Source organism: Nitrosococcus wardiae, from assembly GCF_004421105.1.
GTDB classification, from domain to species: Bacteria; Pseudomonadota; Gammaproteobacteria; order Nitrosococcales; family Nitrosococcaceae; genus Nitrosococcus; species Nitrosococcus wardiae.
This window is the reverse complement of sequence record NZ_CP038033.1, coordinates 1,543,975-1,601,645: the sequence shown is the minus strand read 5'-3', so window position 1 is coordinate 1,601,645 and position 57,671 is coordinate 1,543,975. Positions and strand designations below refer to the sequence as shown.

Annotated in this window: 52 protein-coding genes and 10 pseudogenes (2 of these 62 only partly in view); 21 read left to right on the top strand and 41 right to left on the bottom strand. The window is 44.4% G+C overall.

Annotation, left to right across the window (positions count from 1 at the left end):
- The 4 genes and pseudogenes from E3U44_RS07855 to E3U44_RS07840 all read left to right on the top strand — a co-directional run.
- Positions 1 to 113, top strand: the final stretch of a protein-coding gene (locus tag E3U44_RS07855; RefSeq protein WP_134357630.1) for a fibronectin type III domain-containing protein. It extends 1,048 nt beyond the left edge of the window; the window shows 113 of its 1,161 coding nt (coding positions 1,049–1,161); its start codon lies beyond the left edge, outside the window; the stop codon is at positions 111 to 113.
- Positions 114 to 996: 883 nt separating this feature from the next.
- Complete coding sequence (locus tag E3U44_RS07850) at positions 997 to 2,187, top strand: fibronectin type III domain-containing protein (RefSeq protein WP_134357629.1); 1,191 nt, start codon at positions 997 to 999, stop codon at positions 2,185 to 2,187.
- 97 nt (positions 2,188 to 2,284) lie between these two features.
- Entirely contained in the window at positions 2,285 to 3,139 is an 855-nt protein-coding gene (locus E3U44_RS07845; RefSeq protein ID WP_134357628.1) for a polysaccharide lyase family 20 protein, read from the top strand.
- Positions 3,140 to 3,377: 238 nt separating this feature from the next.
- Positions 3,378 to 4,257 (top strand): annotated as a pseudogene (locus tag E3U44_RS07840) (IS1595 family transposase); the annotation flags it as partial.
- Positions 4,258 to 4,649: 392 nt separating this feature from the next.
- On the opposite strand, the gene E3U44_RS07830 reads toward E3U44_RS07840, so the two are convergent.
- Positions 4,650 to 6,170: a VanZ family protein gene (locus E3U44_RS07830; RefSeq protein WP_134357627.1), complete on the bottom strand. Its 1,521-nt coding sequence runs from the start codon at positions 6,168 to 6,170 to the stop codon at positions 4,650 to 4,652.
- 123 nt (positions 6,171 to 6,293) lie between these two features.
- On the opposite strand from E3U44_RS07830, the gene E3U44_RS20610 reads away from it, so the two are divergent.
- The 6 genes from E3U44_RS20610 (at position 6,294) to E3U44_RS07805 (ending at position 10,655) form a co-directional block, all read left to right on the top strand.
- On the top strand, positions 6,294 to 6,524 hold the full coding sequence (locus tag E3U44_RS20610; protein WP_276321969.1) for a recombinase family protein: 231 nt from the start codon (positions 6,294 to 6,296) through the stop codon (positions 6,522 to 6,524).
- Positions 6,502 to 6,726 (top strand): recombinase family protein, encoded by a 225-nt coding sequence (locus E3U44_RS20605; protein ID WP_276321968.1) that lies wholly within the window; start codon positions 6,502 to 6,504, stop codon positions 6,724 to 6,726. Before E3U44_RS20610 ends, E3U44_RS20605 begins: the two co-directional genes overlap by 23 nt.
- A gap of 68 nt (positions 6,727 to 6,794) precedes the next feature.
- Positions 6,795 to 7,823, top strand: coding sequence for an IS21 family transposase (gene istA / locus E3U44_RS07820; protein WP_134357626.1), 1,029 nt, complete (start codon positions 6,795 to 6,797; stop codon positions 7,821 to 7,823).
- Positions 7,820 to 8,602, top strand: a complete 783-nt coding sequence (gene istB, locus E3U44_RS07815; RefSeq protein ID WP_134357625.1) for an IS21-like element helper ATPase IstB — start codon at positions 7,820 to 7,822, stop codon at positions 8,600 to 8,602. Before istA ends, istB begins: the two co-directional genes overlap by 4 nt.
- Positions 8,603 to 8,821: 219 nt before the next feature.
- Entirely contained in the window at positions 8,822 to 9,046 is a 225-nt protein-coding gene (locus tag E3U44_RS07810) for a transposase (RefSeq protein WP_134357624.1), read from the top strand.
- A gap of 124 nt (positions 9,047 to 9,170) precedes the next feature.
- A complete protein-coding gene (locus tag E3U44_RS07805) occupies positions 9,171 to 10,655 on the top strand; it encodes a DUF4185 domain-containing protein (protein WP_166805037.1) in 1,485 nt (494 codons plus the stop codon).
- Positions 10,656 to 10,809: 154 nt separating this feature from the next.
- Here E3U44_RS07805 and E3U44_RS07800 read toward each other — a convergent pair whose 3' ends face one another.
- The 3 genes and pseudogenes from E3U44_RS07800 to E3U44_RS20600 all read right to left on the bottom strand — a co-directional run.
- The gene (locus E3U44_RS07800) at positions 10,810 to 11,700 is read right to left on the bottom strand and encodes a sulfotransferase family protein (protein WP_134357622.1); all 891 of its coding nucleotides are present in this window, start codon (positions 11,698 to 11,700) and stop codon (positions 10,810 to 10,812) included.
- Entirely contained in the window at positions 11,700 to 11,939 is a 240-nt protein-coding gene (locus tag E3U44_RS07795; protein ID WP_134357621.1) for a hypothetical protein, read from the bottom strand. The genes E3U44_RS07800 and E3U44_RS07795 overlap by 1 nt, the downstream gene beginning before the upstream one ends.
- 462 nt (positions 11,940 to 12,401) lie before the next feature.
- Positions 12,402 to 12,718: pseudogene (locus tag E3U44_RS20600) on the bottom strand (IS1634 family transposase); the annotation flags it as partial.
- Positions 12,719 to 13,032: 314 nt separating this feature from the next.
- On the opposite strand from E3U44_RS20600, the gene E3U44_RS07790 reads away from it, so the two are divergent.
- Both E3U44_RS07790 and E3U44_RS07785 read left to right on the top strand, forming a co-directional pair.
- Positions 13,033 to 13,281, top strand: a complete 249-nt coding sequence (locus E3U44_RS07790) for a hypothetical protein (RefSeq protein ID WP_134357620.1) — start codon at positions 13,033 to 13,035, stop codon at positions 13,279 to 13,281.
- Entirely contained in the window at positions 13,278 to 13,514 is a 237-nt protein-coding gene (locus E3U44_RS07785) for a hypothetical protein (protein ID WP_134357619.1), read from the top strand. The genes E3U44_RS07790 and E3U44_RS07785 overlap by 4 nt, the downstream gene beginning before the upstream one ends.
- A 173-nt stretch (positions 13,515 to 13,687) precedes the next feature.
- Here E3U44_RS07785 and E3U44_RS07780 read toward each other — a convergent pair whose 3' ends face one another.
- On the bottom strand, positions 13,688 to 14,608 hold the full coding sequence (locus E3U44_RS07780) for an FkbM family methyltransferase (RefSeq protein WP_134357618.1): 921 nt from the start codon (positions 14,606 to 14,608) through the stop codon (positions 13,688 to 13,690).
- 177 nt (positions 14,609 to 14,785) lie between these two features.
- On the opposite strand from E3U44_RS07780, the pseudogene E3U44_RS07775 reads away from it, so the two are divergent.
- Positions 14,786 to 15,592 (top strand): annotated as a pseudogene (locus E3U44_RS07775) (IS1595 family transposase); the annotation flags it as partial.
- A gap of 111 nt (positions 15,593 to 15,703) precedes the next feature.
- A pseudogene (locus E3U44_RS07770) lies at positions 15,704 to 15,883 on the top strand (IS3 family transposase); the annotation flags it as partial.
- Positions 15,884 to 16,448: 565 nt separating this feature from the next.
- Here the strand turns inward: E3U44_RS07770 and E3U44_RS07760 are convergent.
- Positions 16,449 to 17,285, bottom strand: a complete 837-nt coding sequence (locus E3U44_RS07760) for a polysaccharide lyase family 20 protein (protein WP_134357615.1) — start codon at positions 17,283 to 17,285, stop codon at positions 16,449 to 16,451.
- Between the two features lie 586 nt (positions 17,286 to 17,871).
- Between E3U44_RS07760 and E3U44_RS07755 the strand changes: the two are divergent.
- Positions 17,872 to 18,213, top strand: a pseudogene (locus E3U44_RS07755) (DUF4372 domain-containing protein); the annotation flags it as partial.
- Positions 18,206 to 18,884, top strand: a pseudogene (locus tag E3U44_RS07750) (IS1 family transposase). The pseudogenes E3U44_RS07755 and E3U44_RS07750, both read left to right, overlap by 8 nt.
- Positions 18,885 to 18,955: 71 nt before the next feature.
- Here the strand turns inward: E3U44_RS07750 and E3U44_RS07745 are convergent.
- From E3U44_RS07745 to E3U44_RS07690, 12 genes are all read right to left on the bottom strand, one after another.
- A complete protein-coding gene (locus tag E3U44_RS07745; protein ID WP_134357614.1) occupies positions 18,956 to 20,107 on the bottom strand; it encodes a CapA family protein in 1,152 nt (383 codons plus the stop codon).
- A 464-nt stretch (positions 20,108 to 20,571) separates the two neighbouring features.
- A complete protein-coding gene (locus tag E3U44_RS07740) occupies positions 20,572 to 21,519 on the bottom strand; it encodes an ATP-grasp fold amidoligase family protein (protein WP_134357613.1) in 948 nt (315 codons plus the stop codon).
- Positions 21,520 to 21,781: 262 nt separating this feature from the next.
- Positions 21,782 to 22,531 (bottom strand): sulfotransferase, encoded by a 750-nt coding sequence (locus tag E3U44_RS07735; protein ID WP_134357612.1) that lies wholly within the window; start codon positions 22,529 to 22,531, stop codon positions 21,782 to 21,784.
- On the bottom strand, positions 22,532 to 22,711 hold the full coding sequence (locus E3U44_RS07730) for a sulfotransferase (protein WP_134357611.1): 180 nt from the start codon (positions 22,709 to 22,711) through the stop codon (positions 22,532 to 22,534).
- A gap of 108 nt (positions 22,712 to 22,819) precedes the next feature.
- On the bottom strand, positions 22,820 to 23,809 hold the full coding sequence (locus E3U44_RS07725; RefSeq protein ID WP_166805035.1) for a lysylphosphatidylglycerol synthase transmembrane domain-containing protein: 990 nt from the start codon (positions 23,807 to 23,809) through the stop codon (positions 22,820 to 22,822).
- A 266-nt stretch (positions 23,810 to 24,075) separates the two neighbouring features.
- A complete protein-coding gene (asnB, locus tag E3U44_RS07720; protein ID WP_134357609.1) occupies positions 24,076 to 26,034 on the bottom strand; it encodes an asparagine synthase (glutamine-hydrolyzing) in 1,959 nt (652 codons plus the stop codon).
- A gap of 39 nt (positions 26,035 to 26,073) precedes the next feature.
- Positions 26,074 to 26,817 (bottom strand): DapH/DapD/GlmU-related protein, encoded by a 744-nt coding sequence (locus tag E3U44_RS07715; RefSeq protein ID WP_240761773.1) that lies wholly within the window; start codon positions 26,815 to 26,817, stop codon positions 26,074 to 26,076.
- 26 nt (positions 26,818 to 26,843) lie between these two features.
- Positions 26,844 to 27,401, bottom strand: coding sequence for a metal-dependent hydrolase (locus tag E3U44_RS07710; RefSeq protein WP_166805034.1), 558 nt, complete (start codon positions 27,399 to 27,401; stop codon positions 26,844 to 26,846).
- Positions 27,379 to 28,560 (bottom strand): glycosyltransferase family 4 protein, encoded by a 1,182-nt coding sequence (locus E3U44_RS07705; RefSeq protein ID WP_134357607.1) that lies wholly within the window; start codon positions 28,558 to 28,560, stop codon positions 27,379 to 27,381. Before E3U44_RS07705 ends, E3U44_RS07710 begins: the two co-directional genes overlap by 23 nt.
- A 48-nt stretch (positions 28,561 to 28,608) precedes the next feature.
- Positions 28,609 to 29,598 (bottom strand): NAD-dependent epimerase/dehydratase family protein, encoded by a 990-nt coding sequence (locus E3U44_RS07700; protein ID WP_134357606.1) that lies wholly within the window; start codon positions 29,596 to 29,598, stop codon positions 28,609 to 28,611.
- 47 nt (positions 29,599 to 29,645) lie between these two features.
- Positions 29,646 to 31,364: a glycerol-3-phosphate dehydrogenase/oxidase gene (locus tag E3U44_RS07695; RefSeq protein WP_134357605.1), complete on the bottom strand. Its 1,719-nt coding sequence runs from the start codon at positions 31,362 to 31,364 to the stop codon at positions 29,646 to 29,648.
- A gap of 72 nt (positions 31,365 to 31,436) precedes the next feature.
- On the bottom strand, positions 31,437 to 32,327 hold the full coding sequence (locus E3U44_RS07690) for a class I SAM-dependent methyltransferase (RefSeq protein ID WP_134357604.1): 891 nt from the start codon (positions 32,325 to 32,327) through the stop codon (positions 31,437 to 31,439).
- A 196-nt stretch (positions 32,328 to 32,523) separates the two neighbouring features.
- Between E3U44_RS07690 and E3U44_RS19580 the strand changes: the two are divergent.
- Positions 32,524 to 33,531 (top strand): annotated as a pseudogene (locus E3U44_RS19580) (ISL3 family transposase); the annotation flags it as partial.
- Positions 33,470 to 33,655: a transposase gene (locus E3U44_RS20595; RefSeq protein ID WP_134357602.1), complete on the top strand. Its 186-nt coding sequence runs from the start codon at positions 33,470 to 33,472 to the stop codon at positions 33,653 to 33,655. The pseudogene E3U44_RS19580 and the gene E3U44_RS20595, both read left to right, overlap by 62 nt.
- An 852-nt stretch (positions 33,656 to 34,507) precedes the next feature.
- On the opposite strand, the gene E3U44_RS19270 is transcribed toward E3U44_RS20595, so the two are convergent.
- Positions 34,508 to 34,765: a hypothetical protein gene (locus tag E3U44_RS19270; protein ID WP_166805032.1), complete on the bottom strand. Its 258-nt coding sequence runs from the start codon at positions 34,763 to 34,765 to the stop codon at positions 34,508 to 34,510.
- A 31-nt stretch (positions 34,766 to 34,796) separates the two neighbouring features.
- On the opposite strand from E3U44_RS19270, the pseudogene E3U44_RS07670 reads away from it, so the two are divergent.
- Positions 34,797 to 35,948, top strand: a pseudogene (locus tag E3U44_RS07670) (IS4 family transposase).
- Positions 35,949 to 36,174: 226 nt separating this feature from the next.
- Here the strand turns inward: E3U44_RS07670 and E3U44_RS07665 are convergent.
- Both E3U44_RS07665 and E3U44_RS07660 read right to left on the bottom strand, forming a co-directional pair.
- Positions 36,175 to 37,056 (bottom strand): glycosyltransferase family 2 protein, encoded by an 882-nt coding sequence (locus E3U44_RS07665; protein ID WP_134357601.1) that lies wholly within the window; start codon positions 37,054 to 37,056, stop codon positions 36,175 to 36,177.
- A gap of 207 nt (positions 37,057 to 37,263) precedes the next feature.
- On the bottom strand, positions 37,264 to 38,163 hold the full coding sequence (locus E3U44_RS07660; protein ID WP_134357600.1) for a glycosyltransferase family 2 protein: 900 nt from the start codon (positions 38,161 to 38,163) through the stop codon (positions 37,264 to 37,266).
- Between the two features lie 54 nt (positions 38,164 to 38,217).
- On the opposite strand from E3U44_RS07660, the pseudogene E3U44_RS20590 reads away from it, so the two are divergent.
- Positions 38,218 to 38,869, top strand: a pseudogene (locus E3U44_RS20590) (IS1 family transposase); the annotation flags it as partial.
- A gap of 113 nt (positions 38,870 to 38,982) precedes the next feature.
- On the opposite strand, the gene E3U44_RS19905 reads toward E3U44_RS20590, so the two are convergent.
- The 6 genes and pseudogenes from E3U44_RS19905 to E3U44_RS07630 all read right to left on the bottom strand — a co-directional run bounded on the left by E3U44_RS19905 (position 38,983) and on the right by E3U44_RS07630 (position 42,158).
- The gene (locus tag E3U44_RS19905) at positions 38,983 to 39,321 is read right to left on the bottom strand and encodes a hypothetical protein (protein ID WP_134357598.1); all 339 of its coding nucleotides are present in this window, start codon (positions 39,319 to 39,321) and stop codon (positions 38,983 to 38,985) included.
- Between the two features lie 42 nt (positions 39,322 to 39,363).
- Positions 39,364 to 39,498, bottom strand: a complete 135-nt coding sequence (locus E3U44_RS20320; protein ID WP_276321967.1) for a hypothetical protein — start codon at positions 39,496 to 39,498, stop codon at positions 39,364 to 39,366.
- Between the two features lie 227 nt (positions 39,499 to 39,725).
- Positions 39,726 to 40,034, bottom strand: a complete 309-nt coding sequence (tnpA, locus tag E3U44_RS07640) for an IS200/IS605 family transposase (protein ID WP_134357597.1) — start codon at positions 40,032 to 40,034, stop codon at positions 39,726 to 39,728.
- A gap of 136 nt (positions 40,035 to 40,170) precedes the next feature.
- A pseudogene (locus tag E3U44_RS19260) lies at positions 40,171 to 40,335 on the bottom strand (transposase); the annotation flags it as partial.
- A 142-nt stretch (positions 40,336 to 40,477) separates the two neighbouring features.
- Positions 40,478 to 41,257 carry a WecB/TagA/CpsF family glycosyltransferase gene (locus E3U44_RS07635; RefSeq protein WP_134357596.1) on the bottom strand — a complete coding sequence of 260 codons (780 nt, stop codon included), beginning with the start codon at positions 41,255 to 41,257 and terminating at the stop codon, positions 40,478 to 40,480.
- 1 nt (position 41,258) lies between these two features.
- Positions 41,259 to 42,158 (bottom strand): glycosyltransferase family 2 protein, encoded by a 900-nt coding sequence (locus E3U44_RS07630; protein WP_134357595.1) that lies wholly within the window; start codon positions 42,156 to 42,158, stop codon positions 41,259 to 41,261.
- A 694-nt stretch (positions 42,159 to 42,852) separates the two neighbouring features.
- On the opposite strand from E3U44_RS07630, the gene E3U44_RS07625 reads away from it, so the two are divergent.
- Positions 42,853 to 43,203 (top strand): hypothetical protein, encoded by a 351-nt coding sequence (locus tag E3U44_RS07625; RefSeq protein WP_134357594.1) that lies wholly within the window; start codon positions 42,853 to 42,855, stop codon positions 43,201 to 43,203.
- A 173-nt stretch (positions 43,204 to 43,376) separates the two neighbouring features.
- On the opposite strand, the gene E3U44_RS20585 is transcribed toward E3U44_RS07625, so the two are convergent.
- The 14 genes from E3U44_RS20585 to E3U44_RS07555 form a co-directional block, all read right to left on the bottom strand.
- Positions 43,377 to 43,583 (bottom strand): transposase, encoded by a 207-nt coding sequence (locus E3U44_RS20585; RefSeq protein ID WP_420812615.1) that lies wholly within the window; start codon positions 43,581 to 43,583, stop codon positions 43,377 to 43,379.
- A gap of 217 nt (positions 43,584 to 43,800) precedes the next feature.
- Positions 43,801 to 44,574, bottom strand: coding sequence for an FkbM family methyltransferase (locus tag E3U44_RS07615; RefSeq protein ID WP_134357593.1), 774 nt, complete (start codon positions 44,572 to 44,574; stop codon positions 43,801 to 43,803).
- A gap of 196 nt (positions 44,575 to 44,770) precedes the next feature.
- On the bottom strand, positions 44,771 to 46,018 hold the full coding sequence (locus E3U44_RS07610) for a hypothetical protein (protein WP_134357592.1): 1,248 nt from the start codon (positions 46,016 to 46,018) through the stop codon (positions 44,771 to 44,773).
- Between the two features lie 122 nt (positions 46,019 to 46,140).
- Positions 46,141 to 47,148, bottom strand: coding sequence for a glycosyltransferase family 4 protein (locus E3U44_RS07605; protein ID WP_134357591.1), 1,008 nt, complete (start codon positions 47,146 to 47,148; stop codon positions 46,141 to 46,143).
- Between the two features lie 36 nt (positions 47,149 to 47,184).
- Complete coding sequence (locus tag E3U44_RS07600; protein ID WP_134357590.1) at positions 47,185 to 48,096, bottom strand: sulfotransferase family protein; 912 nt, start codon at positions 48,094 to 48,096, stop codon at positions 47,185 to 47,187.
- Positions 48,097 to 48,149: 53 nt separating this feature from the next.
- A complete protein-coding gene (locus E3U44_RS07595) occupies positions 48,150 to 49,733 on the bottom strand; it encodes a flippase (RefSeq protein WP_134357589.1) in 1,584 nt (527 codons plus the stop codon).
- A 12-nt stretch (positions 49,734 to 49,745) separates the two neighbouring features.
- Positions 49,746 to 50,630 (bottom strand): sulfotransferase family protein, encoded by an 885-nt coding sequence (locus tag E3U44_RS07590; RefSeq protein WP_134357588.1) that lies wholly within the window; start codon positions 50,628 to 50,630, stop codon positions 49,746 to 49,748.
- Positions 50,631 to 50,842: 212 nt separating this feature from the next.
- Positions 50,843 to 51,781 (bottom strand): glycosyltransferase, encoded by a 939-nt coding sequence (locus tag E3U44_RS07585; RefSeq protein WP_166805029.1) that lies wholly within the window; start codon positions 51,779 to 51,781, stop codon positions 50,843 to 50,845.
- Complete coding sequence (locus E3U44_RS07580; RefSeq protein WP_134357586.1) at positions 51,781 to 52,740, bottom strand: glycosyltransferase family 2 protein; 960 nt, start codon at positions 52,738 to 52,740, stop codon at positions 51,781 to 51,783. The genes E3U44_RS07585 and E3U44_RS07580 overlap by 1 nt, the downstream gene beginning before the upstream one ends.
- Before the next feature lie 98 nt (positions 52,741 to 52,838).
- Complete coding sequence (locus E3U44_RS07575; protein ID WP_134357585.1) at positions 52,839 to 54,272, bottom strand: glycosyltransferase family 39 protein; 1,434 nt, start codon at positions 54,270 to 54,272, stop codon at positions 52,839 to 52,841.
- A gap of 91 nt (positions 54,273 to 54,363) precedes the next feature.
- Positions 54,364 to 55,581, bottom strand: a complete 1,218-nt coding sequence (locus E3U44_RS07570) for a glycosyltransferase family 4 protein (protein WP_134357584.1) — start codon at positions 55,579 to 55,581, stop codon at positions 54,364 to 54,366.
- Positions 55,553 to 56,656 (bottom strand): nucleotidyltransferase domain-containing protein, encoded by a 1,104-nt coding sequence (locus E3U44_RS07565; protein ID WP_276321966.1) that lies wholly within the window; start codon positions 56,654 to 56,656, stop codon positions 55,553 to 55,555. The genes E3U44_RS07570 and E3U44_RS07565 overlap by 29 nt, the downstream gene beginning before the upstream one ends.
- 51 nt (positions 56,657 to 56,707) lie before the next feature.
- On the bottom strand, positions 56,708 to 56,899 hold the full coding sequence (locus E3U44_RS20580) for a PqqD family protein (protein ID WP_166805027.1): 192 nt from the start codon (positions 56,897 to 56,899) through the stop codon (positions 56,708 to 56,710).
- Positions 56,900 to 57,117: 218 nt separating this feature from the next.
- Positions 57,118 to 57,671, bottom strand: the 3' portion of a protein-coding gene (locus tag E3U44_RS07555; protein WP_134357582.1) for a CpsD/CapB family tyrosine-protein kinase. It continues 253 nt past the right edge of the window; the window shows 554 of its 807 coding nt (coding positions 254–807); the start codon falls outside the window, past its right edge; it ends in the stop codon at positions 57,118 to 57,120.

The window sequence follows — 57,671 nt, the reverse complement described above, 5'->3', positions numbered from 1 at the left end:
TAACCTCTAATTCTGTCACAGTAAAAGTAGACGAAGAACAGTCAATGGGTGATGAAACTTATCATACTTCCGAAGTGGTTGGATATATCATCTTTGGCCTTGCTAACCCATGATAATTAAAAGAAATAGACTCTTATATTATTTCATGAAGGTAAAATAGTTGAAATAAGAGATTAAGTAATCCTCATCTAAGGTAGATTAGAGCGTTTACGAGAATTATTAAGGATTGAGTTATTAAACAAGGATGTTTAATAACCCCCAGACCATAAATCCACCCCTGCGTAAAAACTCCAGGGTTCCTTTTTGTAAATCCCTCCAAGCGGCCTTACTTTAACAAACTCGGCTGCTAATATCACCCCGGTATCATCTTTTCTACACTCAGACAAGGGATAGCTACTCACCTCACCACATCATAAAAATTAAGCGCACCATGATCAATTTTCTGCTACCCCAGCGACTCGCACCTGCTTTTTCTTACTCACCACTGACCGGCCACTCTTCTAAAAACTAGTTATCCACATTTTGTCACCAATTAGCGACACCTTATTTAAAGCCCTTTATCGCCCTATAGGAAAAATTTACTTAACTTACTTCTAACCATAATCTAGTGGATTTTGAGCTAGATATCATCGCTGATTTCTAAATTTGTCATCTTTTGCAAAATCGATTTATTAAAAATCTTAAGCTTACTAATGACAGAGAGAAATCGGGAAAAATCAATTAAGAACGTCTCTAGAAAACGACAGAAATTATACCACCCGATAAGTAGCCTACTAAGCAAAAAAAAATATAAGCCGTTTATTTTAACTGCAAATTTATTTTTTGGCACAAAATATGCTATCCCTTGAGCCAAAATAAAAACAAAACCATTTCTAGTTCGTGTCAATTTAAAAATCAAAACTTACAACTACCGAATCGCGCAGCTTGTTATTTCCAATACCAAGCTGTCGACGGTGTTTTTTTGGATGACATTTATTCCCAGGGAGATAATAAATTATGCCTACATGGTTAAAACTATTACGTCTTATAAAAAAGAAACCCTCCTTTACAAATATAGCCATAAAAACCACAATCACAAGTATAGTCCTTCTTGCCTACAGCCTTAACGTCAACGCAGCGCAGGCTGTACTTGCATGGGATGATATTAGCGAACCGAGCGTTTCAGGTTATAAACTTTACTATGGCTCATCTCGCGGTAATTACAACCATAGTATAGATGTTGGAAACCAAACGTCATATACCCTCACAGGATTAGAATCAGAAAAAACTTATTATATCGCCGCAAAAGCTTACAATCAGGATAAATCAAAATACAGCGACTTTTCTAATGAAATAACCGCTACGCTTCCCTCTAGCACAACCTCATCAGAGCCAAACATTAATGAAGATACCGTACCACCAATAGAGGTTGGAGAAGTTATAGCGGATCATAAGTGGGTGCGGGTAAATTTCAAAGAGAGCTTTATTGATCCAGTCGTAATTGCGCCGTCTATGAGTTATTCAGGAGGTGATCCAAGTATTGTTAGAATCCGCAACATCACCAGTGACGGATTCGATATCCGTGTCCAGGAATGGGACTATCGTGATGGCTGGCATACACAAGAGAAAATCCACTTTATCGCCATGGAGAAAGGCCACTATATATTACCAGATGGGACAAAAATAGAAGCCGGCAGTACCTGGACAAATACCACCTCTTCATTTGACACCGTAAACTTTCAGCAGCCGTTCAATGTTTCTCCTGTCGTGCTTACATCCGTCACCAGCGATAATGAACCAGATGGAGTTACTGCCAGGAAAAAGGACATTAGCAAAGAAATGTTTAAGCTATTGTTGCAAGAACAAGAAGCAAATAGCGACGGCCATGCTTATGAATCCGTAGACTATATTGCCGCAGAACCCTCTGTTGGAATGGCTGGCGCCATCCCCTTTGAAATAGGTAGAACTGAAGACAACATGGACCATAAATTCCGCCTAGTTTCATTCCTTAATTCATACGCTAATAATCCAATCGCTATTTTAGATCTCCAAACAAGTGATGGAATGGATACAGCTAGCCTAAGATGGGATAACTTAACCTCTAATTCTGTCACAGTAAAAGTAGACGAAGAACAGTCAATGGGTGATGAAACTTATCATACTTCCGAAGTGGTTGGATATATCATCTTTGGCCTTGCTAACCCATGATAATTAAAAGAAATAGACTCTTATATTATTAAGAAGTAATCCTTGTCTAATTAAAGATAATATAACTTACACAATAACACTAGAATTTTTTAGAGCTATGAAACGATTAAGATTTAAAAGCTTTTTGTTTAAAATTTTCTTCTTCTCTGTTGTTCTATTTGTATCCTCGGCATCAGCAGCAACGATAGAGTACTCCAATAATTTTGAATCGGGGTTTGGAGATATTGTATTTCACTATAAATGTCGAGATGAACAATATAAGAGGGTAACTAATATAAGCCGGGAAGGCAGTTATTCGTTGCGCACTTTCCAAAGAGGTGACGAGGGTTGTATCAAAGACGGTGGTAAAATGCACAGAAGGCGAACACAAGTGACTTTAGGAGATGATCCTCGGTTTCGGTATTTGCGGGATACAACGTATTGGATTGGGTTTAGTGTTTACGTGCCTCACGATTACCCAATACACAGAAAGGATGGTATTTTTGTATATGGCTCAATTTATGGAAGTCAGCCAGGTGAGCCCGCGATATATTTAAGAAATGGCAAATGGCAGATTGACAACAGATGGTATGATGGGATCAGTATAAAGCGCAAGCGGATCTTCGAGGGGAAGGTCAATGTTGGCCAATGGACAGACTTTGTGCTTGAGTTAAGGCGCTCGCCGACAAAGGGCAATGGTGTTTTAAGAGGTTGGATAAATGGAAAACTAGTTGGCGAGACAGCTGGAGTGATAGTGGGCACAGACTATTCAACTCCACCGGCGGCTAAATTAGGAATTTATTTTGGGGGCGACCAGAACGACGACTATACGCTTTATTTTGACGCTGTAAAAATAGCCAAAGGTGCTGATGGCTTCGACCTAGTTTATCCGGCGAATTCCTCAAAGTCATTGGAGTCTTCCACTACCCTTCCCTCTCCAACTGGATTAAAAATTATCGACTTACTACCATAGCTTTATAGCAGACCGCTTATAACTTATGTGCTAGCGCCGATCAAGCTGCACTTGATCGGCGCTCCTAAATAAAAAGAAAATGTAAGTATTTAATCGCTAGTTACGAAAAAACCTTCAACTGTTCCCCAGTTATCGCTTCCAGGCCCAGAATACACCATTACAAAATATGCCTCTAAATAAAACTCAGCAAATCATATATAATGGTTGTACAAAAAAATAGTTAGAGAACTCCCTATGAAAAAAGAAGCGATCACTTTATCTTCAGTGGCAGCAGCGCTTCGACAGTGAAGAAGCTTGCCAAGCGCATTTGTTCAAGGAACGTTGGCCGAATGGCTTCTAATGCCCGGCGTGCGGTCACGATCAGGCCCACTCTCTGCCTAACCGAGGGCTGTACCAATGTAGTGGCTGCCATAAGCAGCATTCGATTATCGGGAACGATATTTCATTCCACCAAACTGCCATTGCAGAAATGGTTCTGGGCGATATATTGGATTGCCTCAGACAAAGATGGAATATCAGCTGTACGCCTCTCCAAGGTCATCGAGGTCTCCTGGCCGACAGCACGCTCGATGTGGCATAAGCTACGCACAGCGATGGGCCACAGAGAGGGCCCCTATCGGCTAGAAACTCTAATCGAACTCGACGATACGCTGGTAGGGGGCAAACGCAAAGACAAACGGGGGCGAGGTGCAGAGGAAAAAAAGCCCGTCGTAGTGGCCTGCGACAACCGCGGTGAACATGCCGGGTTTGTGACGATGGAAGTCGTTGAAAGTGTTCACCGCAAAATGATCCGAGGCTTTGCCCGCAGACGGCTCAAAGAGGGTGAAGCCGTCTTTACCGACGCCCTGACCGCTTTGAATAGTCTGGAAGAAAACAATCTCCACATGGCGAGTAAAACGCCTCCGGAAAAAGTCGACGAATGGCTTCCGTGGGTCCACATTGCCATCAGCAACTTCAAACAATTCATACTCGGGACCTTTCACGGGGTCTCCGGTAAATATTTACAGGAGTACCTCAACGAATTTTGTTACCGATTTAACCGCCGGCAGTGGGAAGCTGAAATTCCAGCAAGACTTCTTGGCCTCTGTGCTACCCATTTGCCAGCAAAAATATGCTGAGCATTCTTCAGAGGCAGTTAGACTTTTTTTCAGCAAAATGTCAGATCAAATCGTGTGCTTTACACTCTCAAGGATTATGGCTTTATATGTAGCATGAGCCGTCAGGGCTGCTGCTACGATAATGCCCCCGCAGAGCGCTTTTTTAATATCTTGAAGTGTTTTATAACCGTCAAAGGCGTCACTCCGCCATTGGCTATCAGACCCCCGTGGGCTATGAAAAACAATACCGACAAATAGCGTAACCATGTGTCCGGAAAACCCTTGCCACATCACAAGCGGCTGACCTGACTTTTAGGAACCCTGCGGTCAACGCAAGCAAGGGCTTTGAGGCGTAGATCATCGCTGTAGGGAACGGACATCACGTGCTCCTCCAGTATATCCTAAGTACCTCTTCAAATGCTATATGCTAAACGACGTTGTAATACCCAGCATAACACAAAACCTAAAAGCGGCATAATGATAGCGGCGCTCCAAAAAATGGGGCTCGGATGACGTTCTAACCAGATCACAATGGCAAGTGAAATTAATATGGGGAAAAAACTAGTTGAGAAAACACTCACTACTGCTGCCTTTAGTGTCGAGTGAAGGCGAAACACAATTCTTGCCACTATTCCCATCCCCAATAATAGAAAGCTAGTCATAAGCGCAGTGCTGGCTGACATGGTGGTGCCCAAAAACAAAGCTTCATCATAATGTAGAGGTAGTGTTGCTTCTTTGCCATCTACAAACAATTTTGCTACCCCAGAGGCATAACTCGCAATCACATGATGCCATCCCCCCGCTAAGATGTAGCCATTGGATTGAAGCTCAACGTCACTCCCATTATCACCATTCTGAGGGGTCCTGACTCGCAGTACCAGATCACCTTTTTTCTCACCCAGGGTAAAATTTCGGTGATGAGTATCTATAGAGTTCGAGATAATTCTTGCCGGTCCACTTTGCATAAGATCATCACTTGCAATTTCGGCCTCTATAGTAAAAGCCTGGGAGGCCATAATAGACTTACAGATAGCATATGCAGATACCGCACTCTTAATAAGCATCGGTTCACGGATATGAAGTACATCCTCTTGAAGCTGCCATTTCTCTGGTTTTGTTTTCCCAATTAGAAGATCTAAGGGAGATTTCTCGCGGCTGAGTGACGAAACTCGGTTATGTGCGATCGTTTCAAAGGAGTATAAGGCAAGGGCTCCTGCTGCATTACGAGGCTCTGCATTCTCTAATGTCATGGCTAGGCGCGATAAATGCTCAATTTCATCAGCGGTCAATTCTCTCGGATAAAGAGAAAATCCCCGGATTTTGCCCTGCCACGGGCGGTCATAGGTTAATTCATTACCAACAAGCAAGGGGTAATGGCAATTCCATCCACTAAGATTAGTACTCGCAGGAATAATTGCTGCGATGCAGATACAAGCGACGATATAATTTCCGAGCCACAAAAAACCAGGTAGCATCCGACGTATCGTATCAAGAACCGGATAGATAAAAATCTGATGAATTAGGATTGGAATACTGAATTTTATGCCAATTGCGCCGGCAGTTATCGCTAACATAAAGTCCACAATTCGGGAATGCCTTGACGACACTACTGCCTGGGCAAGCTCGATTACTAGAGCGATTAGCGTGACTAAACCAATGGATACAGCTTTTGCGTGCTGATATCGATGGTATATGAGTTTTTGATGAACTAAAAAGCCCAGAGGAATAAAACCGAGTAAACGCTGTATAACCGTCGTAAAATCTAATTCTAAATCGAATAGGGTCAATAAAATCCATCCCGCCTGCAAATCAGCTTTAATTGCTGTCCAAGAACCAGCAAACTGCAAGGGAAGTAGGCTGCCCACCATAACCAATAGGATTATTGCAATAAGTGCTAATGTAGTTAGCCATTCAATAGTTTTTCCTGGAAACATGGCTGTGGTAACCCCCGGCTTCCAACACCTTATGCACCTGCATCAAGCGATTGGCATGCAACCGATTTGCTTTTCCAAAACACGGTTCGATTGTAGCGATAAAGGGGCTTAGCGTACGCTTTCGTGCCGTTGGGCTTCAACCCCCAAGATCGCCTCTCAGGAGCCAGCGCCGAGCGGCCTGGGCTGGCCCGGGCACTGGAATTCATTCATCCCGGGGATACCTTAGTAGTCTGGAAGCTGGACCAGTTAGGACGCTCCCTGCCCCCTCTCTTGGAAATCGTCACCAATCTCAAAACCCGGGGGGTGCAATTTCGCCTCCCTCACCAAAGCAATGGATACAAACCCACCCCATAGGAAATGGATCTTCAATCTTTTCGGCGCCCTGGCCCAATATGAACGGGCCCTGATTCGGGAACGGGTCCAGGTGGGGCTTGAGGCCGCTCGGCGTCAAGGTCAGCGGGGAGGACGAGCCCCTCAAGGGCAGAGAGCCTACGGGGAAAAACCGACAACCCAAGGCCACCCTTGGGGCCCTGTCCAGGTGTCAGCAACGATGTAAAACTGACCCACGTCACCGAATAAAAATTGGCCCCCCTTTTCTAAAATAGGCCCTTTTGAGAGGGTCCGATGTTGAAATTGGAGGGATGGATGGAGATCAGGATTTTGCATCGACAGGGGTTGGGTATACGGGCGATTGCGCGGCGGTTGGGGGTTTCCCGCAACACGGTGCGTAAGGCCTTACGCGGGGAGGAGCCCCCGCGCTACCGGCGTAGGGTCAGGGCCAGCAAGCTGGATCCGTACAAGGATTACTTACGGGCTCGGGTTGAGGCAGCTAAGCCGGCCTGGCTGCCGGCCACGGTGTTGTACCGGGAGATTACTGAGCGAGGCTATCGAGGGGAGATCTCGATTTTGCGGGATTGGCTGAGGACACTTAAAGCGCGGACGGCACCCGAGCCGGTAGTTCGCTTTGAAACTGCGCCAGGGGAGCAGATGCAGGTCGATTGGATCGTATTTCGCCGGGGTCGAGATCGGCTCTCGGCCTTTGTGGCCACATTGGGCTACAGTCGGGCGAGCTATGTTGAATTTGTCACCGATGAACGATTGGAGACCTTGCTGAGCTGTCATGAGCAGGCTTTCGAAGCCTTTGGGGGAGTCCCGCTGCGGGTGCTCTACGACAACATGAAAACGGTCGTCTTGCAACGGGACTACTATGCCGAAGGTCAGCACCGTTTTCAGGCCGGGCTGTGGGATTTTGCCCATCATTATGGGTTTGTCCCCAAGCTATGTCGGCCCTATCGGGCCAAGACCAAGGGCAAAGTGGAACGATTTAACCATTATCTGCGCCACAGTTTCTATAACCCGCTGGCTAGCCGCCTGAAACAAGCCAGATTGGTCCTGGACAAGGCCACCGCCAATCTGGAGGTGCACCGCTGGCTGGGGGAAGTGGCCAACCGCCGGGTCCATGCCACCACCGGGCGGAGACCGGTCGAGGTGCTCATCGAGGAGCGTGAACACCTTCAGCCTTTACCTCGGCCCTACCTAGGACAGGTGCTGGGGACCACATCCACCCTTTCCCGGCCACTGCTGGCTGAAGCAGTTATCTTACAGCATCCGCTGAGTGTCTATGAAGCGCTGGTGCAGGAGGTCTCGGTATGAATCTGCAACAAGAGCGTATTGAGGCAGCCTGTGCCCCATTGGCCTTGACGACCGTGGCCGCGCAGTATAGCCCCCTGGCGCAGCAGGCCGCCCGGGAGAAGTGGGGCTACGGGGATTTTCTGGAGGCGCTACTCAAGGCGGAACTGGCGGCCCGCCAGGCCCGCACCCAGTATATGATGACCCGCACGGCCGGTTTTCCCGTGCTCAAGACGCTCCAGGACTACGATTTTGAGTTCGCCACCGGAGCACCCCGGGCGCAGCTCCTGGAGCTGGCGTCACTCGCCTTCATTGAACGGGCCGAGAACGTTCTCCTGCTCGGTCCCAGTGGTGTAGGCAAGACCCACCTGGCCATTGCCCTCGGTTATCTCGCCACTCAGGCGGGCATCAAAACGCGCTTTCTCAGTGCCGCGGACTTGGTCCTGCAACTGGAGACCGCCCAGCGCCAGGGGCGCTATCAGGAGGTGATGCGCCGCAGCGTCAGTCACCACCGGCTACTGATCATCGATGAGATCGGCTACCTGCCCCTCTCCCGTGAGCAAGCCAATCACTTCTTCCAGGTGGTGGCCAAACGCTATGAGAAAGGCTCGATCATCCTCACCTCTAACCTGTCCTTCGGACAGTGGGATCAAGCCTTCGCAGGAGACACTGTGTTGACCGCCGCACTTCTCGACCGCCTGTTACATCACTCCCATGTGGTGCCGATTCAGGGGGAAAGTTATCGACTGAGGGAGAAACGTCAGGCCGGTGTGTCTCCGGCCTCCAAAACCAGAGACGATTAATAAAGCAGGTGGGTCAAATTTCAATCGGTGGATTCCACTCAAAGTGGGTCAATTTTCAATCGGTGTTGACACAGGGACGGAGTACTGCCTGCGATGTGTTTTGAAGGCACGCTCAATGGTCCCGTTTTCCTTTATTATGTCGAACAGTTTCTGCTGCCCCATCTGCGGGCAGGAAAAGTGGTGATTTTAGATAATGCCGCCGCTCACCGATAGGAAGAGGTGATTGAGCGAATCGAGCAGACCGGCGCCAGGGGGGTCTTTTTACCCCCTTATCACCCTGAACTCAATTCTATTGAGTATGCCTGGTCTAAGCTAAAACATTTCCTAAAGAAAAAAGCCACCCGGACAAAAGGGCCACTTTATCACGCCCTCAGCGAAGCGCTCACGCTGATTTCCCCCCAATACTGTCAAGCCTATTTTAAACATTGCGGACTCTGTCCCTAACTTAAGTGAGAACCGCTATAATTGAGGATCAATCGGGCATCCGCTCACCGAAGAGTATGACGAATTGATTGAGAGGTCTCGGATTGATTAGAAGATGTGGGGCTGTTGGGCCGGTTGGAGATGTGTGCGGCGGTACGTGAGAAGGGGGAGGATCGGAAGAATCGGCGAAAGCCAAAAACTCAAACAGCTGGAGACCCGCACATTTATGTCAACCCGCCTTGTCATACAATCCCTGGTGGTTGTACTAGCCGTTGGATCCTGCCCTTCGTGCGAGCAGATCACCGAGGGAAGCTCCGGGATCCTCCAGGTTACGGCCTCCAAGACGGGGCACAGCATTGGGTTGAGCAGCTACACAGTGACGGTCGACGGCCAGCAGAGCCGGTCGATCGGTGTCAATGCTACAATCACGTTCAGCGGCCTGTTGGAGGGCGACCACACCGTCGCGCTCACCGGGATCGCGAGCAACTGCATGGTCAGCGGCTCGAATCCCCGCACTGTCAACGTACCGGCGGACGGCACGGCTTCGACCAACTTCGATATCTCATGCACCAGCACGGGCGACGGGTCGGACGCCATGATCATCGGTGTCAGCTTCGAATGGGGTACCCACACGAGACTCGCGCCCGGTTCGGACAACTGGCCAATGACGTGGTCCGATGACGACCACCAATACACATCGTGGGGGGATGGAGGCGGCTTCGGAGGCACGAATACCGACGGCCGGGTCAGTTTCGGCTTCGCCCGGGTCGAGGCCGATCACCGCAGCTATCAGGGATTCAACCGGTGGGGTGGTAACGATCCCGAGTGCCCCGCGACATTCGATGGTAAGGCCTACGGGATATTGAGCATAGAGGGCGTGTTGTACGCCTGGCGCTCACCCGGCTCGAACGCTGAGGGCTTCCAGGAATTCGCACTCATCAAGAGCACCGACAAGGGCTGTAGCTGGACCGACCCCGCCGAGTCTCCTGTTGTCTGGGACGGAGCCACCTTCAACCTCGCACATGGTGTTTTCCTTAACTTCGGGCAAGACTACGCAGGCGCTCGCGACACTTTCGTCTATAGTTATGCTGCCGACATTAAGGACAGCTCAGGCCCGCCGATGCGGATACAAGATCCCGGCGCGATCTATCTCATGCGCGTCCCGGTGAGCGACATCGAAAACCAGGAAGCCTACGAGTTCTTCACCGGTACGCCACAGTCGCCCTCTTGGGGAGCTTTCGCCGACCGTGTTCCGGTTTTTGAAGATGCAGCCGGGGTGAGCTGGACCACCGGTAGCGTTACTCATGTTCCCGGTCTCGGTCGATACGTGCTGATCACCGAACACACCGCGAGCAGAGCGGGTAACATCCAGATCCACGAGGCACCCGAGCCCTGGGGACCATGGACGGAGGTACTCAGGGAATCCGGATGGGGACAGGTCGAGGCATCGACATTCTACTGGACGCTCGGACCCCGCTGGTTCCGAAACGGCGGGAGGGATTTCACACTCGTCTTCAGCGGCATCAACCAGAATGACTCCTGGAACACGGTGGATGGCTCCTTCACCGTCTCAACACCCGTAAGCCTCGGCCCATGGAACGGAACGAGTGCGAACTCGGTAACGGAGTAGATTCGTCTGTCTCACGTCCTTCGGCAAAATGTGAGCTAGCTGGATCTCCTGAAACGGGTAGTCCCTCCCGCAGCTACAGGTGGAGAGCGGGAGAATTTGGGTGGCGCCTGCACGACGTTATATAGTCGACAGCAGAAATCGCCTGTCACCGTGATTACGGCTCTCTCCACGCAGCCAAACTACAGCCCAGAAGCGATTCTAGTCTGGCGATATCCGGCTCAAAACGCGCAAGGAGTTCCTTGCGCGTTTCTGTCGCTATTCCGCGCCGGGCCAACGATCCCTCCTTAATTTTCTCACTCGCCTTTCGAACGTGACCTTGTAGACGGTTGTCTCGCACAGTGTGGAGGGCTCGCTTCACTATGGTGAATGACGCCGTGTTCAATAACCGTAGGGCGCGCCCCCTGATGTGAGATTTGAGGCCGGGCGGCTTCTCGGTCGCCGCGTTAACACGAAGCCCTACTACCTTCGGCTCGAAATCTGCTCTCACTCCGAGGAACCGAAACAACCGCTTGGCCCCCTCACTCTCATCTTTGAAAAAGTCCTCGAACACTGCGACGAAGATTCTATCTTGCGGGAACCAGTCAAAATATGGCGTCAGTAGTCGATGGAAGAAACCCAGGTCCAGCAGGTACGGATTCTTCGCCAGCTCACGCTCAAACGTCGCTTCCCGCCTTTCCCTCTCTCGCAACAGCAGGTAGAGCGAATAGATCATGTCCACCGGGTTTCGCACAAATGCGATAATTCGAGCGTTCGGAAAGTGCTTGTAGATCCTATAGGCCGCGTTGGGATCGTAATAGTAGAAGGGGGAGAGTTCACCCAGTATTGCGTTCTCGGGTGCTCGTTCAAAGTAACTTCTGAGATGCGCGACCCCACGCGGGTACTTGTACTCGAACGGGTAGACGAGTCTGTCATTGAAAAAGTGGATCTCCTTGTGATTTGGGATCCAGATGTCGGGATGTTCGTTCAGCGCAGCTGCAAGCCACGTCGACCCTGCCCTGGGGGCTCCAACATACACAAAATCCAGGAACTCATCGTCCCGCAACATTACTGCAAAACCCCGTTCCTCACGCCTTCCAACAACTGGAACCTCCCAATCGCCGTCTCACAAACACGCACATCAAAGAATCGCCCAAAACGGCTTCGGAGTTCATTCTCCCACCATCGTTGCGCATCCCCGATCATCGCTTCGAAGCTTCCCATTCCCTTTTTTTGCTGTTGCCGAGTTCTGCAACCAGTAAACATCCGCATTCTTAGCACGCGGAATTGCCTTTCAAAACGGCTCATGTTACTTCCTTCTTCAAGATTGATGTTGTGGGGACAACTCAACCTCGGTTTTAATATGAGCCTTTTTTTTCGTGATAGGCAGAGCCTGCCACTCATGACCACTGACCACATCCTTAGAACGTGGGTTTCTACTTCAAACTAAAGAGACCTGTCTAACTCCCCCGTTTCCGACGTTCGGCCCAGTGCGGACACTTGTCTTGCCTCTCCCCCGACCCTGAAATGGAGCAGCTAAGGCATACCTCCAAAAAGAGAGAAGAGGAATGAATAGGAATTTCAACGCCACTTTCCCACCTATCGCCGGACAAACGTTACCCATACCTGATAATTTTAGCAAGACTTTTTGATCGTTTCCTTGATATCTAAGAATATGGACTCGATTCTTGGGAGACTTACGGGCGGAAATGCAGCCTTTCTAGCCCGTTATCCGGCTTTCCTACCCCCTCTGTAAGATTTTCACGGTTTTCACGGATAAGTCTCCTGATAAGATGAACCCAGCAAGGCCAGCAGTGTTCTGAGTTCTTCTTTGAGATTGACGATCAAGACTTGGGTGCTCTCTCGGGTGATCAAGAGCAGATGCACATCCAAAAAGAGTTCAAAGACCCACCGGGCGGTGGGTTTGCCCTTTTGATCGGGCACACTGGCCTGATGAGCGGCGAGGGTGGTGCGGATACGGTGTTCCGGCGCTCGATCTTTTTGAGAAAGAAGGTGACCGCCAGGAACATGGGGTCTTTGAGAAACTTACAAGCCCTGTTCTGAGATCCTGGTGCCTTGTGGTGAGTATCTGTGCTTTGTTGTTACTGGACATATCAATTAATTATTTAATAAGCCGACAAAAATTGTCTAATTTTTATGAATAATCCCCCAATGTGATACCCCAAGACACCTAAACCTGGAGACGGGCCATGTAAAGATGAAGGACTGAAAGACAGACGGCAAGCTTCCTGATGAGGTGATGGAGCATCTTCGCCGTCGTGCGGTGCATGCTATTCGAGAAAAGGGACACAGCCCGGAAGTGGTGGCCGAGATCTTTGGGTTCAGCCGAAACAGTGTCTATGAATAGCTCGAGCGCTATGACCGAGATGGTGATGAGGCCGTGGACAGCCGCCCTGCGCCGGGGGCCGAAGCGGTGATCACCGAGCAGATCGACGCTTGGCTCAAAGAGACGGTCTTAAGTTCTACTCCGATGCATCATGGCGATGACACCTTACTGTGGAACCGCGATATCCTGGCCGAGTTGCTGCAGCGCCAGTTTGGAACCATGGTGCACGGGGTGACCTCAGCCTCTGAGAAAACTCGGGCTAAGCTATCAGAAACCCCAGTACTAGGAGATCGGGCGCGGTGAGGACGAGCTCGCCTCTTTATCTCCAGATCAAATTCCCCCAGATCCAGCGCTTGGCGGGAAAGCTGGGGGCCGAGATCGGCTTTGAGGATGAAGCCGGGGTCAAGCCCCAAACCCGCTCCAGGCGGACCTGGGGTCTGATCGGACAGCCGCTAGTGCCGCGCGCTGTAAAGCACATGATTGGATATTTCGATGCGCTGAGCCTTCCGCGCTTGGATCCGCGCGTGAATATTTAATTTTATCGAACCGCCGTGTACGGACCCGTATGCCCGGTGATATCGGATGGGCGGCGCCATGAGGCGTCCCCCTATCCGGATTTAACTAGCAAGGTAAACTCGGCGGGTGAATGAATCATCGTCATCTTCTCCTGATAAAAGAGATGACAGCCTAACTGCCCTCTGGTTTGTCCTCAATCATTCTCAAAGTTGAGATGAGATCCGTTTAGTAATAGTCTTCTAAAACCGTCTCGGATCGTGGTGCTAATATCGTATTCTATGCACTTTAGCCGAAGACAGGATACAAAGTCTCTTCCATTAAATGTGAATGGGAAGACGCCATTGTTTCGCAGAAATGTTCTAAATTTCTTGTCTAGCTCTACGCTATTTTTTGATACATCGTCCCACATTCCATAGTATCCATCTATATGCTTTGCAACTCCATTATTTACGAGGTCTAACACCACATCGTATTCTGCTCCTTCTATGTTCATCCTCAAAAGAGAAATTTTCCTTGATAGTTTAATGTCTTCTTCTTTTAACCAATCTGAAAGCCGTAACGCTTTTACGTATTCATGTTCGCTATATTGTTCCCTAAATAGGGAATTGGCAAATCCTTCCCTAGAATCCTTATAAAGGCATATTTTGCCATCTTTTGGTGGCGTTTGGCACAGAGCAGCCTGAATCAAAGTAATATTTTTTTTGTTTTTAAACTTCTCTTTAGCAAAGTTAAATAACTCCTTACTAGCCTCAAAACCATATGCTTGGAAGTTATTGGAGAAACGTGGCAATATTTTGTTCACCATTAAAGATAATTCTTTTGCTTCTTTATGCGTACCCACATCTAGATACAAAATAGGAATATTCGTCGGCAATTTTTCTTTTATAAATAAGCTTGCAAGACCTAATTTTCTTATTCTTCTTGCAAATGCTCTTATCCAGAGAACACTTGTATCAAGAAAGATTATCGATCCAATAATAAATTTGCGTATAAGATCTATCGGTAGAACCTTGCTGACTATTCGAACTAAATCCCAATTCCAAAGACCCTGGTGAGGATGCCAAAAAACCCAGCGCAAAGGCCGCCCCTTTAAAAATTTCTTCAGACGGTTCAATTTTTATTCTCCTCCGAGATGCGATAGTATTGTAATAATCTCTACATTGGAGTAATTTTAGCTCGAATCTGTACATTTTTTTAGCTAATAAGGACATCATTACCTTAAATGCTTCTAAACAATTCTCAGCCCTCTCTGTCTAATGAGTTGAGACAATGGCAAAAAGCGGAGACAGTGATGAAGGCTGAGGCCATGAGTTTTTTTGAGCGGCAAACCCGTTTTCCCAACGATGAAGCGTGCGCACAATTTCTGGCCGAACGACGATGGCCAAACGGGTTTATTTGCCCGCAATGCGGCCATGATAAGGCACACCTGATAACGACCCGCCCGTTGTATCCATGTGCGAGCTGCCGCCACCAGGTGTCGGTGACCGCCGGAACAATTTTTCATTCCACGAAGATTCCCTTGAGGAAATGGTTTTGGGCGATTGACTGGGTAAGTTCGGACAAAGGGAGGATTTCGGCCTTGCGTTTGTCCAAGCTGCTGGCTATCTCCTGGCCCACGGCCCACCGGATGCTGCGCAAACTGCGCATCGCCATGGGACATCACGATAGCCTTTATCGGTTGGGCGAATGGTGGGAACTCGATGATGGGGGCCAATGTTCGGGAAAGCGCGGCCGGGGCGCCGAAGGAAAAACCCCCATTTGGGTGGCCTGTGAGGACCGGGACGAACGAGCGGGCTTTCTGGCCCTGGAGGCGGTGAACCAGGTGGACCACACTCACGTGGCTGATTTTGCCCAACGTCAGTTGAGGCCACAACACACCGTCTTTACCGATGCCTTGCCGGCCCTTGGCAGCTTGCAGGACTGCCACATTCACTGCCCACGGGTCACCCCGCCCGAGCAGGCCAGTCAGTGGCTGCCTTGGGTCCATGTGGCTATCGCCAACCTTAAGCGATTTCTCCTCGGGACTGACCATGGCGTCTCCAAAGCTTATTTACAAGCGTATCTCAATGAGTTTTGTTACCGTTTTAACCGCCGATTTTAAGAACCCCAACTTCCTTCCTGGTTACTCAACCTCTGCCTCGATCATGCTCCGGTGCCGTTATCCTAGGCTGAAAATTCGTGAGAGGCGTTTTACTTTTTGAGCACTATCAGCTTTTTTAATACCCTCAAAACCGAACTCACCCATCACCGGCGTTACCTGACCCGAACAGAAGCCCAGCAAGAGATTTTTGAATATCTTGAAGTGTTTTATAACCGCCAAAGACGCCATTCAGCGATTGGCTATCAGACTCCAGTGGGCTATGAAAAGCAATACCGAAAAATAGCGTGATTATGTGTCCGGAAAACCCTTGCCACATCAGTCTCGCCATGAAGAAAATTTTGCAACCGCCAGCAGAGCTGTTCCGCTACTCCCATAAAGCCTTTGAGCGAGATCCGCCCCTCGTATTCACGATGCACCTTCGCGGGGCCCTGCTGGTTGCTCAGCGAACAGCACAATCGTCAGCTTTTGCTCAGTGTTCCAGTTTCTTCTTTGCTTATCCACTATAACTCCACGTATAGTCTCTTAGCCTCTCTTTATTTCACCTACTCGTAGAAGAAATTCTTGGACTACTACTCCCTTCTAAAAAAGGCACAAGAGTCGGAAAAGCCAAGAAAGGAAAAAGTACAAAATGGATAGTACTGGTCTTGGTAACCCCCCCGGAGCCGGCTTCGCCGGTGGAAGTGAGGCTCGCTCAAAAAATCTACTCCAGCATTCCCGGAAATCTCTCTGTGCTTGTTGCGGACAAAAGATATGATAGCAATAGATTCCGCGCGTTTTTAGAGCAATATTAAAGAGTCGAGCCGGCTATAGCGGCTCGATAAAACAATATATATGTTAGAGTTCACTACCTTATTTAAGGGATTGTATTAATTACTGCTAAATTAGCCGGCGGTTCTAACCTCCTGCTGGAACTTCCTGGCGCAACAAGTGCATAGCCATCAGCACCTTTGGCTATTTTTACAGCGTCAAAATAAAGCGTATAGTCGTCGTTCTGGTCGCCCCCAAAATAAATTCCTAATTTAGCCGCCGGTGGAGTTGAATAGTCTGTGCCCACTATCACTCCAGCTGTCTCGCCAACTAGTTTTCCATTTATCCAACCTCTTAAAACACCATTGCCCTTTGTCGGCGAGCGCCTTAACTCAAGCACAAAGTCTGTCCATTGGCCAACATTGACCTTCCCCTCGAAGATCCGCTTGCGCTTTATACTGATCCCATCATACCATCTGTTGTCAATCTGCCATTTGCCATTTCTTAAATATATCGCGGGCTCACCTGGCTGACTTCCATAAATTGAGCCATATACAAAAATACCATCCTTTCTGTGTATTGGGTAATCGTGAGGCACGTAAACACTAAACCCAATCCAATACGTTGTATCCCGCAAATACCGAAACCGAGGATCATCTCCTAAAGTCACTTGTGTTCGCCTTCTGTGCATTTTATCACCGTCTTTGATACAACCCTCGTCACCTCTTTGGAAAGTGCGCAACGAATAACTGCCTTCCCGGCTTATATTAGTTACCCTCTTATATTGTTCATCTCGACATTTATAGTGAAATACAATATCTCCAAACCCCGATTCAAAATTATTGGAGTACTCTATCGTTGCTGCTGATGCCGAGGATACAAATAGAACAACAGAGAAGAAGAAAATTTTAAACAAAAAGCTTTTAAATCTTAATCGTTTCATAGCTCTAAAAACTCCTGTCGTTATACTAATATTACCTATAGGTCGCACTCTTAGGAAATGTTCCTAAGAGGCATAACAATGCAATAATAGTTTTTTTCTTATTTCGTCCATGAGGGCTTTAACTTTAGAGCACATCTAAGTATTCAATAGCCCGAAGTCTACTTATGCCGGATTGTTTCTCAGTTCAAATAAAACGCTGCAAGGGATTTACGCCCAGCAGGTGTGGTCAGAGTCTCAAGAATGAGCCAACGGGCAATACACGCTGTGGTATTTAAAGCGGGCTGAAACAGTAAAAGGTTACAGAGGCGGCGTCGAGCGGTCGGTAGTTATCGGGTCGGAGGGAGAGTTGCCCCTATCGTCCGCCCACACCACCGTGCGTACGGGACCGTACACGGCGGTTTGAGGTATCCTGAAAAAAATGGACACTCCTGATGGGTTAAAATCACTGCTGTCCCATAAAGGCACAACGAAAAAGGCCTGAAAACCGACTTGTTTTGATACAATGAAGTCGCCAAAAGTCATTGAAAAACAAGAAGGAGCTCAGGCCTTGGCTCATCATAATACCGTGTTTTCTCAGTGACTCAAACTGGTCCCGAGACATGAATTCGAGACCCTGGCAAACCGGCACCACGATGGCCGGAAACTGCGCAAGATGACCCGGTGGTCGCAGTTCGTTGCCATGACGCTGGCACAGTTGTCGGGCCTTTCCAGTCTGCGCGATGTCGTCAGCAATCTATCCGCCCAGACCGCCAAGCTCTACCATCTGGGTGCCGCAATCGTCAGCCGCTCCTCTCTGGCTAGAGTCAATGAGAAGCAGCCCTACACACTGTACGAACAGTTGGCCGGAAAGCTCCTTATCCAATGCCAAGGGCGCGCCCCTCGCCATGGCTTCCGGTTCAAGAACAAGCTCTACTCGCTTGATGCCTCTACCTGTAGTGGTCAAGAATGGCAGATTGGGTAATGGAAAGCCCAAGCAAGCGCTGTGGTCGACAGTTTGTGGAAAACCCAAGAAAGCAAAGGATTTCCGACGAGACCAAAGCGGTGATTGACAAGCGGTTACTGGATGAATATGCCCTTAGCGGGTATTGCTCGTGTAACAGGTGTGTCGGAGCCGTATAGGTGAACCAGAAATACAAAACCATTCATCGACAGGTCGAGGTAAAAAAAAGAGAAAGGGCGTCTTACGATCCAATGTGATGAGTTCTGGAGATTTGTTGGAAAAAAGTCGGCTAAACAGTGGGTTTGGATCGCCATAGACGTGGATACAGGGGAAATTGTGGGCCTTTATATATAGGGGATCGGAGCGAGGCCGGCGCCCGAGGTCTATGGGATTTACTCCCGGCGGTGTATCGTCAATGCGCGGTCAGTTATATGGATTTTTGGCAAGCCTATAACGCCCTCTTACCGGCTACCCGACATCGCCCGGTCGGTAAGGAGACGAGGAAAACGAGCAAGGTGGAACGTTTCAATTGCACCTTAAGACAACGGGTTTCTCGTTTAGTGAGAAATACGCTCTCCTTTTCTAAGAAACTTGAAAATCATATCGACGCTATCTGGAACTTTGTACACCATTACAACGCTGCCATTGCAGAGGCTTAGAGCAAGACCCGTAGAATCACTTAAGTTTTGGGACTACCTATAAATATTGATATAGTGTAATGCACTGAATGTCATTTTTTATTATGCTCTTCCTCCAAAATTGTCTGTAATAACTCAAGATGAGATTCACATCTGATCATATTAAGCTTTGACCTTATTGTTGTTTTGGTTAAAAAAAAGCGTTTTGGCGAAATAACCTTTGTCAATCTACCAATACCCTTGAATAAAACTGGAGAATACTGTCGCAGTATCTCATTTGATTCTTTCCTTTGACAAAAATTTTTCCACTCAAAGCTATAGCTAGCCTCATCCAGGAGAATTTTATTAAAAAAATCAAGTCTTTTTAAAAACTTATTTTTTTCTACGCTATGCAGTTTTCTAATCCCCATATTTTCTACCGATTGGTAATAAGGTATAAATTCATAAGAAACCAGTGTTTTCTTTTCCATGGAATAAACCAAACGAAAAGCATACCCATTATTCCAATCTTTTATAGGCTTTTTCGAATCAAATAGAATATTTCCTAAGCTATAAACAATAGGTTTGCTTTGGTAAAATTCATAAGCACCTGGGATATGGGGATGATGACAAATAACCGCATCAACTCCCCGATCAATAAAATATCTGCATAACTTTTTTAATCCTGGTCTAGGATAAGGAAAATATTCATTACCTCCATGGATAGTAATAAACACAAAGTCAGCTTCTCTACGTGCTTTCTCTATTTGTATAGTGTTATCGATAGGATCAAGCGGAGCTACACCAGGTTTACCTACTTCTGCTATGCTAAATTCATGCTCTGCTACGGCTATTATAGCAATTTTTTTACCACCTCGTTCCAAAATAAGTGGCTTCTGGGATTCTTTGAGATTTTCTCCAGCTCCGCTATAATCCAATTTGAATTGTTGACAAGCTTCAAAAGTTTCGTCCAACCCTTCTTTTCCATAATCCATAATATGGTTATTAGCCAGCCCAACCACATCAAAACCTGCACCTTTAATTGCCTCAATGCAGTTGGGATGTGCTTTTAGATTGGGTCCACTTTTCTTTATAGCCTTGTCAGAGAGACAAAGAGGCGATTCAAGATTTACAAAAGATACATCTGCATCAAATATATCCTCTTGGAGATCACCAAAGATATCTCTTCCTTTCTTAAGAACTAATTTCTCATAACGCCTAACAGGAGCAAAATCACCAGTAAAGAGAAAAGTAATACTTCTCATTTTTTTTCCTCTATATCAATGCTGTCCCATAAATCGGGAATAAAATTTCTTCTCCGATGATGTGGCAAGGGTTTTCCGGACAGAGGATACCTAATTTTCGGTATTGTTTCTCATAGCCCACTGGGTCTGATAGCCAATCGCAGAGTGATGCCTTTGGCGGTTATACACGACTTGGAAAGTTAACCTCTAAATGCGGAGATAGGAGTAGAGTTAAGGGGGCATTAGTTGCCCAACATCTGTTCCTGAGATTGCCCCTGCGCGAAGAGGGTTTGCACGAAGTGCAATATCTGCCCTAAGGCCTAGCGAGTGAGGCTCAGGTAAGGTCGAGGGCTGGAAACGGGATCACGGGGAACCCTAATCGGGCACGAAGGTGGAAACGCCGGATACAGACAAGGGTTCACCTAATGGATTACCGCGCCAGCCCTCGACCCTACCTGAGGCCATTTGCTTAACCTCTGCGCCGACTACGCCCCCATAACATTGTCCTTGGCTGAAAGTTTGTGAAAGGCATTTAAGTCAATCAGGCCTCCAAGCTTATAATTCCATTCATAAGGTTCAAATTCACCTAGGCCACCAAATGGGAAAAAGGTTAATTCTCCAAAATATACCTTGTCTTGCAAACAATACAAATCTACCCTGACAAATGCAAAATCTCGGGAAAGTTTTTCAGCAATCTCGAGCATATACTCATACTTTTTAGGTTTGGATAAAGGGTAATCAAAATGAGGGGATGATTTGCCAGGTAAATGCGAACCCGTAAATGGCATTAAATTCCAATTTTTGTCATAAAAATCAACGACCTTACCTTTATGCCTGTCTCCAATTACTTGGCAATATAAAGGTCTTCCGTGAAAACAGTAGAATTTGAAATCTTTCAAACATTCATCTTCACCATCACTTAGGTACTTTTCACACACTATTCGTGGTTTAATGTCCCTGTACACCCATTCACGAGCATGATTGTAATAGCTACTATTTAACCACAGCTTAATTTTGTTAATTGTTTCCTCTACGTCGATTTTTGATTTATCTTGACATACAATATTCCATCCTGAACCATGAGTTGCCTTCAACACGAACGATTTAGGCAGCATTGAAAAATCTATATCTTCTGCTTTATCGTAAACTCCATACAACTCATTCAATATTTCACCACACCCCCGCGAACGAACAAATTCCCGAACGCCAACTTTATCAGAACACATGACAGCCACTGGATCATGCCAATTTAACTTAATCCATTGTAATTTCTCATTAAATTTTATTGGATTTTTAAGATTTGGTAGCCGTTTTAGGTTAAAAGCGTACCTAATAGTAATAAACCATCTGTCAGGTATAACAGAGAGTATCAAAAATACATACTTACTAATCAGCGGGAATCGCTCTACCTTGGGTTTTTTTATGTTTCTCATTAGACACGCTCCTTAAATTAAGTATTATCACCAGCAGAGCCTCGCCTAGCGCAAAATACAGAGTTTATCTTTATTGATGCGGGTAGATTGGAGTATAGAAGCGGTAGCCTTGCATTTTCCACAATATCAAGAAGGCTATTCATATCGCCAATTGAGTTATCGCCATCGCTACAAACAACGACTACCGGGAAGTAGTGCAGAGAGAACGGCCGGAATGATGCTACTTATAAGACAAGGTAATCGCATTCACTTCTGCCACAGCTTACGTTCTAAAAAGGGCATCGATATCTGGCTGGAAAAGTTGTTCCAACCGTTCACGTGTTGCCGGAGAAAGCGGTTCCTTCTGGCAAGCATTCCACGCTTTCAGTCGCCCACGCATAGCAAAGATGAGTCCGCCTAATCTACGCAGCCGCGTCCGGCGCATTTTACTCGCTAGCACGTATAACGAACCAGGAGCAATAAGGCAACGCGCCACCCATCGCGACCGCGGAGCACTAGAACGGTTGTAAACTGCACTCAAGTTACTGCTTTCCAAGGGTAGGATACCTAAAGATGCACATATCTCCTGCAAAAATTGTTTTGGATCGCGTTGCATATCTTCCAGCAGGCGAATGAATATTTGTTCCCTTGGAAATACGCTCAAGAAACGCTCCACCTGCGGAGAATAAAATGTACTTTGCGTATAGAGCCACAGATCCAACCACTTCTTCGACTTACGTTGGGCTTCCTGTTCAATCGCCGCTTCAAAGGAAAGAGTCTCCCTACCTTCAGCTACCAGGTGCATATATTGTGAATAAGCCTTTTCTACCGGATAGCGCAGAAGAATAATAATTCGTGTTTCTGCCCCTAGTTCCTTGTAAATGCGTTCGGCACAGCCTTCATGATAAAGGTAAAATGGGGAAATATATCCAATTGCCTTCTGGCAACCGACAGCCTCATAACAAGCAGCATAGGCATCCGGCGTCTTACAAATGGTTTTTACCGCATACCGGTCGGATGGCCCCTGGGTCAATTATATGATCTGGTGAGATGAGAAAGAATGCAATTCTTTCTTTACTGGCAGATAAATATCGAAGTGCTGAGATAAATAATAGTAAAGCGAAGTAGTACCAGATTTTGGAGCACCGACGATCACAAAATTCGGAAGTTTGCCTAAAGCTTTTAGTTGTTCAAAAATTTTAGAATCTGCCATATACTCACTCTTCTTTAATATCCACTTTGCTCTTCATCTTTTCAGCAACCTAGCGCCCAAGGACAGTGATCGTAAAACAGAAGAAGCTATCACCCACACGACGGTTTCTTATACTTTAAACTGGTTAACATTTGTGGACTTTGATTGCTCCTGGCTATTAGCTAACCAAAAAATGCCTCCAACTAAGGAAATAATTAAGTTTAGCATACGTCTAAGAAGTGCAGCAGCGAATGCCTCTTCCGCAGATATTCCTGCTTGCACATAAAGAAGAATAAACACCGACTCCGTTATACCAATGCCGTTAATTGTTATGGGTACCATAGAGGCTAATATAATTAAGGACGCGATAATAAGCACATCATTAATAGTGATGCTTATATCTAGCATAACAAAACACAAATACTGAAAAATCACCATCAACAAGTAAAATAATATTGAGAGCAGCAAACTAACTGCTATTATTAATTTTTCTTTACGATACAGTCTTATCGCATCTAAAATTTTAGATACCTTACTCAGTATCAGTTGTATTTTCCCATCTAATTCCTTTTTTATTTGTAATTTCCTAATGAAAACTTTTAGAGCTATCAATATTAAAAACCCAAATAATATTAAAGCTCCAACTGCTTCCCACGATGAAAAAATCAGGAACTCCTTCGTAAAATATTTAGACCATATCAGAAGGCTTACCCCTCCCCACGCAACCACAATTATAAGTCCCGTTGCCCGTTCAACGATAATACTTGACACCACCTGTGCAGTTCTTCTGGTCCATTGTAAAAGAGCTACCCGTACGGCATCTCCTCCTACAGTAGATGGAAGGAAGTTATTAAAAAATATCCCAATCCAGTAATATCGAATTAGCTTCCCAAAAGTGATATCAAGAGCTTGTGCTTTTAACAGAAATTTCCATTTTAGTACAGAAATTTTTATATTAATTAGGAGGGTGAGAACACACCAGATCCCTATGGACCAATCTGCTTTCATTAAAAGGTTTAGGCTCTCCTGCCAGTCTATGAATGATATTAGAAGGATTACCAATAGAAACGTTGTTACGACTTTAAGCCACCATTGTTCACGCCGATTAATTCTTTTCACTGCTATGAAACCATTGCTTCATGCATCTTTATCTGTGGCACGAGTGGACCAAGACACCCTCAAAAAATCCGCTATAAAAAGGTTCGTATGCATTCAAAGCATCCAGATTATGTACTAAATTCCGATGCCACATATTAGCTTTTTATTTATAGCTTTCCGACCAAAGTCTCATTTGATTGCAGCACTGACCCTGCCTGTAGTAATCAAATGGATTACCTACATCTGCTTTCATCCATTCATTGTAACAACCTCCGCATAAGCCCCTCTTAAGCGTAAGCTTTTTCTTTCACAACATCGGATGTCGCATTGCGTATCTCTTCTAAAAGGTTTTCTTTTGAGTTGCCTTGAATAAACATGCGATACCAAACTTCCGCGTTTAATAGCAACCAGAGCCGGCTACCATGATCATTACTTTTTCTTTCGTGTTCTGAAAGCAACTTATTAATCTTTATTTGCCGAAAAAACCCATTTTGGGCAAGCTCTGATTGTTGTAAAAACAGTTTGAACAGCAGCCGATACTCTGTATCTAACATATAGGGTAAAGCTACGGAGAATCCTTGTTTGGGCCGATTAAGCACCTCCCGAGGTAAATAACGTTCCGCAAGGCGCATCTGGATATAGCGAAGTGAGCGCCCTCGAACCTTAAGCCGTGAGGGTAACTTGGCAGCAAACTCAGCAAGCGTATGGTCCATAAACGGTGCGCGGGCTTCTAGACCATGAGCCATGGTCATTCGGTCAAGTATCATCACAGGATGGTCCGGCAAACGTATCTGACTGTCCGCGTATAGCATCCGGTCGACCGAGTTAACTGCATTGGCTTGATCATAGTAGTCCCGTATTCCAGCATGGGGATCAAAAGATTTCCCTTCTATCGACATAGATGGACCATAGAGTTCCTGTCGTTCCTTATCTGAAAAATAGAAATAATCTAAACTCATTGCGTAGCGCGCACCACCCTTTGCAAAAGACAACCGATGCAGCCACTTGAGTTGATGAGCACGGCTCTTGTACCAGCGTCCTTCAGGTATAATTTTAAATAGTGAACCCACTACATGCCTGCGTAAAAACCATGGCAGCAAACTATAGTAGCCCGCATAACGGTTTCCGTAATATCTATCGTAACCGCCAAAAAGTTCATCACCGCCATCACCACCAAGGACCACTTTAACGTGTTCCGATGCCATCTGCGCGATCAAGTAGGAGCATAAAGAAAGGGGATCAGAAGGCTCATCCAAGTGCCAGACTAAGCATGGCAGTATCTCTAAGAGAGAAGGGACAACTACCTTCTCATGATGGCAAGTACCATACTGCTGCGCCACCAGGCGGGCATAGGGTGCTTCATCGAATTTTTTATACGGAAGCCCCATAGAGAAGGTATGAATCGGTTCTGAAACCACATGTTTCATTAACATAGCTACCACTAAGGTAGAATCCAGACCACCACTCATAAAGGCGCCCACGGGGACGTCGCTAACCATATGCAGCTTCAGACAGTCAATTAGCTTCTCCTCTAACTCATCGACTAATGCCTCATCTGTTCCGACCAATTTAGGCTCGTAGTGAAGATCCCAGTAACGATGAATATTGAGGCCCTTATCAATACTAAATCGCAAGGAATGGGCAGGCGCAAGCTTTTTAATCCGACGAAACATACTGCGTGGAGGGGCAATGAGGCGGAGCGTCATGTATTGGTCTAATGCCTCTAGATCCATTTCTGCTAGGCTGGAATCCAGTGCTAGCAGTGCTTTGATTTCAGAAGCAAAAAAAAGCTCCTGATTACACTGCACAAAATAAAAAGGTTTTTGTCCAAGGCGGTCCCGGGCAGCAAACAGTGTTTTTTGTTTTTCATCCCACAGCACGAAGGCAAACATGCCACGCAGACGCTCAACGCAGCGTTCACCCATTTCCTCGTATAGGTGCAAAATAACCTCTGAATCTGAATGGGTGGAAAAACGATGGCCTTTAGCTTTTAGCTCCTCGCGCAACTCTCGATAATTATAGATTTCTCCGTTGCAAACTATCCAGAGAGTATTATCTTCATTCGGTATAGGTTGCCGACCTCCATCCAGATCAATAATAGACAATCGACGCTGACCAAGGATAACCCCTTTCCCAACATAAACGCCCTCATCATCTGGCCCACGATGTTGGATGGCACTAAGCATCGACTGAAGCTTCTCCAAAACAGGGGCGCGGGAGCTAATGATTCCTACAATTCCACACATGGCTTTCTTTTTTATCCTGCCTAAGCAACCGCTCTTCCTTTATTTACGCATGCGAATTATAGTTGCTGGTATACCAGCAACTATAGCCTTTTCAGGAACATCTTTGGTGACTACTGCACCGGCACCTACTATGGCATTGGGTCCTATAGTAATCCCATCTAGGATTATTGCCCCTGTCCCAATCCAGGCATTATCACCAACGCGTATAGGGCCCTTAGAATAGGTACCCTGATCCATAATCGCTCGCGAACTATCCTCCATATGGTAAGCACCAGCACTGAAATAGCAGCCCCCTGCAACAAGTACGGCTTCTCCAAACTCCACTCCAGACATGGAAACAATCACCGAATTGCTACCAATACTCGTTCTTGAACCCAACCGAATCGGACCCGCTTTAGCCAAAAGCATGCAATTTCGGTTGATAATAACGTGATTTTCCAAAGTGACCTCTTCGCTTCCTGCACCACGTCCATCAATGACCGAGTTATCGTCAACGGTTACATTGTCTCCTAACGCAATTTGAGCAGGATGCCGGAGCACCACATTACGCCCTATAATGAGGCCACGCCCACTATTTTTGAATAAAAAAGGATAAAATTTCTTCCGTAGCAGAAAGCCAATCCCCCCTGATAGTGAACCCAGGAAAAAAGTTAATATCTCATATAACAAAAAATAACGTAATGAAGCTGACCCAACAGTCAAATCCACATAGGTCCTGAATGGAGAAGCTTGAGCTTGCGACAATTTTTCCCGAACCATTAATTTTTTGTTACTTTCTCGCAAAATTATACTCCCTGTAGGAATCTACTTTAACGGAGCCTGGGTTTTTTGAAATATCTGAGATACCAAACAAGCAACACAACAGGAACCAAAGCCAACTCGACTCCGATTGCATAAAGGTTATGCCATGATAACCCCTGTATCACAGACTCTGTGAGCGCATCTCCAGGCACTCCATGTTTAATCCCCACAAAGATTGGATAGGGTGAACTCCAGTAATGGTCATCAAGTGGCCAAAACAAGGGTATTCCATAAGGAGCTCGTCCATCATAAGTAAGGTAATCGAGTAATAAATGAGAACCATAACCTAGCATCCCCACTAGGCCTATGCGAAAGGCAGATGCTTGTAACCAGCGCGACAAATAGGATGCCATCAAACCAAAAATCAACGCCGCTGTTATCGAGTGACTGAGGCCATGATGATATTTATTGACATCACCGACAAGTAGACCAGGAATAAAATCGAGATCAGCTGCAATGCCCGCAAAAATCCCAAAGCAAATCCAGCGCCAAAAACCGCCACTTCGGGGGCTACCCGCTAACGCACAAACAATACCAGCAAGGCTATGACCGATGGGCGAAGCCAATGACAGACTCCTTTTCTGCAATCACCTCTTTGAAGAGCTCTTCATAACAGGAAGCACACTGGTCAATGTAATAGCTCTCGACCAAACTTTGATTATCCTTACCCATAGTCTGTCGATTCGCCGGGTTATCTATCAGACAACGGATAGAAGCGATTAAAGCCGCACGATCATTGAGCCGCACTAGATATCCAGTCTTACCACTTACAAGAAAATCCGTCTGCCCGCCGTAGTCATAACAAACTACCGGAAGACCGCATGCCATCGCTTCCAAAAAAACGAGCCCAAACCCCTCATGCTGGCTCGTTGACACAAAAATGTCTGCCATACGAAGAATCCGGAATTTTTCCTGTTCATCCACATGCCCATAAAAATGGACTCGATCTACCACTGCTTGCTGAGCTGCTAAATTTCTGAGTTCATCATCCAGTGGGCCAGAGCCTAGAATGACTAGATGAACTCGATCGTTGTGAAGATTTCTAACCAACTCGATAAGCTGATCTACAGCCTTTCTGGCCACTAACCTGCCCACTGTGACTAGCAGAATATCTTCGTTCTTGAAACCGTACTCGTGACGGTTTGCCTGACCTAGTAGTGGGCGAGGAATACCAAGGGGTATACGCGTAGGCTTAACTTCTGAGGTGTAATAAGTCGCTACGTTATTTACCGTATTTAGCGATTGTCCTACGACCCGGTTGGCTTGTCGCAGCAGCCTCTGTATGGAGATTCGCAATAACGCATGGCGGTGCGGTGATGTCCATTTACTTGGATCGTAGAGATCACCGCCATGTACCGATAAAACGTTGGGGATCGGCCCGAAGCGTGACAAAGCATGTCCAACAGGCCCTGTAGGAATAACAAAATGTGTGTTAATGATATCAAAACGTTCCTGTTTAAGCAGTTTCCGCCCTTGCAATATACCCATTGGAAGATAAGATAGCATAGAAATCATGCTAGCAGCGGCTTTCTGGCGACGCATTAAGACCGGTACCCTTATAATCCGCACCCCCTTCTCAACATAATCTTTGGATAGTGCTGGGCCCCGGGATGTCAGCACAACCACATCATGGCGTTTAGCAAGCTCTTCTGCAAGATGCGCATTAACTACACCACCGCCACCACCCAGTGGAGGATATTCATAATTGCAGAATAAAATTCGCATAGCCGTTCTTTCTAGAAATCTTCTATTGCTCTACTGACAGATAAAAGATTACAAATAGTTATGTTCCTTATACCACTGAGCCGTTGCTATAATGCCGTCTTCAAAGCTAGTTCTAGGCTCAAACTTTAAAATGCTGCTGGACTTATCTTGAGAGAAGAAAAAACTCTTTCTAAAAAAATCCATTCTACGCCGGTGTAGTGGTGACTGAATGTGAAGCGGCCGTAAAAGAGTCTCCATTACTACTGCCGTGATTAAAAATGGCCATAAGGGGGCTCGCAACCTTCTCTGGCGAACGCCAAGCACTTTGGCAATAGTTGCTACCATTTGATTGGTGGTTAAAATTTCCTTGCCCGCTAACACAAAGACCTGACCTAAAGCTTCATCATTTTTGGTAGCAAGCCAAAGCCCTTCTATTAAATCGCCTACAAATATGAGTTGATGCTTATTATCTCCCTTTCCAATCATAAAGAACATTTTTTTGTCAATGGCTTTGAATAGCTTTAACAAACGGCGATCGCCTGGTCCATATGTCTCAGAAATCCGAATAATAACTACAGGCAGTTTATCTTTATAAGATAACACCAACTTTTCCCCTTCCCGCTTGGTAATCCCGTAGATATTATCCGGTTGCAGAGGGGTATCTTCATCAATCTCCCCCTCCATCGCAGCGCCATAGACACCAATTGTGCTCCCATGAACAAAACGCTTGACGCCGGCCTTCCTACTGGCCTCAAGAAGATTTCTCGTACCTGCTACATTTACATCCCAGAAATGCTGGTCCGGCACATTGGCTTCATGTTGTGCAGCAGCGAGATGATAAACGATTTCTACTTCCTCGATTGCTTTATCGATAATGTCTTTATCCGTCACCGATCCAATGACACTTTCTCCGCCTTGACGCTCTACGAGATCACGGTTTCCCTCTTCGGCTGCGTTGTTCACTTGACCTAAGAGCCTGACTTTATCTCCTTTCTCCAAGCACTTGAGCGCTAATCGCGTGCCAATAAAGCCAGTACCTCCCGTAATCAATACTTTCATCCTACTTCCCCTAGAACAATCCAAAGATCTACACCAAATTATTTATCTTATATAGCGACATCTACTTGGGTAGGCGAATCTTCCTTGACTATTTGCCCACATATTGGAAAGATTCGCTTAACTTCCTCAATCTCCTGCTGCTGATGCTTAGCTGTCCAACCCAACTCCGCAGCCATCAGCTGTGCGCAGGTTTGTAGTGCTTCATTGCCGGGATATTGTCCAGTAGCGAGATCAGTTCGGCGGAAGATAATATCTGAAAGCTTCAAAGCCATTTCCTCGCGCACAGCATGGATAACTTCAGCTTTAATTACGGTTGAATCAGCGATGGTTTCAACCCAAGCAGAATTCTCCTCACCATAGCGCAGGATGCGGTCATATTCCGAACCATGGTTATGCAATAAGGCACGTAGCACTTTAGCAGACAGGGGCGCTTTACTTTGCTGAGTAACTTGTTGAACGAATACTTCAAAGTGTTCGATCCGTCCACCGTAGATAGGGATTTTAGCAGTAGCCGGTCTGGGCACACGGCGGTTTAATTTTCTTGCTACTAGATCAATCGCCTTCGCCGCCTCCCCTCGAGCCATGGTATAGCGAACTCCCAGGAGAGTCACCAGCCCTTCAACCTGATGCTGCCTGGCATGATCAACAACCAAGGATCGCTTTCCATAGCTTAAATTGGTCGCGTTGTCCTGGTTTTCCCCAAAGGGCAATAGGCCGGCATTCCACATGGAGATTTCTTCCACACTTAAATCCAAAGCTGGATAAGCTGCGTTGATCTCCTCGACAAAGGCTTTTAGTTCTTGCTTCGTAACGGCAAACCCATCCGGATTGCCATCGTAAACAACATGCCAGACACCAATGAGGGAATAATCCCGCCAAGGCACAATAAACAAGTGACGCGCGTTCCTGCTTAGGAGAGCATCCGGATCACGTGTACGCCCCAGTACGGCTAAGGCATGCCGGTTATCGAGTTGACGCGGGATAACAAAACAAGCATCTCTAGAGTAAGTTCCTTTGCGCTCTAGCTTAAATCCCAATTGCTTGTTGAGCAGGTGCTCCGCCCATGGGCCAGCGGCGTTGAGCACCACTTTACCTCGAATTTGGAATTGCTCGCCAGTAAGCTTATCTTGTGCTTTAATACCTGTAACCCGTCCCTTAGAACGGATAAAATTAATAGCTTCTACATAATTTGCTATCTCCGCTCCAGCAGCAGCGGAAGAAAGTAAAAATGACAGCACTAAACGGGTTGGATTATACATCTGCCCATCTGAAAACATGGCTGCGCCAGTCAAACCATTCCGCTTTAATCCTGGGAATAATTCAACTACTTCGCCAGGCGACAGTAGGCGTCCCCTGGGAATTCGTCTATCAGGATCTTGGATATGCCGGTTCCGATCCAGAGTGAGTAGGTCATAGGCCAGCAATCCAGCTGCCAGCAAAAATTTTCCGTTTTTGCCATGGCCATAGGTAGGGATCACCGTTGGTAACGGTTGTACTAAATGGGGTGCCACCCGCAGTAGGGCGCTGCGCTCACGGCAGGACTCTCGAATTCGCATGATGTCACCATGCTGTATATAACGAATGCCACCATGAACTATTTTGAAAGAATTTGCTGAAGTTCCGCTAGAGAAATCTCCTCTCTCGACTAAGGCTACAGAAAATCCACGCAGTACTGCATCCCATGCAGCACAGGCACCGAAAATACCGCCACCAATGATAACTAAATCGTATTCTTTTCCTGCCAATTCCGAAAGATTTCTTTTCATTCCTTTAATCCCTAGTACCACTTGGAATTAAAATAGGACACTATCGACTTCATAACAATTTACACTAGTATATTATTTTGGCTTTTGACAGGTGGCCGCGATTTTCTTTGTAAAAAGCTTGTTAGACTTTCCGTAGAGGATAAAGCATACTCGGAAAAATAAGCTGAGCAAGGCTGACGCCCCCCATGCCACATAGTTAAAGGGATTTTTGTAAAATACATACAGGTGAAGCGGAAACACATGGATATCTTTAAACTCTGAGTGCTGCAGCACCTGGCGCAAAGTATATTCGGTAAAAGTATTATAATGGTCGAAGTTCTGTGCGAGAGCTTCAGACCCAGTGATCGGATTAGCTCCATTCAGCCCATGAACAATCAATGTGCCTCCTGAAATCAGACTCTCCCGAGCCAGGCGTAGAAATATAAGCATCTCCTTCTTAGTGAGATGGTTTAACTCCTGTTCGCAGAAGATAACATTGAAGGTATTTTTGTGAGAGGCTAAAAAGGGAAAAGCCCGCTCTGCTCGGCAGTCGAGGTTGTGCTGTTGACCATACTTTACCTTGCTCTCAAAGGAATCGATGCCTATTACGTTCTTGTAGCCCTGCTTGTTCAATGTATTAACAAAGTAACCCGGCCCACAACTAATCACCAAGATGCGGGCATTATGGTCAGCCGGTAAATGCTTGAGGTAATTATGGTGATAGAATTGATAGAATTTCCCATAACCCTTTTCCACCTCCTCGGGCTCCTCAGGCCCTTCCCAAAAAGAGTCAAAAGGCTCCATTTGAGCTGTAAGCTCCATGTCGCTTGCTGGATCGATGGGGCCTTGCGAGTTATCAGTCTGAGGATGAGGCAATGACATTAATTTCTCCCCCTTGGTTAAAAGAAAGCCGTTACCCACTATATAGCATGAAACTTTTTTGGGTCTACGCGGATTAGTGTGAGTGCCAAAATGGGATTTCATGGCTGTCCAGTCCTATAATTCCAGTGTTTTCTCATTTTGTGAGTGGCAAGAAACGTGTTTCGTCCAAGTAGCAGGGTAGTCATATGAAATCTCCCAGCACGGTGCGTGAGCTGTTTTCGCTGCCTGGCTTTGTGGCCCGCGCGACACTCGGTGGCGTTTTTGGCGATCGCTACGCACGGGTGGTCACGCTCGAACGGCGAAAAAAACGGCCATCTGTTCCGGCTGCGGCCATCGTTGCCGCGGCCGTTACGACAAGCGGACTCAGCGGGTACGCGATCTCTCGGTGGCCGACTGGCGGATTTACCTGGAGTTCGAGCGCTGGCGCGTCAACTGTCTGAGGTGTGGCGGCGTGCATGTAGAGCACCTCGATTGGCTGGCAAAGAACCCGCGCTATACCCAGCGCTTTGCCCTGCATGTGGGCAAGCTGTGCCGCGACATGCCGAACAAGGCGGTTGCCGAAATGGAGCGCCTGCACCATGGCACGGTGAAGGATCTCGACAAGCTCTACATGCAACAGCAGGTGGCCCGTGCCGGCATGCCTGCCCCGCGCGCCATCGGTATCGATGAGATCTCCATCCGCAAAGGCCACAATTACCGGGTCATCGTCAGCGACCTTGAGCGGGGCCGCCCCATCTGGGTCGGCGGTGAGGGGCGCAAGGAGGCCGACCTTGATCGCTTTTTCGCTGCCCTGGAACCGAAAAAGGCCGTCCACATCGAGCTGGCCGTGATGGATATGTGGAAGCCGTTTCGCCACTCCGTTACCCGCAACGTCCCGGAGGCTCGCATCATCTTCGACAAGTTCCACATCATGCGCCACTTGGCCGATGCCCTCGACGAGGTGCGCCGAAACGAATACCGGCGCTTGGTGAGCAAGGAGCGCAGCTACATCAAGGGCAACCGCTATGTGCTGCTCTCCAACCGAGAAAACCTCTCCTTGGATGGCCGCCACGCGCTCAAGAAGCTGCTCGCCGCCAACAAGCGGCTCAACACCGCCTACCTGCTCAAGGAGTCCTTCGGCCAGCTCTGGGACTATAGCAGCGAACGCGGGGCGCGGGCCTTCTTCGAGCGTTGGCAGGACGCCCTCAAGTGGCAGCGGCTGGAACCCTACCGCAAGTTTGCACGCATGATCGAGCGGCATTGGGATGGTATCGTCTCCTACTGTGATCCTGACAAAGGTCAGTCTCGGTTTAGTCGAGGGCCTTAACAACAAGATCCGTGTCCTGCAGCGACGGGCCTACGGCTATCGCGATGAGGAGTATCTGAAGCTGAAAATCATCGCCGCCTTCCTCCCACCGTTGCCGAAATTCACCAAAAATGACCCACACTAATCCGCGTAGACCCACTTTTTTTATATAGCAGTAAGAATAGTGATATGCCATATAGTTTTCTCAGGAAAAGACAAACTAGTCTTTTATACCCCTCTTCCTCCAGCGCTGCATAAGCGTTTGATTATGCTAGAACAATTACAGGGGTATAAATACGTTAGCTTGTTGCTTTTATTAGGCAGCAGGGGGAAGATGGGTCACAGTACTCCAAAAGGGGCCGTAGCTACTTTGTCAGAGAACTAAATGTCTAAAAAATTTACAGACATTAGCAAAAGTTGGCCACTTATAATGATTTTCCCCGACATCTGATGTTGTGAAAGAACTCAAAGAAGCCCGGATAGAGGCACCGTTTTTCCTGGGACAACGCCCGATAGGGCCGCAACTATGAACGCAACAGCGCCTGAAATCCTCGATGCTATGGGCATGGACCTCGTGAAAACCATCATTGTCCTCATCCCGGGCATACTCCCCCTTGCCATGGCACATTGCTCATAACCCCACTGCTCCACACGCTCGTAGATAATATACTCGTTGGTGTAGACCTGCTTCCCGGGGGCGATCGGTACGCGGTATCAACGGAGCAAGCGTGGCCTAACGGACATTGTCCCGCACCCAGACCACCACTTGCCCACCTCACTGCAGCATCCCCCCGATCGGTGGTTTGTTTTGTCCAGGGTGCCACGCCCAGGCGCATCTTTCAGCCGCCGTCGTCACCCCCCCTCGGTGTCCTTTTTTAAAACTGCTTCGGGATGGCCTTTATGTCCAAGCCGTCACGTAGACCTCATCGCACTCCACGTTCCTTGTAGGGTCGCCTCGGCTTTTCTGGCCACCATGTCCTCGGCCATTTGCCGCACCTCAGCCTTGTTCAGGTTCAGTTCCTAGGCAATCTGCCGGTTTGGGTTCGACATATTGAATCCCCTCACGTACAGGCACACTCTCCAGACCTGCAGCGGCGGGTGATGAGCGACAAACGCCGTCTCGCTGCCGGCCACAGCCCTTGCAGCAGTAGCGCTGACGTTCGGGTTGAGTGTCATAGTGGGAATCATTGCTGTCCCATAGATTGGGCATAAGAAAGGCCTGAATCCCAACAAGTTGATACAATGAAAGTGCCACCAAACACTGCAAAAACAGGGAGATTCAGGCCTTGGCACATCATAATACGGTTTTTGCTCAATTGCTAAAGTTTGTCTCGAGACATGAGTTTGAGACCCTCGCCAATCAGCACCACGAGGGCCAGAAATTGCGTAAGATGTCGCGCTGATCGCAGTTCCTCGCTCTGAGCCTGGCGCAGTTTGCAGGCCGCTCCAGCCTGCGCGATATTGTCAGCAATTTATCGGCCCAAGCAGCCAAGCTTTACCCCCTCGGCAGCGCTCGGGTAACGCGCTCCTCGCTCGCCCGCGTCAACGAAAGCCAACCCTATACTCTCTACGAAGTGCTGTTTCATAAACTGTTAGCCCGTTGCCAAGGGCTAACGCCGAGACATGGCTTTCGGTTCAAAAACAAGCTGTACTCTCTCGATGCCTCAACCCTTGATCTGTGCCTGTCCCTATTTCCTTGGGCGAAATTCCGCAGCACCCAAGGCGCCGTTAAACTCCACGTCGGTCTCGATCACGATGGCCTGCTGCCCAGCTTTGTCACCGTCACCGACGGCAAGACCCCCGATATCACCCTTGGGCGTACCCTGGACTTACCGGCAGAGAGCATCGTCGTCATGGATCGCGCCTACACCGACTATAGCTGGTTTAACGCCTTAAATGACAAGGGAATATTCTTTGTCATCCGGCAAAAGCGCAATGCCACTTACCGCGTCATTGAACGGCGCGATGTCCACAAAGCCAAGGGTCTGACCTGCGACCAGAATATTCTCATCACCGGTTCCAAGGCCAGTGCCTGCCCCATCCCCTTACGCCGTATTGGCTACCGCGATCCTAAAACTGGCAAGCACTACGTCTTTCTGACTAACCACTTTCACTTGGCGGCCAAGACCATCGCTGATATCTACAAAGCGCGCTGGCGGATAGAACGGTTCTTTAAATGCATCAAGCAGAACCTCAAGATCAAGTCCTTCGTCGGCACATCCAAGAATGCGGTGCTGACGCAAATCTGGATAGCCATGTGTGTCTATTTGCTGCTGGCTTGGATTAAGTTCAGCAGCCGCATCAACCGTAGCCTTCAGCAAATGATTCGCTTGCTACAACTCAATTTATTCGAGCGTTGCAACCTCCCATCACTGCTCAGAGGCGATCTACCGCAACCACCGGATAGACCGCATCAAGCGCAACTCCGGCTTCTATGAAAATTTATGGGACAGTAGTGAGTGGGAATAGGTAGTCTCTTCGAGCCAGCGCAATTGCCAAACAGTCTCATTTGACGTCGTCAATCAATGCTTGGATGTGGATCATCCGGGAGTATTGGCTCTGCAGCGCATCATCCAATCACTATATGGCTTTCGGCACTGGGTATCAGCTCTGAACTAATTCCCTGGAATCCATAAAGAGCCTTGTTTTTTGCTCTTGTTTACTCTATCTATACTCCAGATGAACATAATTAAGAAAAGCAGCTAACTGTCCTAGATGGCCAGCCGATTTCCGCACCTGCCGCCAAAAACAAAGTTGCGAGACAACAGCCATTACAGGCATTATGGGAATGCATATTAAATCAATAAACAACTTGATCCACAGCATCCCAAACAAAATTAATTGTTTCTGCCAATTACTATTTTTTCTATGAAGTCGAATAAAGGAATTCCCCTCTCGAAAGGATCTTGCTAATACCCATCGAATAGCCATTCTATTCGGAAGTACTGTTTCCGTTGCCACGGCATCCAGCACCCATCTAAAGCGGAATCCTGCCTGCAAAGCTCGATAAAAAAAATCAGAATCTTCTCCGCCAGATATTCCAAAGGCCGGATCGAATTGTATTTTCTGAAATACTTCAACTCGGATCAAACAGTTACCCGTGCTCGGTTTTGCCCTTTTCCAACTACTTGGCGGGTCACCCCGACGCCGCTTAAAAAATACCCTAAAGAAGGGCGTGTCCGGAACATCCCGACAGATTGGCCCATGAACGATATCTACATTCTGTACAGCTTCATAAAGTCTAAACAACCAATCAAAAGAAGCTACCTCATCATCGTCAATGAAAGCAACAAAATTAGCACCTAATGTTACCGCCTCAGTGACTGCCCTATTCCGCACTAATGCGATGTTTTTTTCGGTCTCAATAAAGTAATAGTTGGTGTAGTTCTTGGCAATGGTCTGCCCAGAAGCTTTAGCATCATTGTCCACTATAATCACTGATATTAAAAATTTACTTTTGGTCACCTGATTTGCTATCGAATTCAGAAGATTCTCTAGTAGTTGAGGACGTTTAAACGTCGCGATACAAACAGCAATATGGTCCATATCCAATCCTCCAACACGGAACTCGCTTATTAACTAAACAGGATATTTATAGTTCGACAACTTAGAAGTCAAAATAGATCTGCTCGCAAGTTAAGCAAAAATATGGCACTAAAGATCTGCCAATATTAGAATGTAATACAAAAAGCTAATTCTTCTGCTGCTGAGCGAGCCATATACAATAAAGAAAGCACCTCTGAACTAGCATGATTACTCTCCATTATTCTTTTTCTTATACTCACTTATGATTTTGATCACCTGATCATATTTCTGCCGTTGATGAGAGGATGAATACAGTTTCTTGAACTGAATTAATTTAATAAAACCCCAGCGAAATGCTTTCACCCGCGAAGAAGAATAGTACTTGTAGAAAAAGGCCAGTTTGCTTTCCCAAAAATACCGGCTAGCCTGGATCGGCTCCTGTTCGCTTGACTTGCCTTTCAAATGAACGACCTCAGCAGGGGGGTAATACACCACCCGATAGCCAGCCTTATGAGCACGGAGACATAGATCCTCTTCCTCAGAATAAACAAAATACCGTTCATCAAAATAGCCAATCTTATCCAGAATACGCCGAGGCATCATGAATGCGGCACCTACTAACCAATCTACATCTTGGATCTGATTTCTACGAATAATGTAATAGTGATGGACATAGAGAATCCAGCGGGAAAATGGCAGCCATGATAGAATAACCAAAATCGGTTGCGAAAACATTCTAATGGATGGATGATGCTCGCGGGCGTAGCATTGATAGAGCCGCGGTCCTACTACCGCAATACGGCTATCAGATTGGCAGAAGGAAAATAGCTGTGCTAAAGCGTCATTTAGCACGATGGTGTCCGGATTTAGAAAAAAGATGTATTCCCCTTTCGCGACGGCTAAAGCTTGGTTGTTGGCTTTGGCAAAGCCGTGGTTAGCAGTATTAGCAATAAGATGAACATTCGGAAATCCGGACCGGATCATATCTATACTGCCATCGGCAGACTGATTATCAACAACAATGATCTCATAATCCAGATCTTTGGTATTACGAATTACCGATCGGAGACACTCCTGAAGCAGATTCCGTGTATTGTAACTCACAATGATGACTGATACGGATATCATAATGTTTTTGTGTTCTTACTTTACCTCAACTTCTTTATGACTGTTTTCAACAGGCAGCGTTATTTATGTCAGAATGAAGCTTGTGCCCATCGCTCCTTTTGCTTAGATTAGTGTGTATAAAGGGTCGCTTGCCTCAAGTCAAGCAGCAGATCATCGAGATGGCGCTCAATGGCAGTGGTATACGCGATATGGCGCGGGTTTTAGAGATCAGTCCCTGCACGGTATTCATGGAACTAAAAAAAAAGAGTCCGGCCTTGAGTCGGTCAACCTCGCGCTGTTGAAGCGTTTGACTGCAGAGCAGGTAGAGATGGAGATGTTGCGGGTTAAGGAAGCGAAGGTCGATGAAATGTGGAATTTTGTGGGAAAGAAAGCCCATCCACGCTAGTGGTGGCATGCCATCGACCACCGCAGTGGGCAGGTGCTGACCTACGTTTTGGGAACCCATCAAGACACCGTCTTTTTGAAACTCAAAAGACTTCTTGAGCCTTTTGGAATTACTCGTTTCTATACCGATAATTGGGGCACGTATCAGCGCCATTTGGACAGTAAGAGACACCAAATCGGCATACAACATACCCAAAAAATAGAAAGAAAACATCTCACCTTGCGCACCCACATTAAGCGATTGGCACGCAAAACGATTTGCTTTTCTAATATTGTCATTGGACCTTTTATTAATCGATATGAATTTGGAGTGCAAGTGTAAACCTTGGAATCTGCCAGATCTAGAACACTACCCGAATAAAGAATCCACCCGCAGATCGGGGGTTTTGCATTTACCTCTAAAAGCTGAGGTATAGACGAATAATCTGAATTAGCTCATGCGGGATCTCCTTCACTTTGCTTAAACCAGGGATTATAAAATCCGGCGTCCGTGATAATCACGGGCCGACTCGCCGCCGGTAACAACGCCTTGAGCGTCTTTAAAAAAGCTCGGTGCACGCGCTCATTCCCCTGCTGCGATTGCGCATGGACCGTCTCATAGAGGGGCAACGCCCGTCCCGGTGCCACCAACGCGGCCCGTAACACATAGTACTCCGTATTCGGTAGATGGCTCCAATCTACCAGTATCCACGGCCGTTGTTTGCTTCCCACTAACCGCTTGACTAGCTCCCCATACACCGCTTTGCTTTGGACTTGGACGTACTTATTCCCCATAAACCGGTCCGACCACCGTATCCCGCTAAGCTCTTGAATCGGTCAGTTCAATGACCGACCCAGCTGGGTTACCGATAACCGCTTCGTCTCCAAGACCGTCTCCACCAACAACACCAACGTCCACAAGCGTTTTAAATGCATGATCTCCGACAACATCCGGTGTAAGATCTTTTTCACAGGCACGGGAACAACCTCTCTTCGGTTTTTAATCGTGACCCGTATGAGATCAGATGTCTCCGTGCCTGTCTACTCCTTCTATTCTTGCAACCGCTTGTTTCTTAATTAAACAATTCCCTTTTATCCGTCTGTACCTCAGCCCAGAGGAGGCAAGGCTTAAGTGCCCTCTTTCACTCGTCAATCAACTAGACATCCAGGCCCTGTTGTTCTGCCCGGCGCTTGCGTTTCTATTGGTACTGCACATACGCACGGATCTTCGCCTCATCCAATCTCACCGTATTCACACAGTACCCTCGCGCCCAAAACCGATTACCCCAGTACGGTCGGCGCTTTAGCTCTCGAAATTTGTTGAATACCCGTATCGCCGTGCGTCCCTTCACCGTTCCCACAAAATCCGAGAGCGAGACCTTCGGGGGCATCAATATCAACAAATGAACGTGATCGAACTGGACATTCAGCTCCACCACCTCCCCCTTCTGCTGCTCTACAAAGGCATGTATGCACTGCCCTACTTCCTCTGCTACGTGCCCCGTCAGTCACAAGCAAGGCCTGCACTTTTTATCTTACTAGATAAGGTCGCGATGCCTTTCTCCAGTTAAAAATGTACAAAGTCGAGATAAGCCCCAGAAAACAGCAGAAACTATAGCGTTCACGGATTTGATATTCCAATTCTCAATCGCTAAGATGTTGCAGCACTAAGGCCTTGAACATCAGGACCACATCAAAGGCTTTCCTGCCTGCTGCATTCTTCCTAAGCTTCTCCCAGCATCGCGGCAAGATCTCCCGAAACCCTTCCCAGTCAATTAACTTCTCAAGCCCGATCAAAGGATCTCGCTCGCCTACCTTTTTATATCAATTATTCAAAAAAACTGCGCTGCATCTCTCTTCTCGCTAGTGTGAATTTCGGCTTATTTTACATCTAGTAATGAATTTTTAGAGGTATCCTTACTAATATCTGGGTTTTGTACCGTATTGAGCCCTAATACTTTAATCGCATAACCCGTGAGCAGAAACTCTTTACGAGTAATAGAATAGTAAAAGGAAGATTATTAATTAGATAACGTCCTACTAAACGACGCGGTTCCTGCAACATGCGATGTGCCCATTCTAGCCCAACTTTCTGCATCCAAACTGGTGCACGACGTATCTCACCAGTAACAAAATTTAAACTGATTCCTACTCCCATCCAAGTGGCATTTGGAAAATATGGTCGTAATGCAGCAATTACGAACTCTTGCTTCGGTGATCCTAAGGCTACATATATTAAGTCAGGTTTTGCTGCTTCTAGCATAATGCGTAGGGTATTCTGCTCTTCAATAGTGGGATAGCTGGAAAATTTCTGATCTGATGTCCCTGCAATACGAAGTTCTGGCCATCGCTCACAGAAACATCGAACAGCTTTATTGGCAGTGCCAGGAGTTCCTCCCAATAGATATATACTGCGCCCGGAATAAGCTGCTTGCTCCGTAAGCGACCATACTAAATCTGCTCCTGCAACGCGTTCAATTAGCGGATAACCCAAGATGCGTGTTGCCCATAATATTGGAACACCATCAGCGACAATGAGATCAGCTTTCTTGTAAAGATCTGCAATTCTCTTGTCCGAGACATAACGTTGTAGGTGATCTATGTTAGCAGTGATAATCCAACTACCTTTCCCAGAAGATATTCTTTCGAAAACCCACTCTACTGTTTTACTTTGACTAATCCTTGCTAAGGGTAATCCATAAAGATAAACAACTTGCACCGGGCTATCCATATCAATTATCAGCGTCTCGATGAAGAATATTACCGAAAAAAATTTTTCTTAAACGCGTATATTGCCAACGTCGGAGTTCCTGGCGAAAGCGCAGATCATTATAGCGACGTTCTCTATGTAGTGCCGCTATTAAGTAGCCACAGACAATTAAGAATCCACCGATAAAATACGGCTTTTCTCGCATACGAAAAAGACCACTTGCAAAAACATAAGGAAAGCACGAGCCCATAAACCACTGTCCTCGGCCCCAGCGTATACGACCACGATAGATATTGCGATCAGACGAACCCATTAAACGAAGGTGAATAATTCTTAGCTCTGGATCATGAAAACTTGCAGTATGATACCCTTCCAAGCGCGCCTGATGGAAATCTATACCATCCCACATTACCTCGCGAACAAAACCACCAATGCGTTCAAAAGCCTCACGTCGATAGAATTTAAATTGGCCCGCCACCATTTCATCAATCATGTATTCCTCGACTAGCTTCATATTCTCCCTTCGATATACCTTACCACTCGCTGCCGCAAGTTTCGGATCATTTTGAAAATATTTCAGTAAGCATTCAATATATCTTGGTGAAAACTCAAGATCGACATCCATCTTGGCTATGAAATCATAATCTAAATCAACAGCCTGCAAACCATCATTAAAGGCATCTATAACGCCACCACCAACCTTACGATAACCTCGATCTGGCCTTTTTATAATACGTAGCCACGGAATATTCACCGCAGCCTTCTTAAGTATCTCCGGCGTATGATCTCGAGAGCCATCATCGACAACGATCCACCTGTCTGGAGGATATGTCTGCTTGCACATACATCCAATAGTGCGCTCAAGAGTAGCTTCTTCGTCTCGGCAAGGGGAAATAATTACAACTCGATATCTGTTTTCCATAAATTTATCTAAATTATCTCAGTACGCGACAGAATGTTCAGCCTTATGATTCCAGATGAATCGCTCTAAACTGTAAGCACTACTGGCTATTGAAGTCGAGATTCTCATGAGGTTCCCTTTTCGTCCAAACACCTTCTCAAGCAGGCCCTGGCCGAACACCTGGACTACAGAGAGCACGCTTGTCGTTTCTGGCTCACTTTATCCTGGCGCTGCTTTCAGATACGCACGGTCAACCTGGCCGAGATTACGCCGGCTTTACTCTGGCCGGGCCAAACTCGCATCCAACTATCGCCGTCTGCAATGTTTCTTCCGCTCGATTCCCTAGTTTTTAGTGCTTGACAAGAAACTGAGCGAATGAGAGGGCGGCGGCGTCAGGGCGAACCCGCGTGATGACTTGAGCCCTCGACATCGGACGGCTGGCCTGCTGCCCCCATGATGTAGAATAGCTTTTCTATTCTGACTTGTCGTCGGTGCCTGTGATGCTCATCAGCGAACCCTTGCCGTTTGTGCGCGCCTACCTGGAAGTCCTTGATGAACAGCTGCGGGCCTAGCGCGGTACCCCGCAAGGTCTAAGCCGAGTTCAACGTCATTGGTTGGGGTTTTGCCTGATGGGCATGATGATCACCGAATCGCTGTACTAGGTGCGCTTTGAGCGGGCCAGTGGGGGCGGTATTCGGCCCGGGCACTGACGTGGATGTTTCGTTGCGCCAAGCTGCCCTGGAGCGGGCTGTTGCGAGCCAGCGTGACGGTGGTGCTGGCCCGCTATGGGATCCAGGGGGTCTGGATCGTTGACGATGTCCTCAATCCCCATGCTAAGGTCACCCAGCGCATCAGCTATGTCCATAAAGTCAAACACCCGGGCAGCGGGGGTTTTGTCAATGGCCAAAGTCTGGTAATGCGACTGCTCGTCACTGAGGCGGTCATCCTTCCGGCGAACTTTGGCTTCTATCAGCCTGACCCGGTCCAGCAGCGCTGGCGCCGGGAGGAGAAGACCCTGCGCCGCCGGGGTGTGCCCAAGCGGGAGCGGCCCCCGCCGCCCGCCTGAGATCCACGCTACCCGAGCAAGCTCGGGTGGGCCCTGAGGCTATGGTCGGCCTTTTGTCATGGCCCTCCCCAGGTGCGGGTACAGTGTGTGGTAGCCGACGCCCTTTATCGCAAAGGGGTCGAGCAAAACAAGTCGGTTTTCAGGCCTTTTTCATTAATACCTCTCATGAATTTTCAGCCCACGATAATGGCACTGGGGCATGATCGACGCAGAGATTGAGTAACCGGGAGGATGGCCCAGAACCCTTTCCTTAAGGGCACCTTCGTGGAATGAAAAATCGTTCCGGCGGTCACCGACACTTGGTAACGGCAGCTCGCACATTGATACAACGGGCGGGTTGTTATCAGGTGCGCTTTATCATGACCGCATTGCGGGCAAATAAACCCGTTTGGCCATCGTCGTTCGGCCAGAAATTGTACGCACGCTTTATCGCTGGGAAAACAGGTTTGCCACTTAAAAAACTTATGGCCTCAGCTTTCATCACTGTCTCCGCTTTTTGTCATTGTCTCAACTTACTGGACAGACGGGGCTGAGAATTGTTTAGAGACATTTTTTCATTAGCCCTTTGTGGGACAGTAGTAATTTTTGCTTGTCAAATTATTTTCCTATATTATTTTTTACTAAATATGCTTTCTCCTTTGTCATAAAAAAAGTATTTGGAGAACCGAAGGTATCCGGAAAAAATTTTCCTGCTTTAAAAGCATAGAACTGATAGTTAAACCCTTTTAAATATTTAACAATCCTATCGTCTGGCGACTCTAAAAGCAAAATTGGTTTATATTTCTGGATAGTCTGTTCGCCACCCTTTAAGGCTTGATATTCATAGCCTTGTATATCAATTTTAATGAAAAAAGGCGCCAATTCCAATTCATCTAACCTTTTTATCTGGCATTTTACTTCTTTCAAAGCAAGAAAAGACTCATTGTAAAAATAGATTCTATTATTGCTTAACCAGTTTCTCGCATTTTGTTCACTAAAAGAAGCAAGACCATCAAACATCCACTTCTTATAGAAAGGTATATAAAGAACACCTTCTGTAGACTCACTCCCAAGACCAAAATTGTTAATGATTATTCTTTTGTCATTACTAAACAAACGTCTAAGTTTCTGACAAAGAAGTTGATTAGGTTCAAATAGCTGCAGACGAGCATTTCTTCTGTTCATAAGGATGGCATCAGTACTTTGGCCCCTGTTAGCTCCAACATCTAAAAACAGCCATTCGTCAACATCGGGAAACAAAGAGATAGCATAGAAATCCTTTTCAAAGGGCAAACTTAATCCATTTCTAAATAGCCTCATCAATGTGAATTTAGCTTCTAAAAGATAGGGGAAATTAACTTGCAATGTACGCAGCAATTTTTCTACATTCATCCTCTGTTTCTCCTCTTTGCTTAGTAGCTATTATATTTGTCCTCCCACTCCTAAGCGAAGGATTCAAATTAGGGCTGCGGGTTAAAGGGCATTACTGTAGCTTTCTTACCAATCAAAAAGAGAGAAGATAGTTTAATGCTCAAATTATATAGTGCGGTTATCTAGCTATCGCTAGTCGATAGTTGACGCTTGGCATTTAAGAGAGATTATGATTTGTGGATTGAAATTGCACTCCAGCTTGTGTAGCATTAACAAGAGATGCCCAAGCCACACATAACAATATAATTCCTGATATAGATGTAAGGGCACCAGCGGTAACCATAATAAGCAACACATAGGTGAAATAATACCATGTAAACTGTACAATTTTTGTATCTCCCCCTTTATTTTTAATAGATATAGCATATAAATAAAATCCCATAATTAATATAATCATTAATACTATGCCGGGAAATCCAAAAAATTTTATCCAAGTCCAGTAACCCAAATCTGTGTTTAAAGCAACGTCCAATAACGAACCCAGAGATGCCCATCCATCACCGCTTCCGCGTACCACAAGACCCCCACTGCCTGTCCAGAAATTTTCTAAAACTATATCTGATGTTGTTCTAATTTGTTGTAGACGAGCTCCCCAAGTACCTTCCCCTTCAGCAAAATCTACAAAAGCCGTCCTAAATGCATTAAGCAATAAACTCTGCCCTGTTGTAAGTTCAAGGGACAAAGAAAAAGCTAACAAGAAAAAACCAAAGCCAAATAAAATTTTGAAATGCCTTCTAGCTGCAAGCATTATAATAATTATTATAGTAACTCCTAAAATATAACTACGAGTTTGGCGAAACAAGATACCACCAAATATTATTAAAAACATCAATAGCGAGCGCGTAAATAATTTTTTTTCGTTAAGGTATTTTATAAATTGCCAAATAGCACCAAATACCAAGATTCCCATGGCAGGGATATAGGCCCGAACAATTCCAGAACGGATACCATGTCCATCAGCCCACTGGTGGTAAAATATAATTGGACCAAAGTAGTTAACTAGAGAAAGAAAAATTAATGTTACTGCTGTAATTGAAAGAATATCTAAAAATTTTTTTATTTTTTTGATATCGTCAAGAGCAAACAAACATAAAGGAAAGAAAAAATAATAAAAAAACTGATCTCTGGCAGCAATGAGTCCATCAAAAATTGATTGAGAATAATAAAAAGATGCAACCGAAACTTGTGTTAATAAAAGAATAAAATAAAGAAAAATATAGCAGGTAAAAAAATTAGATAAACGACGAAAATCTTTTCCTTTAAAAATATAAAACAAAATACCTATACCGATCAGGGCGATGCCGACATCTTTTATATTAAATTTACCGGGAACGTGTGTATTAGGCACTAGATCAAAAAGATCATTCGCTATCGCAATAATCAACAGTAAATAAGCATATATCACTTGTTTTTTCCTTAAAACTAGCTAGAAATCATTAAATTTCAAATTAAAAGTGATAAGTGATTTAAAAACATTAGGATAATGTATAGCGTAAGTAAAGATATATTTAATAACCAATGAGTAACTCAATTTTTAGTCATACTATTCCAAAAATTAAGGACATTTTCTTCTTCTTTTGTTGGAGAATAATTTTTCTCTACAAAGTCTCTTGCCAATTTTATTTTCCTATCAAAGCACTGCTTTTTTAAATCATAATCTAATATGACATTTTCAATTGTTTTCGAAAATGTAACTATATCACCCTCTTCTATAGGAAAGGAAAACTCAGGATTAAAGTATTCTCTTCCACCTTGACCATGATATCCAATAACAATACATCCACACGCCATTGCTTCAACAGGGGGTAAGCCAAATCCTTCAGCATGGCTAAAGCTAAGAAAAATAGCAGATTCCTTCATAATAGAAGCAACTTCCTTCTCACTTTTGTCTATGATAGGAACTAGCTCAAAATCTTTAAGAGCGCTGCGAAGCTTAAGTATATTAATTACTTGCCTTATATCTTTCGTATGCGCTTTCGGCATATAGCAGATTTGCTTCTTTTTTTTTATCTGATATGAAAATAAATCTAAGCTTATAGAATTGAAATGTCGATGTATTGGTATATGAGGAAATACATAATTAAGATAATTATAACTATCTTTTGATACTACAATTGCTGAAATAACATCTTCATGATCAAAAGGAGCAATTATTTTTTCTTCATCAAAAAAATATCTAGAAAATACTGCATAGCAACCTTGATTAAAAATAATTTTTTTTACACCTTTTGCTAACTCAACTAATTTTTGACTGTGAATAGCTGGAATAACCATATAATCGTTTGGAAGAATTTTTCTCAAGGGCCACTTTAAATACACATCATTATGGGATTTCTTTTTTCTTAAAAAGCTTATTATTTTATCTACATAGGCTATCTGAGTGTCATTTTCAAACCATTCACATCTAAAGTTTGGCTTGTCATGAACAATATAAGCATCGAACCCGTTCTTATTCAAAATATCTACATATCGATAAAATACCCTAATTCCGCCATAAGGAATATTTGAATGGGGACTAAATACGTAGATAGACATAAAGTTACCTTTTTAAGTATAGCATTACATAACATATTAGCTATTTTTTTCCTCAAATTCTTGTAATAACATCTCCACACTTTCCTTTTTATAAAATTCCCAATAGGCTCCTGATGTATTTAATAATCTTTCTCCCACTGATATGACAAATTCCTTATCATAAACCTTATTTTTATTCTTGCTATCTAATGCTTCATTTAGTGTACATGCTTGTTCTGCTATAATTTGTAATGCCCTTCCCCCAGAATAAACAATATTCTCGTATTTGATAATATGCTCAACTGGTAAAATAGAGTAATATTTCTCAAAAAACCACGATAGGAGATACAACTGGCGTTCAATACGGTCATTAATCCTACTTAATGTATTAGCTAAAGAGATATCCAAGCTTTCTGCTATAAGGCTATGCCCATCCCACATAAATTTTACAGTATTCCAAGAAGCCAATACTGAAAGAGGATTACGTATAATTGCATAAGAAGGAAAATGATTCATTAGAATGTCTAATTTTGCTGAAAAAGCTGCTGGATGTTTTAAACACAAAATAAAATCTGGAGAAAGTTCTTTATCAATCCTGATTTCTCCTGAAACAGCAATCGCTTTTCTCAATTTCCGCTTTGGATTTAACTTTAATCCCATAAAACTACCAATAAATTGTTTTGGGAAAGCTCTTATTTGCTGCGAAAGAGAGAGCCCAACTATATTAGATGGTATTTTGCCACCAACATGCCGAGAAATTACAGTCTTATTCTCCAATAAGGATTTTCTGTTTTGAAAAAAAAAATCATTTATTTTTTTGCATATCTGATCATCAGATAATTTTGCAAACTCAGCCACTTCCATTGGCTCATGCAATGCTAACATATTGGGTACTTTGTTTAATAAATAACAGGCTAATGTGGTGCCTGAACGTGGTACCCCTGTAATAATAACGTTATTCTTATTCACTGCACACCGCCTATTTTTAATATTTCAAAAAAATTAAACTTTATCAACCTCGACTAGTGGGGAGATGATTTTAAAATTGATGCACTTTTTTTGTAGGACAAAATACTTATGCGGTCTACGACATGAGTCCTGCCCCACAAACGATTTTCAACTGCCCGGAGAATTTCCAAATCAGTTGAATTCATGCTTCTAGTAACTATGGGGGATAGTAATGTCAAAAATATTATTAAAAGAAACAATAATAAGTGTAAAAATCCATTCATCATTACATAAGATGATTTTAAAATTGTAACAACCAATATGGCAGCAAAAGCAGTGAAAACCACCGGTTTTATATACTCCGCCCTAAAAGGGTGAACACCAAATAACTTATATAAAGGGAACGAAATAAATATACTTGTAATAAAACGAGAAATAGCAATTCCTAACGCGGCCCCTAAAGCCCCATAGTATGGTGCTAATCCCAAGCAAAGGGCAATAGTAGATACTGCACCTAGAAATGTTGCAGTAAATACGATACGGGTATTTCCATAGCTAATTAACGTCATACCATTAGGACCAAGAAAATTAGGAATAGCAAATCCAATAGCCAATACTCGTAACACATTTGCTGTATCATGATAATCCTCACCAAAAAGGTATCCTACAATGAATTCCGCATCAGCCAAGAAATATAACAATAATGGCAAAGTAAGAATAAAAGCCCATTTAGTTATAGCTATATACAACGATTCTATAGTATTACGATCTCCAAGAGACTTGCCTTCAACTAGCTTGGTAGCTATCGGAAGATACAAGAAGGTTAATGCCATTAAAGGAATAGGAATTATGCTAACCAAACGTAATGGCGCATTAAAAAATGCTACTTCTTCTGCAGAAGCCAAATACCCCAGAGTTAATGTCCCTCCCCATCCCATCAAGTTTGACATGAGACTAGTACCCAACAGTGGCATGGAGAAAGATAATAGTTGTAGGGAAAGTGCTCCGTTCACTACAAGACGAAATCGGCTGATAAAATTCCGACTCGTATATAAAAAATATAGGCTTAAAACAACCCATATAGATCCAACATAAGCCCACAAAATCCATTTAAATTCTAGGCTTAAAAAAATTATTGGAAGCAGAAATAGAATTCGGACTAAATTAGCACCAATATCTGCAAATAAAACTTTTGCTTTTGTGTTTTCTATCCCACGAAATATAGCTGTAAAAATCTCTATTAAAACGGTGGCTGGAATCATTAAAGAAAATATTTCTAATACTTGCTTTAATCCCGGTTTTTGAAAATAAACTGCCAAATATGGTGCACAAAAATATAAAAATATTGCACATGAAAGGCTTATCCAAAGAGAAATAAAAAGAGATGTGCCTGCCACTGCACCTACCAACTCGTTACTCTCTTTTCCATAATGTCTGGCAATAAATTGAGGTATACCCGTGCCAAGTCCAAGGACAGAAAAAAGTACTAAAAATGCTACTGATGTAAACCCAAGAGATATTAATCCATATTCCCCTGGTGATAGAAAACGGATAATAATAATACCAGTAGCAAAGTGTAATAATTTAGCAAGGAAAGTACCTGTTGAAAACAGCACACCCCCTCGTACTACTCTTTTGAAGCTATTCTCGGCGTTCATCCGTTTTCTTTTCTATCCATTATTATGGTTCCAGTGGCTTAAATCACGATTTATAAACCTTGAAAGCTGGTTGTTCTCTTCTAAAAATATCTCAGAAATCTGCTGATACATCTGATTACTCAAGCTCATTTTATGTTGGTTCGTTTGGTTAACCTCAAGCAACTTTTTACGTAGTTTATGGCGTAATTTTTTAGGAATACATAATCGTATAATTTTTTTTTCAAGGCCGTTTCCTTGTATGCGATGCAGTAAAGTCATACTACGTGGTATTGTCGCTTTATGGAATTCTTCATTTATATTTTGAGGTAAAAAATTCTGAGAAACTCCCAGAAAATTAAAAGTTGTTTTTAAACAGTCTAAAGTACTTTCTCTGAGATCTTCAGTCAATAAAAATAGCATTTGTGATTTATCAATATGCATAAGGAATTTTTCAACCTGGCGTAAATAGAATCCGCGGCTTATATAACTATAATGTATGTTAGGCATAATTCCTTGGGAAATGCGACTTGCCTCTACCGATATAGCTTCTTCAAACGTGAGCGGCTCCAATCCACGCCTATAAGTCATTAAATAGTGAGAAAATGCTCGTTCAACAGGATTTCGAAATATAAAAATAAATTTCAAATTACTAGGGTCAAAATGTTCTATTATGCGCTCCAGAGCTTGTTCAATATACATATACTCTGGATCGATTTCTCCTACAGCTAGCTCCTGATTCCAATCAGAGAAATATTCTTTTTCATAGTAACCAACCCCTTTATTAAAAAGCCTTTCATGCACAAAAAATTTACTCTCTTTTTGGAATGGCAAGTAAATTTCTGGATGTTCATGAAGGTAATGATGCAGAGATGTAGTGCCTGATTTTTGTGCTCCAACAACAAAAAAATTTGGTAACATTTATTTCAAGTCTCTTACAGTAGTGATGGAAAAATACCCTTGGCACTGACAAGATATTATTTGTGGGAAAGGAGAATACCTCACCTTACATATTACATAAAAATTAGGATGGTGACCTCAGAGTTCCTGCTTTTTATCCTTCTTCCAATCGAATTCCATAAAGGATAACTTATCAAAATACAAATTTTACCGTTCGCTTTGCGGGACTACTGTTAATTAATAATTTCATAAACTGTATATTCTTTAAGTTCTTTAGCATGGGTAAAAATTATAATTTCTCCAATAAGCCCAATTGCCATTACCTGTATACTAAAAACAATTAACAAAGAAGAAAGTAGTAATGCTGGACGATTCGCAAGACCCACTCCTAGAAAAATGCGCTCTCCAACAATATAAAGGGTAGCAATTGATCCTATAAAAAATAACCCAATTCCTAAAAGACCAAAAAACCGTAGAGGTTTTTTTGTAAATTTAATTAAAAATAAAATAGTAAGTATATCTAGCAACGTGCGTAGATACGCGCTAGTGGGATAAGTTCGTCGGGAGATGTCCCTATCTGACTGTGCTACATTTAATTCTACTACCTTGAATCCATATCTATCGGCTATGATAGGAAAAAAACGATATAAATCCCCATATACATTGACTTCATTAATGATATCTCTCTTAAAAGCTCTGACATTACATCCCGCATCATGAAGCTGCAAATCAGACACTCTCTTTAAAAGCAGATTGAATATCTTAGAGCGAAGGCGATTAAACCCAGAATCTTTCCGTGGCCACCTTCTTCCTACCACCATGTCATGGCTATCTAGCGCCTTTATTAAACGAGGTATCTCATTAGCCTGAACTTGTTGGTATGCAGGTAAAGTCAGGATTATATCTCCCGAGGAATTATCAAATCCGATATTTAAAGCAGTAGTTTCACTAAATGTTTTAGCAAGCTTAATTATTTTAATTTTCTCGCCTTTTTTATTTAGCTTTTTCAAATTTTCTAATACTTCATCAAAATGGCTATCTACTATATAAATAATCTCAAAGGCCATATTAGTAGACTTTATATTTTGTTTGTAGTCGTGGTAGATTTCTTCAATATTATCATACCGTTCTATTACAGGAATTATTACCGATAACTCAATACGACTACTCACTATCTTTTCTCCACCTCATTATTTCGTGATATTTCATTATCGATCTTTAAACTAGCAAAATTTTCTATTTTTAGGTTACCTGTTCTATATACTAACTCCGCAAGAACACCCCAAAACAAAAGCACAATAGCAAGGCTGCCATACAAAATAGTCAAGCCCCAGAAAACAATGCTCTCTTGACCAGATTGTAAGATATAAAATATTCCTGAAATAAAAGAAAAGAAGCTAACCAATGCTGCAACTGCAGCTATTAAGGCAAAAGGCACTAATGGGCGAGGAAAAAAAGAAATTATTGTTTTAATAGTAATTAAATCGATTAATACTTTATATATTCGTGACAGTCCATATTTAGAAATTCCATATTGTCGCGCATAGTGATTTACTTTAATTTCGGCAATGTTTGTTCCAGCTAATGAGGTCATAGCTGGTATAAACCGATGCATTTCCGAATAAAGAGGAATTTTTTTTATTATATTTTCTCGATAAGCTTTAAGTGAACAACCGTTATCTTTAATGGGAACTCCTGTAATCTTTCCTATAAGCCAATTCGCAATCTTGGAAGGTATTTTCCTTGTTAACAATTTGTCTTGTCTTTTGTAGCGCCAACCTACAACAATGTCATACCCTTCCCGGATCTTTTCTATAAATTTGGGAATATCTTCTGGATCATTTTGTAAATCACCATCCATAGTAATCAGTATTGTACCCTTGGCATGCTCAATCCCCGCAACCATGGCAGGTGTCTGACCATAATTCCGGCGGAATTTAATTACTCTCAAACGCCGATCCTTTTTTGCGAGATCTTTTGCTAAAGAGTAAGTTTTATCACGGCTACCATCGTCAATGAATAATATTTCATAATTTAAATTAAGAGGGTTTAAAGTGTGAACAAGTGCTTCATATAGAGGTATTACGCTATCCTCTTCGTTATAGAGTGGCACTATAATAGAAAGATCCATAGGGTAGCTCTCCAACAGAAAAGCTCTTATAAGAAAAAACCTCTATTCAGTCTCAATTCACATGTTTCAAAAGTATGCCAGTAGCTAGTTTTTAGCTTTTAGGGTATGGAAGAGATCTTTTTCGAGGAGTTCACCAAATATATTTCATATCCTCTAACTGCATAGTCAATTCTTTGTTCATATTTACGCCATACTAATAAAGCATTATGCATTAGCCAGGATTCAAGTTCTTTAGCATAGGGAGCACGAAAGCTTTCCAGAATAATCCACATACGCTCTGCCTTATCTGTATATAGTTGAAGCTCTTCTTTCCATGCTACTTTGCTAACACGCGGGCTGCCAGGCCTAGGCACCATATAAAATTTGCCTCCCGCATAATGTGTAAATTCCCAGGGAAAAGCCAAGACTATGTCATTAGGGCGATAGGCTTTCTCCACAAATTCAACTGCCTCCCGGATATCGAGGCTTTTTCTACCTGTATAGTGAGAAATTGTTTCAGGGAGTAAAAGAATAATTAGCAGAATGGCAAATGCATAAGACGCTACTCCGTAATTTGATAGAGCTTGCATTGCTTGCTCACACAAGTAGGCAGCAAGTATTAACAATAGAGGAAAAGCATAAAACATATAAACAGATCGAGAGTTCAAGAAAATTGCGCAGACAACCACAAAGATGATAGGCATGCCAATGCCTATCATAAAAAATAGCCCTTTAAATATGTCCTTTCGCAATAGGAGAAGCATACCAAAGAATGCACTGACAGCAATGGGTAGCTGTATATGCCTCGTAATGTTCAGGATCATTTCTCCTGCTCCATCACCCCAGGTTACACCACCTGCATGTTCCATACGCCTTACTGCAATCTGCCATAGAAATGACAACGAAATCAATCCGGCTAGCGAACAAATTGCTATATGAGTGGCCGCAATTCGTCTTGAATAGCCAGCCTTTATTCCCTTTCTGGAAAACAGAATAATAAGAGAGAAGAGCGCACATGAGGCAGGCACCATAACCGAGGTCAGATGAAATAAAATAGCGGCTATATTAGCTAGTATTGCCCATACTAGATATCGTAGACTATCTGATCGTATCGCCTGATAGTAAAAATAATAAGAGAGGGAGCCAAATAAAAAGACGCCTGTATAGAAACGGCTAAATTGTGAGTACCACAAATGCCAACTGCTAAAAATGATGAACAATGCCCCGATCAGGGCCACATTACGGCCAAGTACATTCCGCCAGGTTAGATAGAAAATAGGAACACTCAACACCCCAAGCAACATAGCAGGTAAGCGGGCCGACCACTCGCTAATACCAAATAGATTAAAGCTACCTACCACCAAGGTATAATAGGCTGGGTTGATTAATGAAGTATACCGCTCATTTGCTGCGTGCACCGTAGAATACTCATCATGGACGAGAGGCCACTCTGATAGACCATAGCTTCTAGTAACCAATGCAAAAAATGTTAGGGCTAGAAGAGCTATCCAATCAAAGTGCCTTATCCTGGCATCTTCCAATGTACTCCACATGATGTAACCTCATGTTGTATCTAATATAATAAAAAGCAAACGTAGCCAAAATAGGCCGGCAATAAAAACGGGAGTTATTTATAGAAAAACATCAACTAGACAAACAAGCCTCTTGATAAATTTTTTCTACATGCCTAATAAAACGACACCAGTTAAACGCATCAGCTGCATAAACACGCGCGGCTCTTCCTATCCGAATTGCGAGATTATCATCCAATAATACACGTGTAATGCCAGACGTGAACCCTTCTATAGTGGGCTCAACTAATACAGCTCTCGTATCATCTAAAATTGTACGGTGAGCAGCAATATCACTAGCCACAATCGGTTTACCTGATGCCATGTATTCCATAATTTTTAAGGGTGTATTGCTTCCATAAAGCCTAGGAGAAACCAATACATCAGCAAGTGCTAATAAACAATTTACCTCTTCCCTTGGCAATCTGGGAATAACTCGGATCTGTGGACTTAGATCTTTTCTGGTGTACTGTCTAAAAGACCACTGTTCTTCTTTGGTTATGCCAATCAGGAAGACAACAAGCTGAGGAAATTTTGATGTAACTCGCTGAGCGGCTTCGATAAGGTTATTGACACCTTGATACTTTGCAAATGATCCAATATACATAACCACGCGGTTGCCATCGGATAGCTGTAACTTGCGCCGCATTTCTTTTATATATTTTGGATCCGGTGTTTTTGAGGATATAGGAAAAAACCATTCTGTAGTTCGTGCGCTAGGACATGATTGCTTTATATAAGTAGCTAAACCAGCACTACATGCTATGTAATCTACATAAGCAAAAAGCTGTTTTTCTAAATATTTAAGTATTTTTTGGCAAAGTTTATTACTAAAAAAAAATGAATGGGACAATTGCTCAGGCAATGAAGATGCCATATCGTAAATAACAAACACTTTTTTTTGATTTGCAAGTAGAGCAACTGGAAAAGCCAGTTCTTCCAATACGTGGACACACAAATAATAATTGCTACGAAACTGTTTATAGAATAAAACAGTAAGCATTACATCAAAAAATAATTTTTTAAACGAGAAACCAATTGGTATAGATTGAAATCGAAATGGATTCGGAGTTCTTAAAATCCTAACAGAAGGAAGTTCAATTTCTTCTCCGATTGGATATGTAATTACATCTACTTTATAACCCAACTGGCCGAGCGCAACTAGAATATGGCGCACAGCTATCGGCGTTCCCCTTGTCTCATAGAATGGTTGAGGTGAAACGAGAAGCACTCGCTTATGTTGAGTTAAAGGAGTTGCATGATTAGTTTTTTGAATAGGGGATTTTTTCATGAATGATTTTTTTTTGTTCCCATTTCAATCTTGTTAACAACATACCTACTTGAGAAGCTTTTCCAAGTAAACTCTCTTGTAGAAAAAAGTGCAGCTGCATTCTATGAAAAAAACCACTTTTTTTTCCAATTTTTAGAGCGGCAACACGATATACTGTTTGTAGTACACCTTTTTCTATCCAGCTCTGCTGACGCAACTCTTTTAAAATAAGAGCTGGAAGTTTTATATCTAGAAAAGCTTTTGTAAGAGCAAGCCCAAAATAAAGTATCCGACTGAGCCTACATAAAGCAGCTTCATGTAAAACATAGAACCAATTAAATTGCTGATGGGAAACACTAAGTAAGGCCGCAATATCGCATAGCTTGTTTAACGTTAAGCGATCTTCCCAAGCATCCTTGGATACTTGAACACATAAAACCATGAGGTTATGCTCAGGACAAAAAGTAACAATGTCTTCATCAGCTATTCGCACTCGGTGAGCATGCTCCCATAGACAATCAAAGAAAAGTGAAACGGGAAAAGTCCAAGGTGATAAGCTATAATGTAGATCTAATTCTTTTTTATCCTCTTTAGTAAACGTGATTTCCCAACTATATCGACTTGTAATTCGATAACCTTTAGCAGCAATAATATCCACTGATTTTTTAATGTCGCGTTTATCTATAAGGAGATCAAGATCTCCAAATTCGCGAAGGGAAAGATTACCGTAGCTACTAATAGCCAATAGTGGCCCTTTATAGGAGATAACTCGTATACTTTGTTTTTTGAATTCTTTATGTAGAAGAAGTAAATCGTGAGTACATTGAAGATTATGGTAAGCGATTGCCCTGCGTCGTTCTGCTAAAGCCTTCAAGATATTGATTGGGATTACAGACTGAGGTTGACTAGCTATCACTTCATGCACCAATGGTGTTAAGGCATGAACTTGAGCGTAATACAATAGCTTATCCCAATTTAGGCTTGGTAAAAAAATGTCGGTGAGACGGTATGAGAAAGCCTTCTGAAATTTTATTTTTGCGCACCAAAGAACAGCCTGTAGTTCAGGACAGAGATATTGCGAATGGATGTCTGGCACGCTTAATTTAGGTATGGTTAAATGAGTAGTATTTTACTAATAATATAGTCATTATTGGAAAGCTTGATCTACTTCTAGAAGGCCTTGATCCCATAGGCTTATGATCATCTGCATGACGTCATCTTCCGGTTGCCCCAAGCACCTGATGATTTCGGCAATACTCCGCTGACCATTACAAGCATTCCAGATTTCAGTAGCTGTTTTATTAAGTAAAAAACACCTTTCACTCCTAAGACAGTACACCAGCGTCTCATCTAATATTCTGCATTCTAAAGTGCACTTATTTCTTTGTGGTATTCTCCAAGCAAGCACTACAATTACCCGTTCTAGTTTAAAGCTTTGAGCTTAAAAGTATACACGGCGACAAGTAATGCAAATAAATCTAAAGAAGTTTAAAACACATTATGTATCACGGAGTTGCGTGCTTAGCTCAGCATAATTAAGATAGCCACAAATATAACTTAATAATAACTGGGTCCATATCCCATTACTTTCTCCTTAGATTTATTAAGTACGGTTCCAAGTAGATTTGTATCTTTGAGTAATTCAGCTGAGCGGGCAAGCTCTTCATGAGTTACAGCTCCATCCTCAATAACCAGCAAAATTGAATCTAAAAGAGGAGAAAAAGCTATAACGTCATCAGTGGAAAGTAATGGTGGTAAGTCAAACACAACAATTCTTGAAGAATAGCGGGTTTTAGCTTCCTCTACTAAAGTTGCCATCTTTGGAGAACGTAAATACCCTGAGGAATTTTGGAGTGGCTTTCTCACCGGTAAAATAACTAAATTTCCAACTGCCACATGGATGAGGGTATCTTTGACTGGGGTATTATCTACCAAGTAATCGTTCAATCCCTTCTCTGGTGCATAACCAAAGTATTTATGAATAGCCGGCCGTTGTAGATCAGCATCGACAAGCAATACTGTGTGATTACCCTCCATCGCCAAGCTAATACTTAGATTAATCGCTGTACGCGTTTTCCCTTCTCCAGCTATAGAACTAGTCACACCAAAAA

What these genes read in the sequence shown, in the direction of transcription:
- E3U44_RS07850 (WP_134357629.1), top strand. Translation starts at nt 997, where the DNA reads ATGCCTACATGGTTAAAACTATTACGTCTTATAAAAAAGAAACCCTCC.
- E3U44_RS07845 (WP_134357628.1), top strand. Translation starts at nt 2,285, where the DNA reads ATGAAACGATTAAGATTTAAAAGCTTTTTGTTTAAAATTTTCTTCTTC.
- E3U44_RS07830 (WP_134357627.1), bottom strand. Translation starts at nt 6,170, where the DNA reads ATGTTTCCAGGAAAAACTATTGAATGGCTAACTACATTAGCACTTATT.
- E3U44_RS20605 (WP_276321968.1), top strand. Translation starts at nt 6,502, where the DNA reads ATGGATACAAACCCACCCCATAGGAAATGGATCTTCAATCTTTTCGGC.
- istA (WP_134357626.1), top strand. Translation starts at nt 6,795, where the DNA reads ATGTTGAAATTGGAGGGATGGATGGAGATCAGGATTTTGCATCGACAG.
- istB (WP_134357625.1), top strand. Translation starts at nt 7,820, where the DNA reads ATGAATCTGCAACAAGAGCGTATTGAGGCAGCCTGTGCCCCATTGGCC.
- E3U44_RS07800 (WP_134357622.1), bottom strand. Translation starts at nt 11,700, where the DNA reads ATGTTGCGGGACGATGAGTTCCTGGATTTTGTGTATGTTGGAGCCCCC.
- E3U44_RS07795 (WP_134357621.1), bottom strand. Translation starts at nt 11,939, where the DNA reads ATGAGCCGTTTTGAAAGGCAATTCCGCGTGCTAAGAATGCGGATGTTT.
- E3U44_RS07760 (WP_134357615.1), bottom strand. Translation starts at nt 17,285, where the DNA reads ATGAAACGATTAAGATTTAAAAGCTTTTTGTTTAAAATTTTCTTCTTC.
- E3U44_RS07745 (WP_134357614.1), bottom strand. Translation starts at nt 20,107, where the DNA reads ATGAGAAGTATTACTTTTCTCTTTACTGGTGATTTTGCTCCTGTTAGG.
- E3U44_RS07740 (WP_134357613.1), bottom strand. Translation starts at nt 21,519, where the DNA reads ATGAGAAACATAAAAAAACCCAAGGTAGAGCGATTCCCGCTGATTAGT.
- E3U44_RS07730 (WP_134357611.1), bottom strand. Translation starts at nt 22,711, where the DNA reads ATGGCAGATTCTAAAATTTTTGAACAACTAAAAGCTTTAGGCAAACTT.
- asnB (WP_134357609.1), bottom strand. Translation starts at nt 26,034, where the DNA reads ATGTGTGGAATTGTAGGAATCATTAGCTCCCGCGCCCCTGTTTTGGAG.
- E3U44_RS07705 (WP_134357607.1), bottom strand. Translation starts at nt 28,560, where the DNA reads ATGCGAATTTTATTCTGCAATTATGAATATCCTCCACTGGGTGGTGGC.
- E3U44_RS07700 (WP_134357606.1), bottom strand. Translation starts at nt 29,598, where the DNA reads ATGAAAGTATTGATTACGGGAGGTACTGGCTTTATTGGCACGCGATTA.
- E3U44_RS07695 (WP_134357605.1), bottom strand. Translation starts at nt 31,364, where the DNA reads ATGAAAAGAAATCTTTCGGAATTGGCAGGAAAAGAATACGATTTAGTT.
- E3U44_RS07690 (WP_134357604.1), bottom strand. Translation starts at nt 32,327, where the DNA reads ATGAAATCCCATTTTGGCACTCACACTAATCCGCGTAGACCCAAAAAA.
- E3U44_RS20595 (WP_134357602.1), top strand. Translation starts at nt 33,470, where the DNA reads ATGGTATCGTCTCCTACTGTGATCCTGACAAAGGTCAGTCTCGGTTTA.
- E3U44_RS07665 (WP_134357601.1), bottom strand. Translation starts at nt 37,056, where the DNA reads ATGGACCATATTGCTGTTTGTATCGCGACGTTTAAACGTCCTCAACTA.
- E3U44_RS07660 (WP_134357600.1), bottom strand. Translation starts at nt 38,163, where the DNA reads ATGATATCCGTATCAGTCATCATTGTGAGTTACAATACACGGAATCTG.
- E3U44_RS19905 (WP_134357598.1), bottom strand. Translation starts at nt 39,321, where the DNA reads ATGGGGAATAAGTACGTCCAAGTCCAAAGCAAAGCGGTGTATGGGGAG.
- E3U44_RS07635 (WP_134357596.1), bottom strand. Translation starts at nt 41,257, where the DNA reads ATGGATAGCCCGGTGCAAGTTGTTTATCTTTATGGATTACCCTTAGCA.
- E3U44_RS07630 (WP_134357595.1), bottom strand. Translation starts at nt 42,158, where the DNA reads ATGGAAAACAGATATCGAGTTGTAATTATTTCCCCTTGCCGAGACGAA.
- E3U44_RS07625 (WP_134357594.1), top strand. Translation starts at nt 42,853, where the DNA reads ATGTTTCGTTGCGCCAAGCTGCCCTGGAGCGGGCTGTTGCGAGCCAGC.
- E3U44_RS07615 (WP_134357593.1), bottom strand. Translation starts at nt 44,574, where the DNA reads ATGAATGTAGAAAAATTGCTGCGTACATTGCAAGTTAATTTCCCCTAT.
- E3U44_RS07605 (WP_134357591.1), bottom strand. Translation starts at nt 47,148, where the DNA reads ATGTCTATCTACGTATTTAGTCCCCATTCAAATATTCCTTATGGCGGA.
- E3U44_RS07595 (WP_134357589.1), bottom strand. Translation starts at nt 49,733, where the DNA reads ATGAACGCCGAGAATAGCTTCAAAAGAGTAGTACGAGGGGGTGTGCTG.
- E3U44_RS07590 (WP_134357588.1), bottom strand. Translation starts at nt 50,630, where the DNA reads ATGTTACCAAATTTTTTTGTTGTTGGAGCACAAAAATCAGGCACTACA.
- E3U44_RS07580 (WP_134357586.1), bottom strand. Translation starts at nt 52,740, where the DNA reads ATGGATCTTTCTATTATAGTGCCACTCTATAACGAAGAGGATAGCGTA.
- E3U44_RS07575 (WP_134357585.1), bottom strand. Translation starts at nt 54,272, where the DNA reads ATGTGGAGTACATTGGAAGATGCCAGGATAAGGCACTTTGATTGGATA.
- E3U44_RS07570 (WP_134357584.1), bottom strand. Translation starts at nt 55,581, where the DNA reads ATGAAAAAATCCCCTATTCAAAAAACTAATCATGCAACTCCTTTAACT.